This is a genomic window from Streptomyces sp. 3211.6, from assembly GCF_003634815.1.
In the GTDB taxonomy this organism is placed as follows: Bacteria; Actinomycetota; Actinomycetes; order Streptomycetales; family Streptomycetaceae; genus Streptomyces; species Streptomyces katrae_A.
Map to the genome: position 1 here is coordinate 6,010,332 of NZ_RBXC01000001.1, position 57,671 is coordinate 6,068,002.

A 57,671-nucleotide genomic window follows, 5' to 3' on the forward strand; every position below is an offset into this window, starting at 1 on the left:
CCCCCGCGACGCTCGGGGCCACCTCCTCCGCGACGGCTTAGCGGGCGTCGGGCAGCGTCAGCGGGCGTCCAGGAGGGTGCCCATCCACTCCTCGATGCCGGCGACCGTGCGCGGCAGGGCGCCGGACATCAGGCGGGCCCCGTCGGAGGTGATGACCAGGTCGTCCTCGATGCGCACGCCCATGCCGCGCAGTTCGACGGGGAGGGTCTCGTCGTCCGGCTGGAGGTAGAGGCCCGGCTCGACCGTGAGGACCTGGCCCTCCTCCAGCACGCCGTCCAGGTAGGTGCCGGCGCGCGCCTGGGCGCAGTCGTGGACGTCGAGGCCGAGCATGTGGCCGCTGCTGCACAGGGTGTAGCGCCGGTGCAGGTCGCCCTCGGCGTCCTTGAGCACGCCCCACTCGGCGAGACCCTCGGCGATGACGCGCATCCCGGCCCGGTGGAAGTCGCGGAAGCTCGCGCCGGGCCGGAGCGCGGCGATGCCGGCCTCCTGAGCGGCGAGCACCAGCTCGTAGACCTGCTTCTGCACGGGGGAGAAGCGTCCGGACAGCGGCAGGGTGCGGGTGATGTCGGCGGTGTAGAGGCTGTCGGTCTCCACGCCCCCGTCCAGCAGCAGCAGTTCGTCGCGGTTCAGGCGGCCGTCGTTGCGGATCCAGTGCAGCACGCAGGCGTGCGCGCCTGAGGCGGCGATGGTCTCGTAGCCGAGGCCGTTGCCCTCGGCGCGGGCCCGCAGGTTGAAGACGCCCTCGATCCAGCGCTCGCCACGCGGGTGGTCGAGGGCGGCGGGCAGGGCCCGTACGACGTCCTCGAACCCTGCGGTGGTGTGGTCGACGGCGAGCTGGAGCTGGTCGACCTCCCAGGCGTCCTTGACGAGCCGCAGCTCCGACAGGGCGGAGGCCAGCGCCGGGTCGGTGGCGGCGTTGCGTCCCGTGGGGGCGCCGAGCGCGTCGAGGTGGGCGCAGCGCAGGCCGGTCAGCCGCTCGGCCTCGGCGAGGTCGGGGCGGCGGCCCACCCAGAACTCGCCGTAGCGCCGGTCCCGGTAGAACTCCTCGGTGCCGTCGGAGCGGTCGGAGCGGGGGCGCAGGTAGAGGACGGGCTCGTGGCCGTGCGCCCCGGCGGGCTCCAGGACCAGGACGTGGCCCACCTGGTCCTCGCCCGTCAGCCCGGTGAGCCAGGCGTACGCGCTGTGCGGACGGAAGCGGAAGTCGCTGTCGTTGGAGCGGACCCTCAGCTCGCCGGCCGGGACGATCAGCCGCTCGCCGGGGAAGCGGGCGGAGAGCCGGGCGCGCCGGGCGGGGGTGACCTCGTACGCGGTCACCCGGGAGCCGGCCGGCAGGGGCGAGGGCGCCCAGTTCCCCGCCATGAAGCGGGACAACTCTGCGGATACCGGGAGGTCATGGCTGCCGGTGTTCAGGCGGGAGGGGGTGTCGGTCACTGAGGCTCCCTCGAGAAGGGCTGAACTGATGGGCGCACAGGGGTTGCCAGTGCAATTTCACATTACTATGTTACAGCTCACACCGCGGCACGTTAATCCCCGTCAAACGCCGTGTGAAGCAGGGCAGTTCACGCACCACTACCCCCACCTCCCTTCCCACAGGAGCCTCAAGGTGTCCCAGCACAGAGCTGTGCGTACGTCTCTCCTCTCCGCCGCCGTCACGGTCACCCTCCTCGCCACCGCGGGCCAGGCAGTGACCCAGGCCGCCGAGCGGGGCACCCCCGCCGCCGTACCCGCCGCGTCGGCGCCCGCCGCCTTCGCCGCCGGTCCGGCCGCCGCGCCGAACCCCTTCGACGAGGTCGACCGCCTCGCCGACGCCAAGCAGCTCGCCCCGGCCCCCGCCCCGGCACCCGGCGGCAAGTCCGTCGCCGACAACCGGATTCCCGGCGCCGCCGACGCGGCCCCCGGGGCCGACAAGAGCCGCAAGGCGGCCACCGCCCAGGCCGCGCCCACCGCCAAGAGCGTCGCCGCGGGCGTCCCCTGCACCCTTGACGGGATCACCAAGCTCAGCCCGGAGCAGTTCGCCGACTTCCTCGGCGACCCGGCCGTCACCGCCGACGGCTGCCTGCGCAACCTCATATGGACCTGGGACGCGCGCCTCGCGCCCGTCATGTCCGACGCCCACGTCCAGGCCGTCTCCCGCCGGATATCCAGCCTGTCCGCCGCCCACGACGGACGTGACTCCTCCCACCTGGAGGAGATGTTCACCTACCTGCACGCCGTGGTGTACCACGACTACTCGCGCACCGAGATCGACGTCACCGACGCCCCCACCGTCGACGCCATGCGCCAGGCCATCGCCGACTTCGCGGGCGCCGCCCACACCTTCGACGTCACGGCCTCCAACGCCCGCACCCTGCGCGAGGCCCTCTACGCGGGCAGCGCGCCCGGCCTGCGCCAGCACCAGCTCGGCCTGATCAAGAAGGTCCTGGCCACCCTGGACGCCTCCCACCCGGCCACCAACCAGGACGCCTCCTGGGGCGGCGCCGCCCTCGCGGCCCTCTCCGTCAACTACCTGGGCGTCTACCCGGGCAACAACGACGCCGCCTTCCAGGCCGCGGTCAAGGCCGACCCCGCCTACCGCGCCCTCTTCAAGGCCTTCGCCGGCTACGGCCACCTCAAGGGCGGCGCCAACGCCTGGGCCGCCCGCGACGCCCTCGGCGAGTACGGCCGCTTCGGCCAGGTCGACGGCCTCAAGGACCAGATCACGGCCGACCTCGGCGCCCTCCTCGAACCGGTCAAGTCCACCTGGGGCAACAGCAGCGAGCAGTGGGCCAAGCTGGTCTCCTGGCTCAACTTCTACGAGGCGTGCAAGCCGTACGGGGTGTGCAAGGAGGACATCGAGAAGCAGCTCTTCCCGTACACCTACACCTACGACAACGGCGGCATCAAGGTCCGCACGGCCCTCGACCGGGCCACCGTCGACCAGCTCTACTACGCGAGCAAGCAGGTCAAGACCCAGTTCCACCGTGTCCTGGGCACCGACCAGCCGCTCGCCGGCGACCCCAACACCACGCTGAACATCGTGCTCTACGCCTCCCGCGCGGACTACGTGAACTACCAGCCGATCCTGACCGGGTACGGCACCAACAACGGCGGCATCTACATCGAGAACGGCGCCACCTTCTACACCTACCAGCGCCGCGTCCCCCAGGACTCCTCCCTCACCCTGGAAGAGCTCTTCCGCCACGAGTACACGCACTACCTCAACGGCCGCTTCGCCGTCCCCGGCTTCTTCGGCCAGGGCGACTGGTACCAGGGCGACCGCACCACCGCCATGGACGAGGGCACCGCCGAGTTCTTCGACGGCTCCACCCGCGACAACGGCATCGCCGTCCGCAAGTCCCTGGTCAGGGGCATCATCAGCGACACCTCCGGCGGCGGCCCGCGCATGAGCATCGACCAGCTCCTGCACGCCACCTACGACGGCGACGGCTTCCGCTTCTACAACTACGCGGGCACGTTCTTCGAGTTCCTGTGGACCGAGAAGCCCTCCCTGCTGCGGGAGATGTACGGCTACCTGCGCGCCAACGACGTCGCCGGCTTCGACGCCTGGCGCAACCGCATGGGCGCGGACACCTACCTCCAGCGCGACTACAACCGCTTCCTGGACGCCCAGATCGCCAAGGTGGACCAGCTCTACGTCCCGAACACCACCTTCACGGCCAACGACCAGCTGCGGGACTCCGCGCTCGCGTCGGTGAAGTCCTCCTTCGCGTCGGCGACGTACAACACGCCGGACTGCGTGGAGAACGGCGACCCCGGCAAGCGCCGCTTCACCTGTACGGGCCGGATCACCGCGAACCTGAAGAACTGGCGCAGCGACGACCAGAACTTCAAGGACATGTCCGAGACGGTCGACTACTTCATCCTCGACCGGGCCGGCGCGGCCTCCAACAACCTGGCCGACATGAACTGTTCCTTCGGGCCGGTGGAGATCTGGAGCAGCAAGGCGGCGGGCACCTCCTCCTACAGCTGTGAGGGCCCCCTCCGCAGCTGACCGCGCGCCCGGGCCGGTTCCGATTCCATGGGGGGCGGAACCGGCCCGGGCCACCCTAGGCACCATCAAAAGAATGTGACATATTACTGACATGGACGTCGTGATCATTGGCGCCGGCGTCGTCGGAGCCGCGTGCGCGTACTACGCGAGCCGCTCCGGTCTCTCCGTGGCAGTGGTGGACCGGGGCCCCGTGGCAGGCGGCACCACCGGCGCGGGCGAGGGCAACCTGCTCGTCTCCGACAAGGAGGCGGGGCCGGAGCTCGACCTGGCCCTCCTCTCCACCCGCCTCTGGCAGGAGCTGTCCGCCGAACTGCCCCGGGCCGTCGAGTACGAGCCCAAGGGCGGCCTCGTGGTGGCCCCCGACGAGACCACCCTCAAGGCCCTGCGCCACTTCGCCGAGGGCCAGCGCGCCGCGGGGGTCGTCGCCAACGAGGTCGCGACCCTGCACGACCTGGAACCCCACCTGGCCCCGGGCCTGGCGGGCGGCTTCCACTACCCCCAGGACGCCCAGGTCCAGCCGGCCCTGGCGGCGGCCCACCTCCTGAAGGCCTCGGGCGCCACGGTGTACCTGAACGAAGAGGTCACCGGACTCCTCCTGAAGGCGGGCACCGTCCAGGGGGTGCGCACCGCACGCCGTACCCTCCACGCGCCCGCGGTCGTCAACGCGGCGGGGACCTGGGCGGGCCGGATCGCCGAACTCGCGGGAACCACCCTCCCCGTCCTCCCCCGCCGGGGCTTCGTCCTGGTGACGGAACCCCTTCCCCGGCTCATCCGCCACAAGGTCTACGCGGCGGACTACATCGCGGACGTGGCCAGCGACTCGGCGTCCCTCCAGTCCTCCGCGGTGGTCGAGGGCACCCCCTCGGGCCCGGTCCTGATCGGCGCCACCCGCGAACGGGTCGGTTTCGACCGCACCCTCTCCACCGACGCCCTGCGCCGGCTGGCCGCCCAGGCCGCCGCCCTCTTCCCGGTCCTGGCGGACGTCCGCGTGATGCGCACCTACCACGGCTTCCGCCCCTACCTGCCGGACCACCTTCCGGCCATCGGGCCGGACTCCCGGGTCCCGGGCCTCCTCCACGCCTGCGGCCACGAGGGCGCGGGCATCGGCCTGGCCCCGGCAACGGGCCGGCTGATCGCGGCGGCCCTGACACGAACGGACCCACCGCTCCCGCTGACCCCCTACCGGCCGGACCGCTTCGCCCCGTGACGCCGAGGCCGGGGGCGGGGACGGGGTGGGGTGTCGTCCGGGGCTGAAACGAGATGACTTCGGCGCCCTGTACCGACCCACAGCAGTGATCCGGCTCGGAGCGCCGAACATCGAAGCCCGCCCCGGACGACACCCCACCCCGGCACCGACCCCGGCCACCCCCCAACGCCCGGCCAGGGCAAAGGCACCGACCCCTCCCAACCCCCCCAACGCCCGGCCAGGGCAACCGCACACCCGAACACCCCACCCCCCGAGGAGCCCCCTGATGCGCAGCCCCCGCGAGCTGGTCGGCGGCAGCCCGGCGGCCACGTACCCCATCGCGTTCGACGGCCGTGAACTGCCCGCCCAGGAGGGCCAGACCGTCGCAGCCGTCCTCTGGGCGGCCGGGATCCTGGCCTGGCGCAGCACCCGCCAGGGCGGCACCCCCCGCGGCGCCTTCTGCGGCATCGGCTCCTGCTACGACTGCCTCGTCACCGTCAACGGCCGCCCCAACCAGCGCGCCTGCCTCGTCCCGGCCCGCCCCGGAGACACCGTCACCACCCAGGAGGGCACCGGCCATGCCGACCTCGCCGTCTGACCCCGCCGCCCTCACGGCGACCACCGACCTGGCGGTCATCGGCGCCGGCCCCGCCGGCCTCGCCGCAGCCGTCACCGCCGCGCGGCTCGGCCTGCGCGTCACCCTCCTCGACACCGCGGAACGCCCCGGCGGCCAGTACTACCGCCACCCGGCCGCCTCCCTCGGCGCCACCCGCCCCGAGGCCCTGCACCACGACTGGCGGGCCTTCACCACCCGCGAGGCGGCCCTGCGCGCCCACGAGGCCGCGGGCCGGATCACCTACCTCCCCCGGCACCACGTGTGGACGGTGGTCCCGGCCGACGAGCCCGGCACCTGGACCCTCCACGCGGTCGCCGGCCACGCCCCCGACGAGACCCCGACGACCCTCCGCACCCGTCGCGTCCTGCTCGCCACCGGCGCCTACGAACGCCAGCTCCCCTTCCCCGGCTGGACCCTGCCCGGCGTGGTCGGGGCCGGCGGGGCCCAGGCCATGCTGAAGAACAACCTCGTCCTGCCCGGCCGCCGTGTCGTGGTGGCCGGCAGCGGCCCGCTCCTGCTCGCCGTGGCCGGCTCCCTCGCCGCCGCCGGAGCCACCGTCCCGGCCGTCGTGGAGGCCGCCTCGTACACGGCGTACGCCCCCCAGACCCCCGCCCTGCTGCGCAACCCGGCCAAACTCGCCGAAGGCGCCACGTACGGCGGAGCCCTGCTGCGCCACGGCATCCGCCTGCTCACCCGGCACGCCGTCACCGAGGCGCACGGCACCACCCGCGTCGAGGCCGTCACCATCGCCCGCCTCGACAAGGACTGGCGCCCGCTGCCGGGCACCGCCCGCCGGATCCCGTGCGACGCCCTCGCCGTGGGCCACGGCCTGGTGCCCCAGCTGGAGCTGGCCACCGGCCTCGGCTGCGCCACCCTCCAGGCCCCCGACGGCACGGTGGCCCTGGAACTGGACGCCGCCCAGCGCACCTCCGTCCCGGGCATCTCGTCGGCCGGTGAGACCGGCGGCATCGGCGGGGCCCAACTGGCCCTGACCGAGGGAGAGATCGCCGCCCACGCGATCGCCGGCCGGCCGGTCCCCGCCGCCCTGACCCGCCGCCGCGCCCGGCTGCGCGCCTTCGCCGCAGCGATGGCCGCCGCGCACCGCCCCGGTTCCGGGTGGACCGACTGGCTGCGCGAGGAGACCGACGTGTGCCGTTGCGAGGAGGTCCCGGCCGGCCGGATCCGCGAGGCGGCCGAGGAGCTGGGGGCGCGGGACGCCCGTACGGTCAAACTCCTCACCCGGGCCGGGATGGGCTGGTGCCAGGGCCGGATGTGCGGCCCCGCGGTGGCCGCCCTGGCCGGCGAGGCTCCCGCCCCGGACCGGCGCCCGTTCTCCTGCCCGGTCCCGCTGCGCCACCTGGCCGCACTGCCCCCGACGGAGCCGGCTCCGCCGGGTCCGTGAAAGGCCCGCGCCCCGCCGGCTTCCCTCCGTCAACTTCCCTTCACCAACCCCTGACCGGCCTCTTGTGGCCGATCCACACCCACTAGTAAAATGTCACACACCACACTAGGGAGTCCTTCCATGACCGACGCGCCCACCCCCGCGCCCTCCGCCGACACCGCCGCCGACACCCGTACCCGCCCCTGGCACGGCATCATGGTCGCCACCTGCCTGCCCCTGCGCGAGGACCTGTCCGTCGACTACGACGCCTACGCCGAACACGTGGCCTGGCTGATCGCCAACGGCTGCGACGGCGTCGTGCCCAACGGCTCCCTCGGCGAGTACCAGACCCTCACCGGCGAGGAGCGCGCCCGCGTGGTCCGTACCGCCGTCGAGGCCGCCGGCGACGGCGCCCGCGTCATGCCCGGCGTGGCGGCGTACGGCAGCGCCGAGGCCCGCCGCTGGGCCGACCAGGCCGCCGAGGCCGGCGCCGGCTCCGTCCTGCTCCTGCCCCCCAACGCCTTCCGCGCCGACGAGGAGACCGTCCGCGCCCACTACGCCGAGGTGGCCCGCGCGGGCCTTCCGGTGGTCGCGTACAACAACCCGTACGACACCAAGGTGGACCTGACCCCCTCGCTCCTCGCCCGCCTGCACGCCGACGGCAGCATCGTCGCCGTCAAGGAGTTCAGCGGGGACGTCCGCCGCGCCTACGAGATCGCCGAACTCGCCCCGGGCCTGGACCTGCTCATCGGCGCCGACGACGTCCTCCTCGAACTGGCCCTGGCCGGAGCCGTCGGCTGGATCGCCGGCTACCCCAACGCCCTGCCGCGCTCCTGCGCCGCCCTCTACCGGGCCGCCGTCGCGGGCGACACCGCCACCGCCGTGCCGCTCTACAAGTCCCTGCACTCCCTGCTGCGCTGGGACTCCAAGACCGAGTTCGTCCAGGCCATCAAGCTCTCCATGGACCTGGCCGGCCGCCCCGGCGGTGCCACCCGGCCCCCGCGCTTCCCGCTCACCGGGGAGACCGAGGCCGCCGTGCGCGCCGCCACCGAGAAGGCCCTCGCCGAGGGCCTCAACTAGTCACCCGGCTACCCAGCCACCCAGCACGAACCAGCGACCGGCCGGAGGGGCGACCTGATGCGCACACGCCACGTCTACCACGCGGTGGACTCCCACACCGAGGGCATGCCGACCCGGGTGATCACCGGGGGAGTCGGGGTGATCCCCGGTGCCACCATGGCGGAGAAGCGGCTCCACTTCATCGAGCACATGGACCACGTCCGTACGCTGCTCATGTACGAGCCGCGCGGCCACGCGGCGATGAGCGGTGCCATCCTCCAGCCGCCCACCCGGCCCGACGCCGACTTCGGCGTGCTGTACATCGAGGTGTCGGGCCTGCTGCCCATGTGCGGGCACGGCACCATCGGGGTGGCCACCGTCCTGGTCGAGACCGGCATGGTCCCGGTCGTCGAGCCGGTCACCACGGTGCGGCTCGACACCCCGGCCGGGCTGGTGAGCGTGGACGTACACGTGGAGGACGGCGCCGCCACCGCCGTCACCCTCACCAACGTCCCCTCCTTCAGCGTCGGCCTCGACCTGAAGGCCGAGGTCCCCGGCTTCGGCCAGGTCACCTACGACCTGGCCTACGGCGGCAACTTCTACGCCTTCGTCGAACTGGACGCCCTCGGCCTGCCCTTCGACCGGGCCCGCAAGGACGACCTGATCGCCGCCGGACTGGCGGTCATGGACGCGGTCAACGCCTCCCCGGACCGGCCCGTCCACCCCGAGAACCCCTCCATCTCCGGCGTCAAGCACGTCTACCTCGCCGCCCCCGGCTCCGACGCCCGCCGCTCCCGGCACGCCATGGCCATCCACCCCGGCTGGTTCGACCGCTCGCCCTGCGGTACGGGGACCAGCGCGCGCATGGCCCAGCTGCACGCGCGGGGCCTGCTGCCGCTGGACACCGACTTCGTCAACGAGTCCTTCATCGGCACCGAGTTCACCGGCCGCCTGACCGCCCGGACCACCGTCGGCGGGCGCCCGGCCGTCGTGCCCACGGTCACCGGCCGGGCCTGGATCACCGGCACCGCCCAGTACTTCCTCGACCCGTCCGACCCCTTCCCGGGAGGGTTCCTCCTGTGACCGCCCCGACCACCGTCCGCACGGTGGACTACCACACCGCCGGCGAGCCCTTCCGGATCGTGGCGGAGGGCCTGCCCCCCGTCCCCGGCGACACCGTCGCCGAGCGCTGCGCCACCGCCATCGGCCCCGGCGGCTCCGGCACCGCGCCCCGGCGCGGCCCGCTGGACGAGGTACGGCGCCTGCTGGTCCAGGAGCCGCGCGGGCACGCCGGCATGTACGGGGGGTTCGTGGTGCCGCCGGACGACGACGGGGCCCACTTCGGGGTGCTGTTCTGGCACAAGGACGGCTACTCCACCGCCTGCGGCCACGGCACCATGGCCCTGGGGGCCTGGGCCGTGGACTCCGGACGGGTCGCGGCCCCCGACGAGGGGGACGTCCAGGTACGGATCGACGTGCCCTCCGGCCGGGTCTGCGCCACCGTCCACCGGGCCCAGGGCCGCACCAGCGGGGTCACCTTCCGCAACGTCCCGGCCCGGGTGGGTGCCCGGAAGGTCCCCGTGGCCACCACCCTGGGCATCGCCGAGGTGGACATCGCCCACGCCGGGGCCTGCTACGCCTCGGTCCGCGCCCGCGACCTCGGCCTGGAGGTGACCCGCGCCGCCCTGCCCGAACTGGTCCGCGCCGGACGGGAGATCCGCGCCGCCCTCGCCACCCACCCGGCGACCTGGCACCCGGACGGCCCGCTCCTCTCCGGCGTCTACGGGGTGGTGCTCTTCGAGGAGCTGCCCGACACCCCCTTCGGCCCGCACCAGCGCAACGTCACCGTCTTCGCCGACGGACAGATCGACCGCTCGCCCTGCGGCTCCGGCACCTCCGCCCGGCTCGCCCTGCTCGCGGAGGACGGCCGGCTGGGGGCGGGGGAGGACCTGCTGCACGAGTCGGTGACGGGCACGGTGTTCACCGGCCGGATCCTCCAGGGCGGGGTCACCGAGGTCACCGGCACCGCCTACCGCACGGGGGAGCACGCCTTCACCGCCGACCCGTACGACGCCCTCGGCGCGGGTTTCCTGCTGTGACGGGCCTCCTCCAGCTGGACGCCGCACGGACGGCGGGCCTGCTCACCACCGCGCAGGCGGCCGACGCCCTGGCCGGCGCCCTGCGCTCCGGGCTGGACCCGGAGGCCTGCCCGCAGCGCACCAGCGTGGCCGCGCCCGGCGGCGAACTCCTGCTCATGCCGGCCGCGTCGGGCGCCTACGCCGGGGTGAAGGTCGCCGGGGTGGCCCCGGGCAACCCGGCGCGCGGGCTGCCCCGGATCACCGGCAGCTACCTGCTCCTGGACGGCCCCACCCTGCGCCCGCTGGCCCTCCTCGACGGTGCGGCCCTGACCGCCCTGCGCACCCCGGCGGTCTCCGCCCTGGCCCTGCGGTACCTCACCGCGCCGGGCCGCCCGCTGCGGCTGGTGGTCTTCGGCGCGGGCCCGCAGGCGTACGGGCACCTCGAAGCGGTCCTGGAGCTGCGGGAGCTCGCGGAGGCGGTGGTCGTGGCCCGCGACCCCGGGCGCGCCGGGGAACTGGCCGCGCACGCGCGGGCCCGGGGCGTCCCGGCCCGTACCGGGACGCCCGATGACGTGGCGGGCGCGGACCTGGTGCTGTGCTGCACCACCGCCCGTGCGCCGCTCTTCGACGGGCGGCTGGTGGCCCCGGGGGCGGTGGTGGTCGCCGTCGGCTCGCACGAGCCGGACGCCCGGGAGACGGACACCGCCCTCGTGCGACGCGCGGCGGTGTACGTGGAGTCACGGGCGGCGGCGCTGCGCGAGGCGGGGGACCTGCTGATCCCGGAGGCCGAGGGGGCGATCGGTCCCGGTCATATCAGCGCCACCCTGGCCGACCTGGTCGCGGGACGCAATTCCCCCGGAGGACGGCAGAGTTGTCCACAGCTCTTCAAGAGCGTGGGCATGGCCTGGGAAGATCTTGCCGTCGCGGTGGCGATCTACCACGCGGCCGGAGCGAACAGCGAAACGTGACATTGTACGCTGTTCCTCCGCACGTCGGTGGTGTGCGGGGTCTCGGAGGAAGAGCAATGGGTGACCTGAAGCAGCACAGTCTCATCAAGGCCCAGGAACGGCTGCGCGACCAGGTCGGCCACGCTCTGCGTGCCGCGCTGATAGCGGGCGAGCTGCGCCCCGGCAGCGTCTACTCGGCGCCGGGCCTCGCCGCCGAGCTCGGCGTGTCGGCCACGCCCGTGCGCGAGGCCATGCTGGACCTGGCCCGTGAGGGCCTGGTCGAGCCGGTCCGCAACAAGGGCTTCCGGATCACCGAGGTCAGCGAGCGCGACCTCGACCAGTACACCGAGCTGCGCACGATGATCGAGGTGCCGACCATCGGCCGGATCGCCCGCTCGGCCACGCGCGAGCAGCTGGAGGCGCTGCGCCCGATCGCCGAGGAGATCGTCACCAGCGCCCGCGAGCACAACCTCATCGGCTACCTGGAGGCGGACCGCCGCTTCCACCTCAGCCTGCTCGCCCTCGCCGGCAACGAGCGCCTGGTCGAGACCGTCGGCGACCTGCGCAAGCGTTCCCGGCTGTACGGGCTGACGGGCCTGGACGAGGCGGGCAAGCTGGTCTCCTCCGCCGAGGAGCACCTGGAGCTGCTGGATCTGATGCTGTCCGGCGACGCGGAGGCGGCGGAGGCGTGCATGGTCCGCCACCTCGGCCACGTCCGCTCCCTGTGGGCCCAGGGCCGCGACGAACCGGTGGGCCGGCCGCAGGGCGGCCTCGGCTCCGGCCTCTAGGGGCCGCCCCTCGTGTCACGAAGCCGCCGGGCAACCGCCCGGCGGCTTCGCCGTGTTCCGGCCGTGGCCCCGGTGTGCGGCCCAACTCCCGTGTGGTGCAACGGTTTTGGACACGGCTGGATAACGGCGGCGACAAAGGGTTGTCAGTACAATTTCACATTACTATGTTACCGGTCACACCCTAAAGCGCGGCCCTTCTCTGGAGTGACCCATGACCAAGCGCACGAAACTCGCCCTCGCCACCGCCCTGGTGGCGACGCTCGCACTCGGCGCCTCGGGCTGCTCCGACCCCAAGAAGGGCTCCGAGGGGAAGGGCGGTGCCAACCCCGCCGCCGCCAACGAGGGCAAGACCCTCGGCGGCACCCCGGTGAAGGGCGGTACCCTCACGGTCCTGTCCAACCAGGACTTCTCCCACCTCGACCCCGCCCGCAACTGGGTGATGCCGGCCATGGACTTCGGCACCCGCCTGCTCTACCGCACGCTCGTCACCTTCAAGGCCGAGCCCGGCAAGGGCGGCAGCGAGCTCGTCCCCGACCTGGCCACCGACCTCGGCACCCCCTCCAACGGCGGCCGCACCTGGACCTTCACCCTCAAGGAGGGCCTGAAGTACGAGGACGGCAGCCCGGTCAAGGCCCAGGACATCAAGTACAACGTCGAGCGCTCCTTCGCCCCCGACCTCACCGGCGGCCCCGACTACGCCGCCCAGTACCTGGCCGGCACCGAGGGCTACAAGGGCCCCCTCCAGGGGCAGCACCTCGACTCGGTCAAGACCCCCGACGACCGCACGATCGTCTTCGAACTCAAGCGCCCCGTCGCCGAGTTCTCCCAGACCGCCACCCTGCCCACCTTCGCCCCGGTACCGCAGTCCCAGGAGAAGGGCACCCAGTACGACTCCCGTCCGTTCTCCTCCGGCCCGTACAAGATCGAGTCCTACGAGCGCGACAAGAAGCTGGTCCTGGTCCGCAACGAGCACTGGGACCAGAAGACCGACTCGGTCCGCAAGGCCTACCCGGACAAGTTCGTCGTCGTCATGGGCCTCAAGGGCGGGCAGATCGACGACCGGCTGATCGCCGGCGAGGGCGCCGACGCCTCCGCCATCGAGTACTTCAACATGCGCCCCGAGAGCGCCCCGAAGGTCCTGCCCAAGCCCGACGTGAAGGCCCGTCTGCTCGCCGAGTCCCAGGGCTGTACGACCATGCTCCACCTGAACAACTCCCGGCCCCCCTTCAACGACCCCAAGGTCCGCGAGGCCATGCAGTACGCGGTCGACAAGGACGCTGTCATCACCGCCGCCGGCGGCCCCGCCCTCAACGAGGTCGCCACCGCCTACCTGCCCCCCGCCCTCACCGGCGGCAAGCAGGCCGACACCCTGAAGATCCCCGCCTCCGGCGACCCCGCCAAGGCCAAGGAGCTGCTCAAGGCCGCCGGCAAGGAGCACCTCAAGGTCTCCCTCTCCGTCTCCACCGGCGACAAGGCCAAGGCGGAGGCCCTTCAGCAGGGCCTGGCCCGGGCCGGCGTCGAGGTCGTCATCGACACCGTCGACCCCGGCGCCTACTACGACGTCATCGGCGACCTCTCCACCACCCCCGACATGACCTACACCGGCTGGTGCCCCGACTACCCCTCCGGCTCCACCTGGCTCCCCTTCGTCTTCGACGGACGCACCATCAAGGACAAGGGCAACCAGGGCAACTACTCCCAGTTCCGCGACGACGCCACCATGAAGCGGATCGACGAGATCAACGCCATGGCCGACGCCAAGCAGGCCAACCAGGCCTGGATCGACCTCGACGCCGAGGTCATGAAGAAGGCCCCGTCCATCCCGGTCCTCCTGGAGCGCAAGCCGCTCCTCGTCGGCCCCAACATCGCCGGCGCCTACGGCCACCCCGTGTGGACCGGCACCGTCGACTACGGGACCGTCGGCCTCAAGGACCCCTCGAAGAGCCAGGGCTGAGGAATCCGGGACCGGAAGACACCATGACCACCACCGCACCCGGCGCCGCCCCCGAGGCGGCCCCGGCCGGGGCGCCGGCCAAGGACGTCCCCCCGGGCAGCAGCCCCTGGCAGCTCGCCCGGCGGGAACTGCGCCGCCGCCCGGCCGTCCGCGTCAGCCTCTGCGTCGTCCTCCTCTTCGTCCTGATGGCCCTGACCGCGCCCTGGCTGGGCGCGCTCGGCGGCTGGTCCCCCGAGGAGTTCGACAAGTCCGCCATCGACCCCTACCTCGGCGGCCAGCCGCTCGGCTCCTTCGGCGGGATCAGCCCCGAGCACTGGCTCGGCGTCGAACCCGTCACCGGCCGCGACCTGTTCGCCCGCGTCGTCCACGGCGCCCAGGTCTCCCTGCTCATCGCCTTCGCCGCCACCGCCATCGTCGTCCTCGCCGGCACCGCCGCCGGCATCGCGGCCGGCTACTTCGGCGGCCGCACCGACGCCGTCCTGTCCCGGCTCATGGACCTCACCATGTCCTTCCCCTCCCTCATCTTCATGATCGCGATGCTGTCGGTGGCCAAGGACGTCAACCGGATCGTGCTGATGACCTCCGTCATCGGACTCTTCGGCTGGCCCGGCGTCGCCCGCGTCGTCCGCGGCCAGACCCTCTCCCTCAAACACCGCGAGTACGTCGACGCCGCCCGCGTCGGCGGATCCGGTGCCTGGCGGATCCTGACCCGCGACATCCTCCCCGGCGTCTCGGGCCCCGTCATCGCCTACACCACCCTGCTGATCCCCGGAATGATCAGCACCGAGGCCGCCCTCAGCTACCTCGGCGTCGGCGTCCGCCCGCCCACCCCCTCCTGGGGCCAGATGATCGCCGAGTCCGTGGCCTTCTACGAGACCGACCCGATGTACTTCGTCATCCCGAGCGTCTTCCTCTTCCTCGCGGTCCTCGCCTTCACCCTCCTCGGCGACGCCCTGCGCGACATCCTCGACCCGAGGGGCGGCCGCAGTTGATCCTCTACCTCCTGCGCCGGCTGCTCGCCCTGGCCGGCGTGCTCCTCGCCATCGCCGCCGTCACCTTCCTGATCTTCTACGTCCTGCCCACCGACCCGGCCGCCGCGGCCTGCGGCAAGACCTGCAGCCCCGAACGGCTCGCCGACGTACGGGAATACCTCGGCCTCGACAAGCCCGTCTGGGAACAGTTCACCCACTTCCTCACCGGCATCTTCACCGGCCGCACCCTCGGCACCGGCCAGTACGCCGTCCAGTGCGACTTCCCCTGCCTGGGCTACTCCTACGAGAACTCGCTGCCCGTCTGGGACCTGCTCATGGACCGGCTGCCGGTCTCCGCCTCCCTCGCCTTCGGCGCCGCCGTCCTGTGGCTGCTGCTCGGGCTGGGCGCCGGCGTCACCGCCGCCCTGCGCAAGGACACCGCCACCGACAAGGCCCTGATGGTCGGCGCCGTCGCCGCCGCCTCCCTGCCCGTCTACTTCACCTCCGTCATGCTCATCTACGGGGTGATCCGCATCGCCGGGCTGCTGCCCTACCCCAGCTACCACGAGCTCACCTCCGACCCCCTCGGCTGGGCCGGCAACCTGCTGCTGCCCTGGACGGCGCTGGCCCTGCTCTACGCCGCCATGTACGCACGGCAGAGCCGCGGCTCGATGATCGAGGCGATGGCCGAGCCGTACATCCGCACCGCCCGTGCCAAGGGCATGCCCGAGCGGACCGTCGTCGTCAAGCACGGGCTGCGCTCCGGGATGACCCCGATCCTGACCATCTTCGGCATGGACCTCGGCGGCCTGCTCGCCGGAGCCGTCATCACCGAGTCCATCTTCGGACTCCCCGGCATCGGCAGGCTGTTCTACGGGGCGCTCGTCAGCTCCGACCAGCCCGTGGTCCTCGGGGTCACCTTGCTCGCCGCCTTCTTCATCGTCGTCGCGAACCTCGTCGTCGACCTCCTGTACGCCGTCATCGACCCGAGGGTGAGGTACTGATGACCAGCGCCCCCGCAGCACCCCTCCTCGAAGTGCGCGACCTCAGCGTCACGTTCTCCACCCCGCGCGGCACCGTACGGGCCGTGGACTCCCTCGGCTTCACCGTCGAGGCCGGACGCACCCTCGGCATCGTCGGCGAGTCCGGCTCCGGCAAGTCCGTCACCTCCCTCGCCGTCATGGGCCTGCACCGGACCGGCGCCGAGGTGAAGGGCTCCGTCAGGCTCGCCGGACAGGAGCTCACCGGGCTGCCCGATAAGGAGCTCGCCAAGGTCCGCGGCCGCAAGGTGGCCATGATCTTCCAGGACCCGCTGTCCAGCCTCCACCCCTACTACACCGTCGGCGAGCAGATCGCCGAGCACTTCCGGGTCCACTTCCGGGCCGGCCGGGCCGCCGCGCGCAAACGGGCCGTCGACATGCTCGGCGAGGTCGGCATCCCCGAACCCGCCCGCCGGGCGGGGGAGTACCCGCACCAGTTCTCCGGCGGCATGCGCCAGCGGGCCATGATCGCCATGGCCCTGGCCTGCGAACCCGACCTGCTCATCGCCGACGAGCCCACCACCGCCCTCGACGTCACCGTCCAGGCGCAGATCCTGGAGCTGATCGCCCGCCTCCAGCAGGACCGCGGCCTCGGCGTCGTGATGATCACCCACGACCTGGGGGTGGTGGCCCGGGTCGCCCACGAGGTGCTGGTCATGTACGGCGGCCGGGCCGCCGAACAGGCCTCGGCCGACGCCCTGTTCGCCGATCCCGCCCACCCCTACACCCGGGGCCTGCTCGACTCGCTGCCCCGCCTCGACAGTGCCGACGACCTCCCCCTGCCGTCCATCCCCGGCTCTCCGCCGTCCCTGCTCCACCCGGCCCCGGGCTGCGCCTTCGCCCCCCGCTGCGCGGTCGCCGCCGCGGCCCCGGCCGACGACGCGGGCCGCTGCACGGGCGAGCGTCCCGAGCTGCGCCCGTACGGCTCCCCCGACCGGCTGGCGGCCTGCCACTTCGCCGGCGCGGTGCCCGCTGCCGCCGCCCCTGCCCCGGAGGTGTCCCGATGACGGCCCCGGCCACCCGCCCTAACCCCGCCGCCGAACGGGAGGGCCCGCCGTCCGCGCCGCTGCTGCGGGTCCGCGACCTGACGATGACCTTCCCCGGCAAACGCAGCCTGACCGGGCGCCGCTCGGCGCCGGTGCGGGCCGTCGACGGGGTCTCGTTCGACCTGGAGCCCGGTCAGACCCTCGGCCTCGTCGGCGAGTCCGGCTGCGGCAAGTCCACCACCGGCCGGATGCTGGTACGGCTGCTGGAACCCACCTCCGGCAGCGTCGAGTTCGAGGGCCGCGACATCAGCCGGCTCTCCCAGGGCGCCCTGCGGCCCCTGCGCAAGAACATCCAGATGGTCTTCCAGGACCCGCACTCCTCCCTCAACCCCCGCCAGACCGTGGCCCGGATCATCTCCGACCCGCTGCTGGTCCAGGGCTGGAGCGCGGCCGACGCCCGGCGGCGGGCCGCCGAGCTGATGGAGCTGACCGGGCTGATCCCCGAACACATCGACCGCTACCCGCACGAGTTCTCCGGCGGCCAGGCCCAGCGCATCGGCATCGCCCGCTCGCTGGCCACCAGCCCCCGGCTGGTGATCGCCGACGAGCCGGTCTCCGCACTGGACGTCTCGGTCCAGGCGCAGATCGTCAACCTGATGGAACGGCTGCGCGCCGAACTCGGCCTGGCCTACGTGTTCATCGCGCACGACCTCTCCGTGGTCAAGCGCGTCAGTGACCGGGTCGCGGTCATGTACCTCGGCCGGATCGTGGAGATCGGGGACAAGAAGTCCCTGTACGAGAACCCGCAGCACCCGTACACCCGGGCGCTGCTGTCCGCCGTCCCGCTGCCCGACCCGGCGGCAGAGCGGCGGCGCGAGCGGATCGTGCTGCTCGGCGACCCGCCGAGCCCGGCCGCCCCGCCCCCGGGCTGCACCTTCCATCCGCGCTGCCCCAAGGCGCAGGACATCTGCCGCACCGAGCGGCCGTTGCTGCAGCTCGCCGCCTCGCGAGAGGTGGCCTGTCACTTCCCGGGTGACTGACGGGGATCACGGGAAGAAGGGAGGGCCCCGGGGACGATGGCGTCCACGGGGCCCTTCTCCGCTGTCCGGACCGCCTACGAGGCCAGTTCGCGGCGGAAGAACTCCAGCTCCAGCGCCATGATCTTCTCCCGCGCCCCGCGGGGGGTCATGTGCGTGACGCCGGGCAGCGCGAGCAGCTGGTGCGGGCGGCCCGCGTCGGTGAGGGCCTGGGACAGCCGCAGGGTGTGGGAGGGGTGGACGTTGTCGTCGGCCAGGCCCGTGACCAGCAGCAGCGGCCGGGTCAGCCGGGGCGCGTCGGGGATCAGGGAGTCCCGCTCGTACACCTCGGGGTGCTCCTGGGGCAGGCCCAGGTAGCGCTCGGTGTACGCCGTGTCGTAGTGCCGGAAGTCGGTCGGCGCGGCCCCGGCGGCCGCCGCGTGGAACACGTCCGGGCGGCGCAGCACGGCCATGGCGGAGAGGTAGCCGCCGTAGGACCAGCCGCGGATGCCGACCCGGCCGAGGTCGAGGTCGCCGTGGCGGGCGCCGAGTGCCCGCAGGGCCGCGACCTGGTCGTCCAGGGTGACCTCGGAGAAGCCCCGGTACATGGCGTGGGTGTGGGCGGGGGAGACGTTCGCGGTGCCCCGGTTGTCGACGGTGACGACGGCGAAGCCCTGGTCGGCCCACCACTGGCGGTGCTGCCAGCGGCGGGGGTCGGCGCTGACGTCCTGGGCGCCGGGGCCGCCGTAGCTGTCCATCAGGACGGGCAGGCGCAGGCCGGGGACGTGGTGGCGGGGCAGGACGAGGGCGGTGGGGATGCCCCGTTCGGTGACCCGCTCCAGGGCCGGTACGACCCGGTAGGGCAGCGGCGCGGACAGGTCGCGGGGGCTGAGCTCGCGGCCGTCGGCGGTGCGCAGGGTGCGGCGGACGCCGTCGGCGTCGGCGGAGGTCAGCAGCAGCGAGCCGGCCGCGGCGGCGGTGACCACGTGCACGCCGGGGCCGTCGGCGAGCGGGGTGAGCTCGCCGGTGGCGGGGTCCAGGAGGAGCACCTGCTGCTCGGAGGGGTCGCGCAGGGCGCCTTCGACCAGCAGCCGGTCCTGGTGGGTGCCGGCCACGCAGCGGACCTGGAGTCCCTCGCCGGTGAGCGGCTTGCCGTCGACGGCGAGGCCGCGCGCCCCGCCGTCGGCGACATCGGCGCAGGTGAGGACGCGTCCGTCGGGGAGGCGGGCCGGGGTGCCGGGGAGGGGGTCCACCCACTGGGGGTGCGTGGTGCGCGAGAGCTCGCGGGTGCGGCCGGTGGAGGGGTCGGCGGTGAGCAGGAGGACGTTCTGCTGGAGCCGGTCCTGGACGGTGAGCAGGATCTCGCTCGCGGACTCCCAGCCCGCGTCGGAGACGTAGGGGAACGCGTCGGCGTCCCAGTCGAGCCGTACCCGGCCGCCGTCGGGGCCCAGGACCCACAGCTGTACGTCGGCGTTGGGGCCGCCCGCTTCGGGGTAGGCGAAGTCCTCGCCCGGCAGCTCGGGGTGGGCGGGGTCGGTGAAGTGGCGCCGCTGGAGGGCGCTCTCGTCCACGCGGGCGGCGAGCAGCGTGACCCCGTCGGGGGACCACCAGTGGCCGCGGGTGCGGTCGAGCTCCTCGGCGGCGGCGAACTCGGCGACGCCCCAGCGGGCCCCGTCGTCGGGGCTGACCCGGCCGCCGGGGGCGGTGTACAGGACGTCGTCCGCCACGTACGCGGTGCGCGAGCCGTCGGTGTTGGGGCGCGGGTCGAAGGCGGGGCCGGCGGTGGGGACCGGTACGGGCGCGGAGCCGCCGTCGCAGGCGACCTCGTAGAGGCGGCCGTAGAGCGGGAAGACGGCGCGCAGGCCGTCGCCGGAGAGGGCGTACGAGCCGATCCCGGCGGCCACGAGCCGGGTGCGCTCGCGCAGCCGGCGCTCGGCGACGGGGAGTTCGCCGGGTTCGGGGGAGAGGGTGCGGGGGTCGGCGAGCAGGGTTTCCGCGCCGGTGGAGGTGTCCAGGACCCAGAGGCTGTCGAAGGCGTCGGCGGGGCCCGTCGAGCGCAGGAACCACAGGAGGCGGCCGGAGTCGCCGAAGGAGAAGGCGCGGGGAGAGCCGTGGGTGAACCGGGCCGTCGCGGCGGATTGCCTGAGGAAATCGTCCATGATCGTAGTCTGCCATGTGAAATGTCACATAGCCTACCCCATTCGAGTGGTGACCCTTGGGGCGCGGGCGTAGCGTCGACGGGTGGACCCGAACGCATCGCCGCACAGCACCGGGACCGGCGGCACGGTCCGAGGCAACGGCAACGACGGCGGGAACGGCAAGGGGAACGGGCTGGCCCTGTTCGTCATCGCCTCCTGCCAGCTCATGGTCGTCCTCGACATCACGATCGTGAACATAGCCCTGCCGCACATCCAGACGGCACTCAATTTCTCCACCGAGAGCCTCTCCTGGGTGGTCAACGCCTACACGCTCACCTTCGGCGGCCTGCTCCTGCTCGGCGGCCGCACCGGGGACATCCTGGGCCGCAAGCGCGTGTTCGTCTCCGGGGTCCTGCTCTTCGGCCTGGCCTCCCTGCTCGGCGGGCTCGCCCAGAACGCCGGCCAGCTGATGGCGGCCCGGGCCCTCCAGGGCGTCGGCGGCGCCATCGCCTCCCCCACCGCCCTCGCCCTGATCACCACCACCTTCCGCGAAGGGCCCGCGCGCAACCGGGCCTTCGGGGTGTTCGCCGCCGTCTCCGCGGGCGGCGGCGCCATCGGACTGCTCGCGGGCGGGCTGCTGGTCGAATGGCTCAACTGGCGCTGGGTGCTCTTCGTCAACGTCCCCATCGCCGTGCTCATCGCCGTGATGGCCCGCCGGGTCCTGCACGAGTCCGAACGCCACCCCGGGCACTTCGACCTCGTGGGCGCGCTGCTGGGCACCTGCGGCATGGTCGCGCTGGTCTACGGGTTCATCCGCGCCTCCCAGGACGGCTGGGCCGACGCGTTCACCCTCGGCTCCTTCGGCGCGGCCGTGGTGCTGCTGGCCCTGTTCATCGGCAACGAGCGCCGCTCCCAGCAGCCGATCACCCCGCTGCACATGTTCGCCGACCGCAACCGGGCGGGCACCTACGGGATCATGCTCTTCCTCGCCTGCGCGATCTTCGGCATGTTCTTCTTCCTGACCCTCTTCGTGCAGAACGTCCTCGGCTTCAGCCCGCTGCGGGCCGGCCTCGCCTTCCTGCCCGTCAGCGTCATGGTGGCCCTGTCGGCCACCTTCACCTCCCGGCTGCTGCCCCGGTTCGGGCCCAAGCCCTTCATGGTCGGGGGCGCGCTGTGCTGCGCCGCCGGACTGGCCTGGCTGACGCGGATCGACGTCCACTCGACCTATCCGGGCAGCATCCTCGGCCCGATCATCGTCTTCGCCACCGGCATGGGCATGCAGTTCCTCTCACTGACCCTGATGGCCCTGTCGAACGTCCCCGACCGGGAGTCGGGCGCGGCCTCGGGTCTCCTGAACTCCATGCAGCAGGTCGGCGGTTCGCTCGGCCTGTCGATCCTCGTCACCGTCTTCGGCACGGCCAGCCGCAACGAGGCCAAGGACCAGGCGCCGGCGTTCGTACGCGGCTCCACCCCCGAGCAGAAGGCCTTCTTCGCCCGCACCCACCAGTTCCCCAGGCCCTGGTCGGACCTCGTGCTCACCTCGGGCGTGGGCGCGGCCTTCGTGGCGGCGGCGGCCTTCACCCTCATCGGGGCGCTGATCGCGATGGTCGCCATCCAGGTCCGGCCCTCCGACCTGGAGCGCCTGCAGGGCAATCACACCCCGGCGGGAGTCCAGGGGGAATCCGGCGGGTAGGGTCGCCTGGTCATCGAACACCGGGGGGAAACCGATGCTCCGACCCATCCTGCGCGGCGCCGCCGTGACGGCCGTGACCGTCACCCTGGCGGCCCTCACCGCCTCCTGCGGCAGCGGCGGCAGCCACACCGGCAGCGGCGGCGGCCCGAGGCCGAAGACATCCGCCGCCGGCCCGGCCGCCGACTCCGTTCCCCCGGCGCCCGCCCTTCCCGCCTCCGACGCCGGTCCGCAGCCGGAGCAGGTGCGGGACGCCTTCGCGGGCCTCCAGGCCACTCTCGGCGACTCCTGCACCCCGGGCAACTGCGCGTACTTCCTCGGCCGGGTCCACGACGAACTCCACCGCCTGGACCGGGCCATGAAGGCCGACCCCAAGGGCCCCGGCCACTTCCCCGAGCCGATCGCCCTGATCGCCCGGCTCGACCAGGAGCTGGGCGCCGACCACGGCTTCGAGAACCTCAAGAGGCACCAGCCGGCACTGCTCGCCGCCCGCGACGAGATCGACACCTGGATGCAGGACCACCCCGACGACTACCGCTGACCGCGGCGGCGCCGACCGCGGCGGGGGCTACGGCTCCACGCGGCGGATCCGGCACCGCATGGGGCCCTTGGCCTCCAGGGTGATCCCGGCGCTCAGGGGCACCTGGGTGTCCACGGTCTCGACCTCGTACGCCCGCAGGAGCATCGCCAGCGCGATCACCGACTCCAGCATCGAGAAGTGCTGGCCGATGCAGGCGCGCGGCCCGCCCCCGAACGGGAACCAGGCGTAGCGGGGCCGGCCCGCCTCCGCCTCGGGCGTGAAGCGGTCGGGGTCGAAACGGTCCGGGTCGCTCCAGTAGCGGGGGTGGCGGTGCGTCACCCAGGGGGCCAGGATCACCGTGGCGCCCGCCGGGACGGTGTGCCCGTCGATCTCGCTGGCGGCCACCGCGTTGCGGCCCATCACCGGCGCGGCCGGATACAGCCGCATCGTCTCCTTGAGCACCCGTGTGAGGTACGGCAGCCGGTCGAGGTCCGAGGCCTGCGGCGTACGGTCGCCCAGGACCCGGACGATCTCCTCACGGGCCCGGGCCTGCTCCTCGGGGTGGCGGCCCAGCAGGTGCAGGGCGAAGGCCAGCGAGGTGGCGGTCGTCTCGTGCCCGGCCAGCAGGAAGATCAGCACCTGGTCGCGCAGCTCGGCGGCGTCGAAGGCCGCCCCGTCCGAGCCCTGCGCCCCGGCGAGCAGGGTCAGCAGATCCTCGGCGCCCCCGTCCGCCCCATACGCTCCGTCCGTTCCGCCCGCCCGCCGCCGCTCGGCGATGATCCGGTCGCAGACCCCGTACAGCTCCTCCATCGCGGCGGCAGCCCGCCGGTTGCCCGGGGTCGGCCAGCCGCGCGGGACGTTGAGGGGGGAGTAGCCGCGGCGCAGGACGTACTCCGTGATGACCGGAAAGCACCGGTGGACGACGTCCACGGTGGCGTCCGTATCGGCCCCGAACAGGATCCGGGACACCGCGCGCAGCGCCAGGTGCATCATCTCGTCCGAGACGTCGACGACCCCGTCCCGCGCCCGCGCCCAGGACGCCAGGGTGCCGGCCGCCTCCTCGGCGACCGCACCGGCGTAGCCGTCCACCCGCTTGCGGGTGAACAGCGGCTGCACCAGCCGGCGCTGGCGCAGGTAGTCCGCGTCCTGGGCGGTCAGCAGGCCGTTGCCGAAGGACTCCCGGATCTCCTCGTAGAAGGGGTTGTCCTTGCGGAAGTTGGCCGACTCCGAGGCCAGCACCTGCTGGGCCCCCTCGGCGGAGAACACGCAGTACAGCTCCATGCGCAGCCCGGGCGGGCCGGCGTCGATCCGTACCACGTCACCGTGGCGCCGCTGGGCGCGCAGGTAGGTGCCGAGGGAATCCGCCTTCAGGTCGAGCAACGACCCGAGCCCCGGCATCCCCGCCAGGGCAGGGAACGCCGCCCCCCTGCCCGCCCCTGTACCCACACTCGCCCGCACTGCCATGGCCGCCCCCTCGACTCCGTACCGACGAGTGGATTCTGCCGCCCGCCACCCTCCCGGGCGAGCACCTATCCGCCAACCGGCCGAATACCGCCCCCGGCCCGCCGGGCTACTTGTCGCAGGCGATGCCGTCCTTGTCCCGGTCGAGGGCATCGCGGTACCCGGGCTGCCCGCGCCGGATGGGCGCCGCCCCGGCGGCCTTCGCGGCGTCACAGTTCTTGTAGTAGACGGCCGAGGACTCCTTGGTCTCCTCCGGAGCCGGATACGCGGGGGCGTTCGAGGGCCGGGCCGCCGGCTTGGACACGCCTGCGCCGGGCACGGCCGGCGTCGCGGCGGCAGTGGACGAGCCCGACGGCGACGGCGAGACGGACACCGAAACCGAAGGCGAAACCGACGGAGAGGCAGACACGGAAGCCGACGCAGTGGGCTTCCCGTCCGAGGCCCCCTTTCCGGACCCGCCCCCCTCACACCCGGCGAGCAACAACACGACGCCCCCGACGACACCCGCCAGGACAACATTCCGACGACCCTGCGGCACGACCCGACCCCCCGAGGCAGACAACCGAAAACCGCCGCAGCCTACGCCCCCGCCCCGCACCCCGGCAGACCGTTTCGAGTCATATTCCACCGGCATAGACCGAGGCCCCGCCGCTCCCGGTGGGGCGCGGCGGGGCCTCTTGGCGCTGCGGCGGTGGCCTAGATGTCGCGGAAGATCTCGATCTGGGCGCCCACCGAGTTGAGGCGTTCCGCCAGTTCCTCGTAGCCGCGGTTGATGACGTAGACGTTGCGCAGTACCGAGGTGCCCTCCGCCGCCATCATCGCCAGGAGGACCACCACCGCCGGGCGCAGGGCCGGCGGGCACATCATCTCCGCCGCGCGCCAGCGGGTGGGGCCCTCGACCAGGACGCGGTGGGGGTCCAGGAGCTGGAGGCGGCCGCCCAGGCGGTTGAGGTCCGTCAGGTAGATGGCGCGGTTGTCGTACACCCAGTCGTGGATCAGGGTCTGGCCCTGGGCCACCGCCGCGATGGCGGCGAAGAACGGGACGTTGTCGATGTTCAGCCCGGGGAAGGGCATCGGGTGGATCTTGTCGATCGGGGCTTCGAGCTTGGACGGGCGGACCGTGAGGTCGACCAGGCGGGTACGGCCGTTGTCGGCGACGTACTCCGCGGAGCGGTCGTGGTCCAGGCCCATCTCCTCCAGGACGGCCAGCTCGATCTCCATGAACTCGATCGGGACCCGGCGGATGGTGAGTTCGGACTCGGTGACGACCGCCGCGGCCAGGAGGCTCATGGCCTCGACCGGGTCCTCGGAGGGGGAGTAGTCCACGTCCGCGTCGATGACCGGCACGCCGTGCACCGTGAGGGTGGTGGTGCCGATGCCCTCGACCTTGACGCCCAGGGCCTCCAGGAAGAAGCAGAGGTCCTGGACCATGTAGTTGGACGAGGCGTTGCGGATGACGGTGACGCCGTCGTGGCGGGCCGCGGCCAGCAGGGCGTTCTCGGTGACCGTGTCCCCGCGCTCGGTCAGGACGATCGGGCGGCCGGGGGCGACGCCCGGCTCGACCTTGGCGTGGTAGATGCCCTCGGTCGCGGTGATGTCCAGGCCGAAGCGGCGCAGGGCGATCATGTGCGGCTCGATGGTGCGGGTGCCGAGGTCGCAGCCGCCGGCGTAGGGCAGGCGGAAGTGGTCCATGCGGTGCAGCAGGGGGCCCAGGAACATGATGATGCTGCGGGTGCGGACGGCCGCCTCCGCGTCGATGGCGTCCATGTCGAGGACGGCCGGGGGGATCAGCTCCAGGTCCACGCCGTCGTTGATCCAGCGGGTGCGGACGCCGATGGAGTTGAGGACCTCCAGGAGCCGGTAGACCTCCTCGATGCGGGCCACCCGGCGCAGCACCGTGCGGCCCTTGTTGAGCAGCGAGGCGCACAGCAGGGCGACGCACGCGTTCTTGCTCGTCTTGACGTCGATCGCGCCGGACAGGCGGCGGCCGCCGACGACGCGCAGGTGCATCGGGCCGGCATAGCCCAGGGAGACGATTTCGCTGTCGAGCGCTTCACCGATACGGGCGATCATCTCAAGGCTGATGTTCTGGTTGCCGCGCTCGATGCGGTTCACTGCGCTCTGGCTGGTGCCGAGTGCTTCGGCGAGCTGGGTCTGGGTCCAGCCCCGGTGCTGCCGGGCGTCACGGATGAGCTTGCCGATGCGTACGAGGTAGTCGTCTGCCATGGGTGCACGGTATCTCAGATATGAGATGGTGATCGCATCGGGCGGCGCGTATGGGTGATATACGGGTGTTGGGTGCTATATCGGGCTTACCGGTCGTCAGGTCGCGGCCCTGGGCGAGGGCCTGGTGCCCCCGCCTCAGGAACCCCTGCGGCCCGTCGCCGGATCAGTGCCCCGTGCAGCCGCAGGCGCGGTGGCGCCCGCCGTGGACCGCCGCGTACGCGGCGGGGCGCGGGGCCGCCGCCCCGCGGGCCAGGCCGGCCGTGGCCGCGCGGCCCGCCGCCGAGCCGGCGTCGTGCACCACGCGTCCGCCGACCAGGGTCATCCGCACCTGCGTCCCGCTGATGTCGGCCACCGGGCAGCGCGTCACATCCCGGTCCAGCAGCACCAGGTCCGCCGCCTTGCCCCGCTCCACGGTGCCGGTCAGCCCGTCCTGGCGCAGCTGCCAGGCCGTGCCCAGGGTGTGCATCCGCAGCGTGGAGGTCCGGCTCAGCGCCTCCAGCTCCGGGTGCAGGGCGCCCGCCCCGTACGCACCCTGCCGGTCGATGGCGGTACGCAGCTGGTTCCACACCTGGAGGGCGTCCACCGGCCAGTCCGAACCACCCGTCAGCCGGGCGCCGGCCCGCTCCAGGCTGCGCGCCGGGTACATCCACCGGTGCCGCTCGGGCCCGATGTACGGCAGCAGGGCCTCCATCGTCCAGGTGTCGGCGGAGGCCCACTGGAGCTGCATGCAGGCGGCCACCCCGAGCCGGGCGAACCGCGGCAGGTCGGCCGGGTCCACCAGCTGGAGGTGCGCGACCGTGTTGCGCAGGTCGCGCCTGCCCGTCACCCGGAGGGCGGCCTCGTACCCGTCCAGGGCGGTGCGCACGGCCCGGTCACCCAGGCCGTGGGCGTGCATCTGCCAGCCGATCCCGTTGAACGCGGCGGTCAGCCGGCCGTAGTCGGCGGCCGAGGTGTACAGCTCGCCCCGGTTGGAGGTGGGCCGGCCCTGGCCGTCGAGGTACGGCTCCAGCAGCGCGGCCGTCTGCGCCGGATACTCGATGACCCCGTCCAGGAACACCTTCACCGTGCCGAAGCGCAGCCCGGCCACGCCCCGGAACTCCCGCTCCAGCCCCAGTGCGTAGGCCTTCGACGCCGCCGGGTCCTTGGTCTGCTCCACGTCCAGCCGGATGGCCGGCACGATCCGCTGCGGCAGCCGCCCGGCCGTGGAGAGCGCCTGGTAGAGCTCCAGTTCGTGCCGCCCGACCAGGGCGTCCATCATCGTCGTCACCCCGGAGGCCGCCGCCTGGGCCAGGACCTTGGCGCAGGCCTCGACCAGCTCGGCCCGGGTGGGCTGCGGGACGTGCCGCTTCACCAGGTCCTGCGCGTCGTCCTTCAGCACGCCCGTCGGCTGCCCGTCCGCGCCCTTGACGATCCGGCCGCCCGCCGGGTCGGGGGTGGCGGCCGTGATGCCGGCGATGTCCAGCGCCCGCTGACTCGCCCACAGGTTGTGCCCGTCGCCGCCGACCAGCACCACCGGCCGCCGGGTCGGCAGCGCGTCCAGCAGCGCGTGGTGCGGCAGGGTGCCGGCGGGCAGCAGCCCGACCGGGTTCCAGTCCTCCACCACCAGCCAGGTGTCGGGCTCGGCCCCGGCGCCGCCGGTGTCGGCGAGGAAGCCCGTGAGGATCTCCGTCAGCTCGGCGGCCGTGGTCTCCGCTCCCTCCAGCGAGGGCCGCAGCGACCGGTCCCCCGCGCCGAGGGGGTGCACGTGCCCGTCGTGGATGCCGCTCATCAGGGTGGCGCCGCGTCCGTCGACCACCTCGGTGTCCCGCCCGGCCGTCCGGCGCACCTCGGAGTCGCCTCCGACCGCCAGGATCCGCCCGTCGCGGCCGACCGCCACGGCCGTGGCCGGCGCGCCGCCCGGGGTACCCGTGAACACCCGCGCACCGTGCACCACCAGCGCCGCGGACCCACGCGCCGGGGCCGCCGAGGCACTGCCCGCGCCGGCGCCCAGCAGACCCGCCGCTCCGGCGGCGCCGGCCGCCGCGAGGAGCCCCCGCCGGGAAACAGAAGACGTCATGACCACTCCAAACCGTTGGCTGTGGCCAGGACACTGGGTGATTAACCCCTTAACCAGAACCCGCCCGCCGCGACGGATTCCGCACGGCGGCCCGTACCCCGCCGGCGCCCGGATCCGTACGATGACCCGCGTGCCGCCCGGACCGACCCTCGCCGACATCGCCCGCGCCGCGGAGGTGTCCACCGCCACGGTCTCGCACGCCCTCAACGGCACCGGCCGGCTCGGCGAGGGCACCCGCCGCCGGGTCCGCGAGATCGCGGCCGGCCTGGGCTACGGCGCCCCCCGCGCGCCGCGCACCCGCACCCTGGGCCTGGCCGTGACCACCTTCGCCGGCGCCCCCTGGAACTTCGTGGCCGTCGCCTACTTCTCCCGCTGGCTGACCGCCGCCACCTCCGCCGCCCACGCCCACGGCTACGCCCTGACCACCCTGCCCGCCGACCGCGGCGCCGGGACGGACTGGCACCTCCTCGCGGTGGACGGGATGCTGCTGCTCGACAGCCCGTACGACGACCCGGTGCTGCGCGTCCTGCGGGCCCGGGGCATCCCCCTGGTGTTCGACGGGCGCCCCGCCGGCCCCCGCCCGGGCGACGTCTGGGTGGACAACGACCACACCGCCACCACCCACGAGGTCCTCGACCACCTCGCCGCCGCCGGGGCGGGCCGCATCGCCCTGCACACCGGCTTCGGGGACGAGCACTACACCCGCGCCGTCACCGAGGCGTACGGGCACTGGTGCAAGCGGCGCGGCCGGACCCCGCTGCCGGTCCGCTTCGACCCCCACGACGGCCCCGGCCACGCCTTCGACCGGCTCTTCGCCGGGGGCGGGGCCGACGCCGTGTACTCCCTGTACGACCCGGGCGGCCGCCAGGCCCTGGCGGCCGCGGCCCGGCACGGGCTGTCGGTGCCCGGGGACCTCCTGCTGGTCTGCGCGAGCGAGGACCCGGGATACGCGGACTGTCACCCTCCGGTCAGCACGGTCACCCTCCACCCGGAGGCGCTGGCCGAGACGGCCGTGGCGGCCCTGGTCGCCCTGCTGGAGACGGGCACCCCGGCGGCCCCCGGCGGGCTCACCGTCCCGGCGACCCTGCTCCACCGGGCCTCGTCCCTGCGTTGAGGGCGGCGTGACGAGATGTGCGGCAGCAGTGGACGGGGCGTGCGGGGCGGCGCGACGTGCCGAGACGGACGCGGAGGCGTGCTGACCCGAGGTGCGGCCATGTACTAGAGTTATCTCGACATCGAGATATCTGCCGAAGGCGTACCGCAGCCGCCCCCATGGGTAAGGGCTACCTAACTTAGCCTTACCTTAGCGGATTGGCCACAGGGCGTGGCGGCAGGATGCGGTAATACGCGCGAAATCATGCATGAAGGAGACTGTCGTGTCGGCGAACAGCTTCGACGCCCGCAGCACGCTGCAGGTGGGCGACGAGTCGTACGAGATCTTCCGGCTGGACAAGGTTGAGGGCGCCGCCCGCCTTCCCTACAGCCTGAAGGTCCTGCTGGAGAACCTGCTCCGCACCGAGGACGGCGCGAACATCACCGCCGACCACATCCGGGCGCTCGGCGGCTGGGACTCCCAGGCGCAGCCCAGCCAGGAGATCCAGTTCACGCCGGCCCGCGTGATCATGCAGGACTTCACCGGCGTCCCCTGTGTCGTGGACCTCGCCACCATGCGCGAGGCCGTGAAGGACCTCGGCGGCGACCCGTCCAAGATCAACCCGCTGGCCCCGGCCGAGCTGGTCATCGACCACTCGGTCATCGCCGACAAGTTCGGCACCCACGAGGCGTTCGCCCAGAACGTGGAGCTGGAGTACGGCCGCAACAAGGAGCGCTACCAGTTCCTGCGCTGGGGCCAGACCGCCTTCGACGAGTTCAAGGTCGTCCCCCCGGGCACCGGCATCGTCCACCAGGTCAACATCGAGCACCTGGCCCGCACGATCATGGTCCGGGGCGGCCAGGCCTACCCGGACACCCTCGTCGGCACCGACTCGCACACCACCATGGTCAACGGCCTCGGCGTGCTCGGCTGGGGCGTCGGCGGCATCGAGGCCGAGGCCGCCATGCTCGGCCAGCCGGTCTCCATGCTGATCCCGCGCGTCGTCGGCTTCAAGCTGACCGGCGAGCTGCCGACCGGCACCACCGCCACCGACCTGGTGCTGACCATCACCGAGATGCTGCGCAAGCACGGCGTCGTCGGCAAGTTCGTCGAGTTCTACGGTGAGGGCGTCGCCGCCACCTCCCTCGCGAACCGCGCCACCATCGGCAACATGTCGCCGGAGTTCGGCTCGACCGCCGCGATCTTCCCGATCGACGACGAGACCCTGAAGTACCTGCGCCTGACGGGCCGCGACGCCCAGCAGGTCGCCCTGGTCGAGGCGTACGCCAAGGAGCAGGGCCTCTGGCTGGACCCGAAGGCCGAGCCGGACTTCTCCGAGAAGCTCGAGCTGGACCTCTCCACGGTCGTCCCGTCCATCGCCGGCCCGAAGCGCCCCCAGGACCGCATCGTCCTGGCCAACGCCTCGCAGCAGTTCGCCGTGGACGTCCTGAACTACGTGGACGACGCCGACGAGGCGGGCAAGGAGTCCTTCCCGGCCTCCGACTCCCCGGCCTCCTCCAACGGCGTGCCGAGCCGCCCGACCCAGGTCACCCTGGCCGACGGCACCTCCTTCGAGATCGACCACGGCGCCGTCACCGTCGCCGCGATCACCTCCTGCACCAACACCTCGAACCCCTACGTCATGGTCGCCGCGGCGCTCGTGGCCAAGAAGGCGGTCGAGAAGGGCCTGACCCGCAAGCCGTGGGTCAAGACCACCCTGGCCCCGGGCTCGAAGGTCGTCACCGACTACTTCGACAAGGCCGGGCTGACCCCGTACCTCGACAAGATGGGCTTCAACCTCGTCGGGTACGGCTGCACCACCTGCATCGGCAACTCCGGTCCGCTGGACGAGGAGATCTCGAAGGCGATCAACGAGCACGACCTCGCGGTCACCTCGGTCCTCTCGGGCAACCGCAACTTCGAGGGCCGCATCAACCCCGACGTCAAGATGAACTACCTGGCGTCCCCGCCGCTGGTCGTCGCGTACGCCATCGCGGGCTCCATGAAGGTGGACATCACCACCGAGGCCATCGGCACCGACACCGAGGGCAACCCGGTCTTCCTCAAGGACATCTGGCCCTCCGAGGCCGAGGTCAACGACGTCGTGGCCAACGCCATCGGCGAGGACATGTTCTCGAAGTCCTACGAGGACGTCTTCGCGGGTGACGCCCAGTGGCAGGCGCTGTCGATCCCGACCGGCAACACGTTCGAGTGGGACGCCGAGTCCACCTACGTCCGCAAGCCCCCCTACTTCGAGGGCATGACGATGGAGACCACCCCGGTCTCCGACATCGCCGGCGCCCGCGTGCTGGCGAAGCTGGGCGACTCGGTCACCACCGACCACATCTCCCCGGCGGGTGCGATCAAGGCCGACACCCCGGCCGGCAAGTACCTCACGGAGCACGGCGTCGAGCGCCGCGACTTCAACAGCTACGGTTCCCGCCGCGGCAACCACGAGGTCATGATCCGCGGTACCTTCGCCAACATCCGCCTGCGCAACCAGATCGCGCCGGGCACCGAGGGCGGCTTCACCCGCGACTTCACCGTCGAGGGCGCGCCGGTCGCGTTCATCTACGACGCCTCGCAGAACTACCAGGCCGCCGGCATCCCGCTGGTCATCCTGGCGGGCAAGGAGTACGGCTCGGGCTCGTCCCGCGACTGGGCCGCCAAGGGCACCGCGCTCCTCGGCGTCAAGGCCGTCATCGCCGAGTCCTACGAGCGCATCCACCGCTCGAACCTGATCGGCATGGGCGTCCTCCCGCTCCAGTTCCCCGAGGGCGCCACCGCGGCCTCCCTGGGCCTGACCGGCGAGGAGACCTTCTCCTTCACCGGTGTGGAGGAGCTGAACAACGGCACCACCCCGCGCACGGTCAAGGTCACCACCGACACCGGTGTCTCCTTCGACGCGGTCGTCCGCATCGACACGCCGGGTGAGGCGGACTACTACCGCAACGGCGGCATCATGCAGTACGTCCTCCGCAACCTCATCCGCGGCTAAGGGCGCGCCAGGCGGAGCGATCCGCCGGATATCGGCACCATAGGGCCGTACCCCCGACAAGGGGGTGCGGCCCTTCCGCTTTTCGGAGCGGAGGAATCAGATGACGGACAGGTCTCAACTCGGAAAAGCCGGGAACGATCCTTGTGCACGATCTTGCTGAGCGAAGCGGAAGTGGACTATACCTGTGCCCCAATCCTGACGAAGGCGAGGACTTGAGCATGGGATCCACCGGTGAGGGCCTCGGCCGCCGTGATCTGATCAAGCGCTCCGCAGCGCTCGGACTGATCGCCGTGCCGACGATGAGCTTCCTGTCCGCCTGCGCCTCCGGCGGCGGGGACACCTCCACGAAGGGCCCGGACAAGGGGCTCGTGTCCAAGGAGAACCCCTTCGGCCTCGCCAAGGGCGGCAAGCTGGACGTGGTCATCTTCAAGGGCGGCTTCGGCGACGACTACGCGAAGGCCTGGGAGGCGGCGTTCGACAAGAAGTGGGGCACCACCAGCTCCCACCTGGGCACCCAGGAGATCGCGGCCAAGCTCCAGCCCCGGTTCAACGGAGGCAACCCGCCGGACGTCCTCAACGACTCCGGCGCCCAGATGATCAAGATCGACGTGCTCGCCAAGGGTGGCCAGCTCGCCGATCTGACCGCCGTCCTCGACGCCCCCTCGATCGACGACCCGAACAAGAAGGTCCGCGACACCCTGATCGCCGGCACCGTCGAACAGGGCACGCAGGCCGGCAAGTTCGTCGCCCTCAACTACGTCTACACCGTCTTCGGGTTCTGGTACTCCGGCAAGCTCTTCAAGGAGAAGGGCTGGACCGAGCCCAAGACCTGGGACGAGTTCCTGGGCGTCTGCGCCAAGGCCAAGGAGGCCGGCATCGGCGGCCTGGCCCACCAGGGGAAGTACCCCTACTACATCAACGTCGTGATCATGGACCTGATCGCCAAGAAGGGCGGTCTGGAGGCCATGAAGGCCATCGACAACCTCTCCCCGAACGCCTTCGAGGGCAACCCGGCCGCCCTGGCCGCCATCGAGGCCGTCTACGAGGTGGTCGAGAAGGGCTACCTGATGCCCGGCACCAACGGCCTCACCCACACGGAGGCACAGACCGCCTGGAACCAGTACAAGGCGGCCTTCATCCCCTCCGGCTCCTGGCTGGAGAACGAGCAGCTCAAGCAGACCCCGGACGACTTCGACATGAAGTTCCTGCCGGTACCGGTGCTCGCCGACAGCAAGCTGCCCTTCACCGCCATCCGGGCGGGCGCCAACGAGGCCTTCGTCGTCCCGGAGAAGGCCGCCAACAAGGCAGGCGGCCTGGAGTTCCTGCGCACCATGCTCTCCCGCGAATGGTCGACGACCTTCGCCCAGCAGGCCAACTCGCTCACCGTCGTCAAGGACGGCGTCGACCCGTCCGTCAAGCTCCGGCCGGGCACCCAGTCCGCCGTCGCCGCGGTCAAGGCCGCCGGGACCGACACCTTCAACTACCTCTACCCCGACTGGTACAGCGAGATGGACACCGACATCCAGAACGCGTCCAACGAGCTGATGGCCCAGCGCATCCAGCCGAAGGAGTGGATCAAGCGGGCCCAGGCCGCGGTGGACAAGGCCGCCAAGGACCCCAACGCCAAGAACAACCACCGCAGCTGACCCCACGTCCACCGGCGGCGTCACCAGGGACGGACACCATGAGCCACGTAGCCCGGAGCAAGGGACGGGCCGGCTTCATCGCCGGCTTCCTCATCCTGCCGCTCGCGCTGTACCTGACCTTCGTCATCTGGCCGTACGTGCAGACGTTCGGCTACTCCTTCACCAACTGGTCCGGCCAGTCCCCGACGTTCGGCTTCGTCGGCCTGGAGAACTACGCGGCCCTGATGGAGGACGAGGTCTTCCGCAGCGCCCTGTGGCACAACCTGCTGCTCCTGGTGTTCGTCCCCGTCATCACCATCCTGCTCGCCCTCTTCTTCGCCTTCATGGTGAACGCGGGAGGGCGCAGCGGGGCCGGCGGGGTGCGGGGCGTCCGGGGATCGGCGTTCTACAAGATCGTCTACTTCTTCCCGCAGGTCCTGTCCCTCGCCATCCTCGCCGTCCTCTTCGGAGCGGTGTACCGCAGTGACACGGGCGGCCTGCTGAACGCGTTCCTCGCCAAGCTGGGCCTGGTCGACCCGGCCCACCCCGTCGAATGGCTCAACCAGCCGGACCTGGTCCTGTGGTGCCTGCTGCTCGTGGTGGTCTGGCACGGGGTCGGCTTCTACCTCGTCCTCTTCTCGGCCGCCATGCAGTCGGTCCCCAAGGACATCTACGAGGCCGCGCTGCTCGACGGCGCGGGCCGCGGCCAGACCTTCCTCAGGGTCACGCTGCCCCTGCTGTGGGACTCCGTGCAGACCTCGGCGGTCTACCTGGGCATCGCCGCCATGGACATGTTCGTCCTGGTGTCCACCATGACCTCCGGCCAGTTCGGCGGCGGCCCGGACCACCACAGCGAGGTCATGGCGACCGTGCTGATGCGCAACTTCCTCTATTTCGGCAAGAGCGGCTACGCGTGCGCCATGGGCGTCGTGATGCTGCTCCTGACCATGATCCTCTCCGTCGTCACGCTGCGCGCCACCCGCCGCGAGCGCATCGAGTTCTGAGCGGGAGACCCGATGACCACAGTGATCAAGGCACCAGGCGAGCCGGCCGCCGAGCGGTCCCGGGGGAGCGGCCGCCCCGGGGGCGGCGGCAGGGCCCGCTCCGACGGCATGGTGCTGAACGTCTTCTCCCACGGCTTCCTCGCCGTCTGGGCCATACTGATCGTCCTGCCCCTGGTGTGGCTGGCGCTCGGTTCCTTCAAGACCGACTCCGAGATCGGCGCCTCGGCGCTGAGCCGGCCGACGAACTGGCACTTCGACGCCTTCGCCCGGGCCTGGGACAAGGGCATCGGCGGCTACTTCGGCCACACCCTGATCGTGCTGGCCTTCTCCGTCCCGCTGACCATGCTGCTCGGCTCGATGGCCGCGTACGTCCTGGCCCGCTACCCCTTTCCGGGGAACCGGATCATCTACTACTTCTTCGTCAGCGGGGCGATGTTCCCCGTCTTCCTGGCGCTCGTGCCGCTGTTCTTCATGGTCAAGCGGCTCGACCTGCTGAACACGTACCAGGGGCTGATCCTGGTCTACATCGCCTACTCGATGCCCTTCACCGTCTTCTTCATGCACTCCTTCTTCCGCACCCTGCCCACGGCGGTGCACGAGGCGGCGGTCATCGACGGGGCCTCCGACACCCGGATCTTCTTCCAGGTGATGCTGCCGATGGCCAGGCCGGGCCTGATCAGCGTGGGGATATTCAACGTCCTGGGCCAGTGGAACCAGTACATCCTGCCCTCCGTGCTGATGCAGCCCCAGAGCGGATCGGACCCCGAGCGCTACATGCTCACCCAGGGCCTGATCCAGCTCCAGTACCAGATGGGCTACCAGACGGACCTGCCGGTGCTCTTCGCCGGCGTGACCATCGCCATGATCCCGATGCTGGTGGTCTACCTGTCCTTCCAGCGCCAGATCCAGGCGGGTCTGACCTCGGCCACCCTCAAGTAGGGCCCGCCTACAGCCAGGTGCCGAAGCGGCGGACGTACCAGGTCTTCACCAGCTGGGTCAGCGTGCAGTACGCGAGGAGCACGCCGATCAGCCAGGGGAAGTAGCCGGCCGGCAGGGCGGTGAAGCCCAGCGCGGGGGCCAGCGGCGAGAAGGGCAGCCAGAGCCCGGTCAGCACCGCCAGGACGGTCGTCACCATCACCGGCCAGGAGGCGCGGGACTGGAGGAAGGGGATCTTGCGGGTCCGGATCATGTGGACGACGAGGGTCTGCGAGAGCAGGCCCTCGACGAACCAGCCGGTCTGGAAGAGCGAGGCCTCGGCCACGGTGTTGGCGGCGAACACGTTCCACATGACCACGAACATGGCGATGTCGAAGACCGAGCTGATGGGGCCGATCGTCACCATGAAGCGGAAGATGCCCTTGGCGTCCCAGTTCCGCGGCTTGCGCAGGTACTCCTCGTCCATCCGGTCCCAGGGCGTGGCCAGCTGGGCGATGTCGTAGACCAGGTTCTGCACCAGCAGCATGATCGCGAGCATCGGCTGGAAGGGGATGAAGGCGCTCGCCACCAGGACCGAGAAGACGTTGCCGAAGTTCGACGAGGCCGTCATCTTGATGTACTTGACGGTGTTGCCGAAGGTGGTGCGGCCCTGGACCACGCCCTGCTCCAGGACGGTCAGGTCCTTCTCCAACAGGATGATGTCCGCCGACTCCTTGGCGATGTCCACGGCCGTGTCGACGGAGATGCCGACGTCGGCGTCCCGCAGCGCGGCCGCGTCGTTGATGCCGTCCCCGAGGAAGCCGACCGTGTGGCCGTCCGCCTGCAGGGACCGCACGATCCGGGCCTTCTGGACCGGGTTGACCTTGGCGAAGACCGTCGTACGGGCGGCCAGCGCGCGCAGCTCGGTGTCGTCGAGGGCGTCCACCTCGGAGCCGGGCACCACCCGGCCCACCTCGATGCCGACGTCGGCGCAGACCCGGGCCGCGACCAGCTCGTTGTCGCCGGTGACCACCTTGACCGCGATGCCCTTGTCGGCCAGGCCCTGCAGGGCCCGGGCGGCGGAGGCCTTCGGCGGGTCGAGGAAGGCGAGGAAGCCGACCAGGGTCAGCTGGTCCTCGTCCGCGACGGTGTAGGTGTCGCGCGGGGATGCGATCCGGCGGGTGGCCACGGCCAGGACGCGCAGGCCGGCCCGGTTGTTGTCCGCGGCGATGGCGGTGACGCGGTGGCGCAGCTCCTCGGTGAGGGCGACCCGCTCGCCCCCGTCCGTCATGTGGGTGCAGAGCTCCAGGACCTCCTCGACCGCACCCTTGGTGATCATCACGTGTTCGGAGCGGCCGGGGCCGTCCGACATCGAGTTGCGGTTGAGGACCACGGACATCCGCCGGCGGGCGAAGTCGAAGGGGATCTCGTCGACCATCGTGAACCGTGCGTCGACGACAACCTCCTCGGCCTCGTTCACCCGGTCGATGACCGCCTGGTCCAGCAGGTTGCGCAGGCCGGTCTGGAAGTGCGCGTTGAGGTAGCCGTACTCCAGGACCTCGGCGTCCTCGGCGCCGTGCACGTCCAGGTAGCGGTCCAGGACGATCCGGTCCTCGGTGAGGGTGCCGGTCTTGTCCGTGCAGAGGACGTCCATGGCGCCCAGGTTCTGGATGGCGTTGAGCCGCTTGACGACGACCTTGCGCTTGGCCATGGCCACCGCGCCGCGCGCCAGGTTGGCGGAGACGACCATCGGCAGCATCTCCGGGGTCAGGCCCACCGCGACGGCGACACCGAAGAGGAAGGCCTCTTCCCAGTCGCCCTTGGTCAGCCCGTTGATCATGAAGACGACCGGGACCATCACCAGCATGAAGCGGATCAGCAGGAAGCTGACCTTGCGTACGCCGGTGTCGAAGTTGGTCTGCGGGCGTTCGCCGACGAGGCTGCCGGCCATCGAGCCGAAGTAGGTGCCGGAGCCGGTGGCGACGACCACGCCCGTGGCGGTGCCGGAGGTGACGGAGGTGCCCATCAGGCAGAGGTTGTCGGCCTCCACCGGGTCGGTCGTCGTGTGCTGGCCGAGGTCCTCCGTCCTGGGGGTCCCCCCAGCGGAGCGAGGGGGAGTGTCGGCCTTCGCCACCGGCAACGACTCGCCCGACAGGGCCGCCTGGCTGACCATCAGGTCCTTGGAGGTGATCAGCCGCAGGTCGGCCGGGATCAGGTCGCCGGCGGCCAGCCGCACCAGGTCGCCCGGGACCACCTGCTCCATCGGGATCTCGAGCGTGGTCGGGACCGAGCCGCTGCCGGCCCGGCGCTGCACCGCACAGGTGGTGGTGACGAGCTTCTTCAGGGCGTCGGCGGCCCGCCCCGAGCGGTACTCCTGCCAGAACCGCAGCAGGCCGCTGACCGCCACCATCACGGAGAGGATCAGGACGCCGGGGTCCTTCGGGTCCTGCCAGAACATGACGGCGGCCAGGAAGACCAGCACGCCGGTGAAGGGGTTCCAGAAGGCCTTCGCGAGCTGCGCCGTCCAGTGCGGGGCGCGCTCCCGGGCGACCACGTTGGGTCCGTGGAGTCCCAGGCGGCGCACGGCCTCGCCGTGCGTGAGGCCGCCCCGGGAGGTGTCGGTGTCCTGGAGGACCCGGACGGCGGGGCGGGCGCTGATGTCCGCGAGGCGCTCGCCCGCGAGGCGGGTGGCGGACTCCAGCTCGGCGGCCTCGCGCTCGCGGCGGTTCCGGCCCGGCGGTGCGAGCTTCGTCGGGGTACGGGGGGTGAGCATGGTCATGACGAATACCTCCCTCCACCGCGTCCGGGCAGCGCGTAGCCGCGCGGTCACGTGGAGTGGTCATGGTGCGGCGCGGGGTGGCGGGAGCCGCCACGGGGTGCGCCGTGGACATGGATGACGTATGCCTGACAGGAGAGTCAGGGCATACGGAAAGAAGGAAGGGAAAAGGAGCGTTCCTCAGGCGGAACGGTCAGCCGACGAGAGCGCGGCGAAGACTTCGATCGGGACTCATCCCGAACACCTCCTCGCATCGCGCCGTCAGTACGCGGCGCCAGGTCCGGCCTGGAGGCCGCAGAGGGCCGGCGCCTCAGCGACCGTAACACGATCCCGGAGGGCGGTGTTCATCCTTTTGGTCGGCCGTGTCCGTTTCGGCATGTGTCCGGCCCTTGACGCCAGAGGGGCCAAACGCTCGACTTAAGGTTCACAAGTTGGAGAGACGCCGGGGTCTCGGAGCAGGCAGCCTTGACGACCGGCCGGGGGGCGACGGATGGCCGTCGCTTATGGGCAGGAGTGGATGAGTCGTGCAGACTCCCGGATCGCAGTCCTCACTGCATCGCGCGAATCTCGAACGGGTCGTGCGGGCGGTGCGCCTCGCGGGTTCGCTGACCCAGGCGGAGATCGCCCGTACCACCGGACTGTCGGCGGCCACGGTCTCCAACATCGTCCGTGAGCTCAAGGAGGGCGGGACGGTCGAGGTCACCGACACCTCGGCGGGCGGCCGGCGGGCCCGCAGCGTCTCGCTCAGCGGGGACGCTGGCATCGTGATCGGCGTGGATTTCGGCCACACCCACCTGCGGGTGGCCGTCGGCAACCTCGCCCACCAGGTGCTGGCCGAGGAGTCCGAGCCGCTGGACGTGGACGCCTCCTGGGCGGAGGGCTTCGACCGGGCGGAAGCGCTGGTGGGACGGCTGGTCCAGCAGGTCGGCGTGGCCCGTGACAAGGTCATCGGCGTCGGGCTCGGCGTGCCGGGTCCCATCGACGTCGAGTCCGGGACCCTGGGCTCCACCGCGATCCTGCCGGGCTGGGCGGGGATCAATCCGCGCCAGGAGCTCTCCCGGCGCCTGGGCGTCCCCGTCTACGTGGACAACGACGCGAACCTCGGCGCGCTGGGCGAGCTGGTGTGGGGGAGCGGGCGGGGGGTCAGGGACCTGGCGTACATCAAGGTCGCCAGCGGTGTGGGGGCCGGCCTGGTGATCAACGGCCAGATCTACCGCGGCCCGGGCGGTACCGCCGGGGAGATCGGGCACATCACCCTGGACGAGTCGGGCCCGGTCTGCCGCTGCGGCAACCGCGGCTGCCTGGAGACCTTCGCCGCCGCCCGCTACGTGCTGCCCCTGCTCCAGGGCAGCCACGGGCCGGAGCTGACGATGGAGAAGGTGGTCGAGCTGGCCCGGGAGGGCGACCCGGGCTGCCGACGGGTCATCACCGACGTGGGCCGGCACGTCGGCAGCGGCGTGGCCAGCCTGTGCAACCTGCTGAACCCGAGCCGGATCGTGCTCGGCGGCTCGCTGGCGGACGCGGGTGAGCTGGTCCTGGCGCCCATCAGGGAATCCGTGGGGCGGTACGCGATCCCCAGCGCGGCCCGGCAGCTGTCCGTGCTGACCGGCTCCCTGGGCAGCCGGGCGGAGGTACTCGGCGCACTCGCCCTCGTACTCAGTGAGATGGGCGATTCGACGCTTTTGGCAGAAAATGGAATGGGAGTGCGCGCCCCCGCCGCTCTGTCTTCACTTAGATAACGGATGACTCCGTTGTCATCTCGTTAAGGATTCACTCCTTGACGGCAAACTCGCGGCCGGGGTTGACTCACATCCACCTCGGCCGCAGCGTTGCGGCCTCGTCAGGGAGGTTCACTTCATGAACACGCGTATGCGTAGAGCCGCCGTTGCCGTAGCCGCCGGCGCCATGGCCGTCTCGCTGGCCGCCTGTGGCAGCGCCAAGGAGGCGGGGGGCGAGAAGAAGCCCTCGGGCACCGCCGCCGCCGGTGACGCGATCAAGGTCGGTCTGCTCCTGCCGGAGAACCAGACCGCGCGCTACGAGAAGTTCGACAAGCCGCTGATCGAGAAGAAGATCTCCGATCTCACGGGCGGCAAGGCCCAGGTGGTCTACGCGAACGCCAAGCAGGACGCGACCACGCAGAACTCCCAGGTCGACACGATGATCACCAACAAGGTGAACGTCCTCATCATCGACGCCGTGGACGCCAAGGCCATCGCGGGCTCGGTCAAGAAGGCCAAGGACGCCGGCATCCCGGTCGTCGCCTACGACCGTCTGGCGGAGGGCCCGATCGACGGCTACACCTCCTTCGACAACGAAGAGGTCGGCAAGGTGCAGGGCAAGGCCCTGCTGGAGGCCCTGGGCGACAAGGCCAAGGACGGCCAGATCGTCATGATGAACGGCTCCGTCACCGACCCCAACGCCGCACTGTTCAAGAAGGGCGCGCACTCCGTCCTCGACGGCAAGGTGAACATCGGCAAGGAGTACGACACCAAGGAGTGGAAGCCGGAGAACGCCAACACCAACATGGCGGGCGCCCTCTCCGCGCTCGGCAAGGACAAGGTGATCGGCGTCTACTCCGCCAACGACGGCATGGCGGGCGGCGTCATCACCGCCCTCAAGGCCGCCGGTCTCAACCCCCTGCCCCCGGTCACCGGCCAGGACGCCGAGCTCGCCGGTGTCCAGCGCATCGTCGCGGGCGAGCAGTTCATGAGCGTCTACAAGCCGTACGCCCCCGAGGCCGCGGCCGCCGCCGAGATGGCCGTCGCCCTCGCCCAGGGCAAGAAGGCCGACGACATCATCAACAACAAGGTCGACAGCCCGACCACCAAGGGCGTCCCCGCCGTGCTGATCCCGGTCGTCTCGCTGACCAAGAACAACATCAAGGACACCGTCGTCAAGGACGGCGTCTACACGGTCGACGAGATCTGCACCGACAAGTACGCGGCCGCCTGCGCCACCCTCGGCCTCAAGTAAGGCCCGCGGCCCCCTCGCCCCCTTGCGCGGCGACACGGCCCCCCTGCCCTGCCCGGCGCCCCGCCCCTCATGCCCCCGCCACCCGCGGGGCGCCGGGCAGAAACGTTTCATCCTTCGCTCGACATTTCGGGCGACGTATCCCCCGTCCACCCCGCTCCTGCTCTTTTGCACGACATCCCCGCCGGTCAGGCGGCGAAGGAGATGGTTCATGTGTCCGCTGCGCCCGTGCTGGCGTTGCGAGGGGTCTCGAAGCGGTTCGGTGCCGTCCAGGCCCTGACCGACGTAGAACTCGAGATCCACTCCGGTGAGGTGGTCGCCCTCGTCGGCGACAACGGCGCCGGCAAGTCCACGCTGGTCAAGACGATCGCCGGCGTGCACCCCATCGATGACGGAGTCATCGAGTGGGACGGCCGCCCGGTCTCCATCGGCAAGCCCCACGACGCCCAGAACCTCGGCATCGCGACCGTCTACCAGGACCTCGCGCTGTGCGACAACATCGACGTCGTGGGCAACCTCTTCCTGGGCCGCGAGCTCAAGCGCTACGGCGTGCTCGACGAGGTGGAGATGGAGCGCCGCGCCCGCGAGCTCCTCACCACCCTGTCCATCCGGATCCCCAGCGTCCGGATCCCCATCGCCTCCCTCTCGGGCGGCCAGCGCCAGACCGTGGCGATCGCCCGCTCGATGCTCGGCGAGCCCCGCCTCGTGATCCTCGACGAGCCCACCGCCGCCCTCGGCGTCGAGCAGACCGCGCAGGTCCTCGACCTGGTCGAGCGGCTGCGCGAGCGCGGCCACGCCGTCATCCTCATCAGCCACAACATGGCCGACGTGAAGGCCGTGGCCGACAAGGTGGCGGTGCTGCGGCTGGGCCGCAACAACGGCGTCTTCAACGTCGCCGACACCTCGCAGGAAGAGATCATCTCCGCCATCACCGGGGCCACGGACAACGCCGTGACCCGCCGGGCGGCCCGCACCGGGGAGGCCCGCAAGTGAGCACCGAACACCACACCGCGGCGGAGGACGTGGCCAAGCTGGCCAACCCGGCCGCCCCGGCGGACGCGATACCCGTGGTGGACCCCCGCCTGCTCGTGCGCGAGCGGGGCCTGTCCGGCTACCTGAGCGAGTTCGGCCGCAAGATGAAGGCCGGCGACCTGGGCTCGATCCCGGTCGTCCTCGGCCTGATCATCATCTGGGGCATCTTCCAGGGCCTGAACTCGAACTTCCTCTCCCCGGAGAACCTCTCCAACATCGCCATCACGATGGTCGCCACCGGCATGATGGCCGTCGGCATCATCTTCGTGCTGCTGCTCGGCGAGATCGACCTGTCGGTCGGCTCGGTCAGCGGTGTCTCGGGCGCGATCGTCGCCGTCCTCGCCGTCACCCACGGCGTCAACGAATGGGTCGCCATCCTCGCCGCCGTCGCCGGCGGCGCCCTGATCGGCGCACTCCACGGCTTCTTCTTCGCCAAGATCGGCGCCCCCGCCTTCGCGGTCACCCTCTCCGGCCTGCTGTTCTGGTCCGGTGCCATGCTCCAGATCCTCGGCAGCAACGGCACCATCAACCTCGACCCCGACGGCGTGGTCGGCAAGCTCACCACGTACTACTTCTCCGACGTGGCCGCCGGATACGGTCTCGCGGCGGTCGCCGTGGTGGCCTACTTCCTCGCCTCCTACACCGACAACCGCCGCCGGGAGGCCGCCGGGGTCCCCTCGCGGCCGCTGAGCGAGGTCCTGCTGCGCACGGGCCTGCTGGCCGTGTTCACCTTCGGCCCCGCCGTCGTGTTCAACCAGTACAAGGGCCTGCCGCTCGCGGTCGTCCTCTTCGTCCTGGCGCTGGTCGGCACGGACTTCGTCCTGCGCCGCACCACCTTCGGCCGCAACGTCTTCGCCCTCGGCGGCAGCGTCGAGGCCTCCCGCCGCGCCGGCATCAACGTCAACGGCATCCGCATCGCCGTCTTCGCCATCGCCGGCACCTTCGCCGCCATCGGAGGCCTCTTCTGGGCCTCCAAGATCGCGGCGGCCAACCAGAGCGCCGGCGCCGGCGACCTGCTGATGAACGTGATCGCGGCGGCCGTCATCGGCGGCACCAGCCTCTTCGGCGGCCGCGGCCGCACCTGGAACGCCCTCCTCGGCGTCATGGTCATCACCTCCATCCAGTACGGTCTGGCCCTGGAGGGGATCGCGACTCCGATCCAGTACATGATCACCGGTGCGGTACTGCTCGCCACCGTGGTCATCGACTCGGTCACCCGCAAGACCCAGAAGACCGCCGGACGCGCCTGACCGCGCGTCCGGGGCGTCACCCGGACGGTAAGACCCGTCACAGTGCCCGGTGCCACTCCGTGTGGCACCGGGCACCTGTGCGTACACATGTGCGCAGGGATGTGCGGTCATACGTCCGTTTGGGAGGTGTGATCGCCCGGCCGGGTGTACAGGTATGACAAAGGGCGTGCCCCTCCCGGTACCGCCCGATGATTCCGCGCGCGAGCGGAACATTAGACTCGACAGACCAGCCAGCAACTGCAAGGAGGCACGGGTGCTGCTGACCCGCATCACGGGACCGCGCGATCTGGACCGGCTCAGCCAGGAGGAGCTGACCCAGCTCGCCGCCGAGATCAGGTCCTTCCTGGTCGATGCCGTCTCCAAGACCGGCGGGCACCTCGGCCCCAACCTCGGCGTGGTCGAACTGACGATCGCCCTGCACCGGGTCTTCGAATCGCCGAAGGACAAGGTCCTCTTCGACACCGGGCACCAGGCCTACGTCCACAAGCTGCTCACCGGCCGCCAGGACTTCGCCGGCCTGCGCTCCAAGGGCGGCCTCTCCGGCTACCCCTCGCGCGCCGAGTCCGACCACGACGTGATCGAGAACTCGCACGCCTCGACCGTCCTCGGCTGGGCCGACGGCCTCGCCAAGGCCAACGAGGTGCTCGGCCGCGAGGACCACCACGTCGCCGCCGTCATCGGCGACGGCGCCCTCACCGGCGGTATGGCCTGGGAGGCGCTGAACAACATCGCCGCCGCCAAGGACCGCCCGCTGGTCATCGTCGTCAACGACAACGAGCGCTCCTACGGCCCCACCATCGGCGGCCTCGCGAACCACCTCGCCACCCTGCGCACCACGGACGGCTACGAGCGCTTCCTGGCCCGCGGCAAGGAGATCCTGGAGCGCACCCCCGTCGTCGGCAAGCCGCTCTTCGAGACCCTGCACGGCGCCAAGAAGGGCCTCAAGGACTTCATCGCCCCGCAGGGCATGTTCGAGGACCTCGGCCTGAAGTACATCGGCCCCATCGACGGCCACGACATCGAGGCCCTGGAGTCCGCCCTCCAGCGCGCCAAGCGCTTCAGCGGCCCGGTCATCGTGCACTGCCTCACCCAGAAGGGCCGCGGCTACACCCCTGCCCTGGAGCATGAGGCGGACCGCTTCCACGCGGTCGGCGTGATCCACCCGGACACCGGCCTGCCGGTCAAGACCGCCGCCGCCAGCTGGACCTCCGTCTTCGCCGACGAGATGGTCAAGCTGGGTCACGAGCGCCCGGACATCGTCGGCATCACCGCCGCGATGCTCCACCCGGTCGGTCTCAACAAGTTCGCCGAAGTCTTCCCGGACCGGGTCTACGACGTCGGCATCGCCGAGCAGCACGCGGCCACCTCGGCCGCCGGCCTGGCCACCGGCGGCGTCCACCCGGTGTTCGCGGTCTACGCGACCTTCCTCAACCGCGCCTTCGACCAGGTCCTCATGGACGTCGCCCTGCACAAGTGCGGGGTCACCTTCGTCCTGGACCGCGCGGGCGTCACCGGCGACGACGGCGCCTCCCACAACGGCATGTGGGACATGTCCATCCTCCAGGTCGTCCCCGGCCTGCGCCTGTCCGCCCCCCGCGACGCCGAGCAGCTGCGCGCGCAGCTCCGCGAGGCCGTCGCCGTCAAGGACGCCCCGACCGTCGTGCGCTACTCCAAGGGCGTCGTCGGCCCGGCCGTCCCGGCCGTCGGGAAGGTCGGCGGCATGGACGTGCTGCGCCTGCCCGCCCCCGAGGTCACCCACCCGGACGTACTGATCGTCTCGGTCGGCGCGCTCGCCCCGATGTGCCTGGAGATCGCCGACCTGCTCGACAAGCAGGGCATCTCCTCGACCGTCGTCGACCCCCGCTGGGTCAAGCCGGTGGACGAGGCCATGGCCCCGCTCGCCGACCGCCACCGGGTCGTCGTCACCGTCGAGGACAACGGCCGCACCGGCGGTGTCGGCGCAGCCGTCTCGCAGGCCCTGCGGGACGCGGGCGTGGACGTACCGCTGCGCGACTTCGGCATCCCGCAGCGCTTCCTCGACCACGCGCTGCGCAAGGAGATCATGGCCGAGATCGGCCTGACCGCCCCCGACATCGCCCGCCAGGTCACCGGCCTGGTCGCCAAGCTGGACGGCCGTTTCGAGAGCGAGCCGGCCGCCACCGTCGACTAGCCGAAACGGCGGCCGGATCGCGCGGTTGCACCACACGGGCCGGGAGATCACCCTTGAAGGGTGGGCCTCCCGGCCCGTTCGCGTACTTCTTGGGAGGTGCGTCGGTGAGCTCGGACCTCAACAGCCCGTTCCGCACGAAGACGGTGGAACAGTCCATACGTGACACGGAGGAGCCGGAGCACGCGCTCCGCAAATCGCTCTCCGCCTGGGACCTGACCGTCTTCGGTGTCGGTGTCATCATCGGTACCGGCATCTTCGTCCTCACGGGCATCGCAGCCCGCAACAACGCCGGCCCCGCCACAGCCCTCTCCTTCGTGGTATCGGGCGTCGTCTGTGCCCTCGCGGCCCTGTGCTACGCCGAGTTCGCGTCCACCGTGCCGGTGGCGGGCTCGGCGTACACCTTCGCGTACGCCTCCATCGGGGAACTGCCCGCCTGGATCATCGGCTGGGACCTGGTCCTCGAATTCGCCCTCGGCACCGCCGTCGTGGCCGTCGGCTGGTCCGGGTACGTGCGCCACCTCATGCACACGAACCTCGGCTGGGACATGCCCGTCGCGCTGACCTCGCGCGACGACGGCGGCAGCTTCGACCTCCTGGCGTTCCTGCTGGTCCTGGTGCTGACCGCGATCCTGGTCGTCGGCACGAAGCTGTCGGCCCGGATCACCGCGATCGTCGTCGCGATCAAGGTGACCGTCGTGCTCCTGGTCATCGTCGCCGGCGCCTTCTTCATCAAGGCCGACAACTACTCCCCGTTCATCCCGCCGGCCGAAGCGCAGAAAGCCGGCAGCGGCTGGGCGACCGCACCCCTGGTGCAGCTGATGTTCGGCTACCAGCCCACCAACTTCGGCGTCATGGGCATCTTCACCGCCGCCTCCCTCGTCTTCTTCGCCTTCATCGGCTTCGACGTGGTGGCCACGGCGGCGGAGGAGACCAAGAACCCGCAACGGGACATGCCCCGCGGCATCCTGGGCTCGCTGCTCATCTGCACCCTGCTCTACGTCGCCGTCACCGTGGTCGTCACCGGCATGCAGTACTACAAGGACATGTCGCCGGAGGCCCCGCTCGCCGAGGCCTTCAGAGCCGTGGACCAGCCCTTCTTCTCCGGCGCCATCAGCCTCGGGGCAGCCGTCGGCCTGGTCACGGTGTGCATGATCCTGCTGCTGGGCCAGACCCGGGTGTTCTTCGCGATGAGCCGTGACGGACTGCTGCCGCGGGTCTTCTCCGTGACCCACCCGAAGTTCCGCACCCCCTACCGGGCCACCGTGCTGCTCGGCGTGGTCATCGCCGTCGTCGCGGGGTTCACCCCGCTGGAGAAGCTGGCGGAACTGGTCAACATCGGCACGCTGTTCGCCTTCGTCATCGTGGCCCTCGGCGTGATCATCCTCCGCAAGACCCGCCCCGACCTGCACCGTTCGTTCCGCACCCCGTGGGTGCCGCTGATCCCGATCGTCTCGATGGCGGCCTCGCTGTGGCTGATGCTCAACCTGCCGGCCGAGACCTGGGTCCGCTTCGGGATCTGGATGGTGGTCGGTCTCGTCGTCTACTTCCTGTACGGGATCCGCAAGAGCCGTCTGGCGCAGCTGGGCCAGGAGGCGAAGTTCTAGGGACCTGAACGGATCACACGGCTCAGGCCGACGGGGACGGCTCGGGCGCCGGGGACTTGGACCTGGCGCTCTTGCCGCCGCCCTTGGCGGGGGAGTCCTTCGCCGAGGCGGGCACCTTCTGGTCGGTGCGCAGGGCCTCCCACAGCTGGGAGGCCTGTTCCTGTGCGATGACCACCCGGTTCGGGTCCACCTTGTCGTAGGCCACCGGCAGCATGATGGTCTCCATCGTGGACGGGTCCACGCCCTTCATGCTCTGCGCGAAGTCGGCCAGCGCGCTGAGCGACGCCAGGTCGGAGTCGGTGGTCAGGGACTTGGTGCCGGCGTCGGCGAGCTTGTAGAGCCGGGCCGGGTTGCCGAGGGCGTCCTGCTTCTTGATCTCGGAGAGCATGGCGAGCATGAACTGCTGCTGGAGGCCTATGCGTCCGAGGTCGCTGCCGTCGCCGTAGCCGTAGCGGGTGCGGACGAACTTCAGGGAGTCCGTGCCGTTCAGCCGGTGCGTGCCCGCGTCGAGCTTCAGGCCGCCCTTCGCGCCCGTCATCGGCTGGTCGAGGGTGACGGTGACCCCGCCGAGGGCGTCCACCAGCCCCTTGAACCCGGCGAAGTCCACCTCCACGAAGTGGTCCACGCGGATCCCCGACAGCTGCTCGACCGTCTTGACCACACAGGCCGGACCGGCCACCGAGTAGACGGAGTTGAACATGACCCGGTTCGCCCCGGGGACGGTCTTGCCGTCCTGGTCCTTGCATTCGGGCCGGGTGATCAGGGTGTCGCGGGGGATGCTGACCGCGGTGGCCCGGGACCGGCCCTCGGGTATGTGGACCAGCATCGCCGTGTCGGAGCGGGCCCCGCTGACGTTGCCGTGGTCGAGCTCGCCGTTGGCCCCGGCGCGGGAGTCGGAGCCCAGCACCAGGATGTTCTGGGCCTTCTCCACCACCTTCGGCGGGCGGTTGTCCGTACCGATCGCCCGGTCCAGGTCCACGCTGTCGATGTTTCCCTCGAGGTGGCTGTAGACCCACCAGCCGGCCCCGGCCGAGCCGAGGACGAGGACGGCCGCCGTCCAGGCCAGGCCCCGGCGGATCCGGCTCGCGCGCGACCGGCCCGGCTTCGGCTCCGACCCCGCCCCGGGCTCCGGCTCGGGCGTGGTCGTGGCGGTGGCGGTGGCGTCTGAAGTCATGCCCGGGGACCGGTCCTTCCGAACGGGTGGCGGGGGAACGCGGCGGGGCGCGCGCGGGCTCCAACATAGACGCAGGACCCCGCCGGAGGACCCCCGGGGTATCCTGATTCTGTTCGAATCGTGAAGGGGAAGGGTTGCTTGCGGTCCCATGGCGACGCGATCCAGACGCAGTCCGAACAAATCCCCCCAGCGCCCCGCGGCACCGGCTCCGGCTCGTAACGGGAACCCCGCGGCCCTGGGCCCGCTGACCGGACGCTGGGTCCTCGCCGGCAAGGACGGCCGGCTCACCGCGTACGCCCGCACCGGCGGCGGCCTCCTGCGCTGGACCGAAGAGACCCCGGGCGGCCCCGGCTGGAGCGGCCCCGACTTCTTCCCCGCCGACGGCCTGACCGACCTGTCGGTGGGCCAGGGCCCCGACGGGTACGCCCACTTCACGGCCCGGCGCCGCGCCCGGGACGGCGACACCGAGACCCTCACGTACCACCACGCCGTCCAGTACCAGAGCGGCCGCCCGATCGGCCCCTGGGAATCCCTCGGCACCCTCTACCAGAACGTCGAGATGTCCCTGCGCGGCGGCCCGCCGGCCATCACGGTGGACACCCAGGGCGCGGCCCACGTCTTCGTCCGCAACAACGGGCGGGGCATCCACATGAAACGCCAGGACAAGAAGGGCACCTGGGGCCGCTGGGAGGACCTGAAGGGCAGCATGACCTTCGAGGGGGGCTGCGCCTCCTCCACCGCCGACGGCCGCACCGCCTTCGCCGCCCCCGGCGAGAAGGGGCTCACCTTCTGGGCGCAGTCCGCACCCGGCGGCCCCCTGAAGATGGGCGAGGTGGTCCCCTACCTCGCCCGGGACGGTTCGCTCGCCACCCTGGAGACGGCCCCGGGCCGGCTCACCCGCTTCTGGCACGCGGCCGACGGCAGCGGGGTGTTCGCCCACCGCGAGGGCGCCGGGGTGATGGCCCTGGGCGGCGGTCCGGGGCTCGGGGCGGTGGCCGCCGTCCGCGCGCTGGTCGACGGGTACGACTGCACGGTGCTGGCCCACCGCGCCCTGGACGGCCGTACCGCACTCGCCGCGTACCCGACGGAGAACGAGGCGGCCGGGCTCTGGTGGACCGGGATCGGCGAGGAGTGCCCGGACTCCCCGGCCCTCGCCGTCGACGCCCGCGGCCTGGTCGTCATCGCCTCGATCAGCGCCGGCGGCGAACTGCTCGTCAACCGGCAGAAGGACAGTTCCGGCCTCTCACTGGGCCGCTGGCAGCGCTTCTGACCGCTCGCCCGTGCGCCGTCGGCCCTGCGGCGGGATGCTGGCCAGGCCGTGGCGGGCGATGGCCAGGCTGGAGATGCGCCGCAGGAAGTCCACCGAGCGGGCCGCCGTGTCCGGGGTGATCCAGGCGTCGTCGATCTCGCACAGCTCCACCCGCACCGGTGCACCGCGCAGCACGATCGGCAGGGTGTAGGCGATGGTGGACGCGAAGGTCAGCAGGGACAGCCCGATGGGCTCGGTCAGCGCGGTCAGCTCCAGCGGCAGCTCGGGGTGGACGATCTCCATGCCGGTCAGTCCGGCGATCCGCTGGAGCTTGTCCGCGCTCTCCCGGCGGTGCGCCAGGTAGCGGCCGGCCGCCCGGGTGCGGGCGATCCAGCCGACCGCCTCGATGTAGCGGTCCTCGTCGATGACCCCGGTCTCCACCAGCGAGCTGCCCGCCAGGTCCGCGCCGGGCCGGGGGCGGGCCGGGCCGAAGGTGGCCCGGCTCCAGGCGTACTCGTTGGGCCGCAGCTCGGCGCCCGGCGGCGCCGTCACCGGCATGCAGGTGAAGAACACGGCCCGCTCCAGCTCCGGACGGGCCAGCCACCGGTTCACCGGGCCGCCCTTGGCGGACTTGGCGTCCCCCTGGTGCCAGCGGGTCAGCTGCTGCCCGCTCGTCAGCAGCGCCACCAGCTCGGTGGTGGCGGTGCCGTCGTCGACGACGACCACCTCGCGGGCCCGGGAGCGCGGCAGCAGCAGCTGGATGGTGCGGGAGAACAGGTCCCCGATCACCAGGCGCCGGGCCGCCGCCACCGCCCGGCCGAGCCGGACCAGCTCGCCGGCCCGCCCCAGGTATCCCGCGCGGACCTCGTAGCGCCGCCAGACCACCTTGGCCTGGGAGGCGTACCGGCACAGCCGGCGGACCTGCGCGCGCGAGCGCGGGTCCACCGGCTGGAGCACGGCGATGGTGAGGGAGGCTGCCTCGCCCGGGTGGGCATGGGCCCACTCCAGGACATTCAGTAGTTGAGCCGGGCTCTCCACCAGGGCGAGGGTTTCGCTCATGCCGAGGCCGTCAGGCCCTCGGCGGGGAGGGTGCCCTGGACGCGGCGGAGCTTCTTCATGGGGGCGAGCTCGGAGTCGTAGACCTTCTTGACGCCGTCGCCGAGGGCGGTCTCGATGGTCCGGATGTCGCGCACGAGGCGGGCGAGGCCGCCGGGCTCGACGGAGGCGGCCTGGTCGGAGCCCCACATCGCGCGGTCGAGGGTGATGTGCCGCTCGACGGCGCAGGCGCCCATGGCGACGGCCGCCACGGTGGTCTGCAGGCCCGTCTCGTGCCCCGAGTAGCCGATCGGCACGTTCGGGTAGGCCGCCTCCAGGCTGTTGATCACCCGCAGGTTCAGCTCCTCGGCCCTGGCCGGGTAGGTGGAGGTGGCGTGCAGCAGGATGATGTTCTCGCTGCCGAGCACCTCCACGGCGTGCCGGATCTGCTGCGGGGTCGACATGCCGGTGGAGAGGATGACCGTCTTGCCCGTGGCGCGCAGGGCCAGCAGCAGCTCGTCGTCGGTCAGCGAGGCGGAGGCCACCTTGTGCGCGGGCACGTCGAACTTCTCCAGGAAGGTGACGGCCTCGGTGTCCCAGGGGGAGGCGAACCAGTCGATGCCGCGCTCGGCGCAGTGCTCGTCGATGGCCCGGTACTCGTCCTCGCCGAACTCGACGCGGTGGCGGTAGTCGATGTACGTCATCCGGCCCCAGGGCGTGTCCCGCTCGATGTCCCACTGGTCGCGCGGGGTGCATATCTCGGGGGTGCGCTTCTGGAACTTCACCGCGTCACAGCCCGCGTCGGCGGCGGCGTCGACGAGCGCGAGGGCGTTGGCCAGCTCACCGTTGTGGTTGATCCCGATCTCGCCGATCACATAGGTGGGCCGGCCGGCGCCGACCTCCCGCTTTCCGATCCGGCGGATCCGGTTGCTGTGCACCACTGTTCAGAGTTCCTTTCCGGGGTACTGCTGGGGTTGCGGCGACGGCGTCGCCGAAGTCTGCGGGGGGTCCAGGAGCGGGGCCAGGGCCCGGGCCCGGTCGAGGTCGCCGGGTTCGTCGAGCTCGATGGCCCGCTCGGGGGCCGTGGGGACCAGCTGGGTGCGGCCGAAGAAGCGGTGGCCGCTGCGGCGGAAGCCCTCGGCGCGCATCGCGTAGACGGCGCCCGACTCCAGGTATTCGGGCGTACGGTCCTGGCGGCGCAGCCGGACCGCGCTGTCGTGGTTGACGCCCCGCGCCTGGTGGCCGGGCCCGTGGCCGGGGTCGGCGGTCCACAGGAAGCCGTGGAAGGGCACGGCGGTGAAGGCGGAGTCGGCGCCGTCGCGGACGATCGCCAGGACGGCCTCGTCCACCTCCTCGGAGGTGATGAAGGGGCTGGTGCACTGGACGAAGACCAGCACGTCCACGGCTTCGGAGTGACGTTCCTCCAGCCGGTCCAGCGCGTGCAGCAGCGCCGATTCGCTGGACGCCCGGTCCGAGCCCAGCTCGGCCGGCCGCTCCACCACCTCGGCGCCGGCGGCGCGGGCGGCGAGGGCGATCGCCGCGTCGTCGGTGGACACGGCGACCCGGGTCACGTGGGCGGCGCCCAGGCAGGCCCGCACCGCGCGGGCCACCAGCGGCACCCCGCCGACCTCGGCCACGTTCTTGCCGGGGATGCCCTTGGAGCCGCCCCGGGCGGGTATGACGGCGGTGACGTTCACAGGGCTCTTCTCCTGGGAGGGAACGGGGACGGGGAGGGGGACGGGGAAGGGGAAGGGGCGTTCACACGCCGCCCCACTGCTGGATCTTGGGGGCCACGCGCTGGACCCCGAACTGGTAGGCGACCTTGAGCACGCGCCGCGAGGTGCGCTTCATCGGGCCCCGGGAGCGGGCCGCGGCGGCGCCCGGGCCGGGGGAGCCGTCGGGATTCAGGCCCCGGCGGCGCAGCAGGGTACCGACGTATTGGGGTGCGCTCTCGGCCGTGTAGTACGGGGTGATCGGGGGGAGCCGGCTGCCCCGCAATTCGAGGATCCGGTCGCGGAGTTCCCCGAAAGGATCGGTGGCACGGATTCCCTGGTCGATCATCCACGATTCGTGCGCGATCGGGGCCGCGCCCTCGTCTATCGCGGTCCAGTCGGTGACGCAGCCGGAGCCGGTGAAGTAGTGGTTCCCGTGGATCTCCCGGACTCCGAGATCGCTCAGGATGGCGGTCGGCATTCCCCGGTGCATCGATTCGAGGGCGGCCGTGGAACTGACGGTCACCAGGAGATCGGTGCGGTCGAGGGTCTGCGACATGTTGCCGTACACGAAATGCAGATTGGGCGGCAGCGGCTCGTCCAGCTGTTCCGCGAGGACCTGGTAGTGGAACGCCTCCACGTGCGTGGTCGCCTCACCCGGTTTGCTGCGGAGTTTCACCAGCACGTCGCGCCCCGGACGCAGCCGGGCGTGGGAAATCGCACGGCGCAGCATGTACAGGCGGCCGTTCCGGTCGGCGGGTACCGAGGGCTGGACGGCGAAGCACACCGTATAAGGGTGTTCGGCGAAAGTCCGGGCCGGGTCGTAAGGGCGCTCGTCGAGAAAGGGGAGCGCCGTCTGGACGATGCTGGACGCGGGAATTCCGAGGGGTGCGTACACCTCGGTGAAGCGGCGCCGGTCGAAAGGACTGTTGGCGAGGACGATATCGGCGCCGGCCCGCAGCAGGAGGCCGTCGGCCATCTTCTCGTAGACGACGCCGACGTAGCCAGTCATCAGGACCGGCCGCCGCGGGGCCCCGGCGAAGCGGCGGGCCAGCGCGTGCAGGGCCGCGTGGGTGGCGCCGCCGACGGTGCCCAGGATGATCACGTCCGCCGTGTCGAGCGCGGGGGCCGCCGCGAACTCGGCGAGCGTGGCTTCGGTGATGGAGGAGGGGGTGATGCCGACCTCCGCCAGCTGACGCGCCGTCGGCGTGCTCCGGCCGCGCAGCATGTGGGCGTGGACCTCGCTGCCCGGCGCCAGGCCCACCGCCAGCCCCGCACCCCATTTCCAGCGGGTGTCGGAGTCTGCGAGCACGTGGATGCGCACTGGTGGATTCCCGGTCGGTCGGCGAAGCCCAACTGCTGTCGGCAGGCCCGCAGCTGGACGCGGGCTCGGGCGGGATGGCCGCGCGGCCCGTTAGACCTTACATCCTCACCTGAGTCTTATGTGTCACGAATGGGCCTCGACCGCCGGGGGAGTTGTACGTCACACACCGGGCACCGTTCGGGCTCTCCCGCGGGCTCTGACATGATGGATCGGTGTCGGTGAATGGGGAGAAGGTGAGTGCCGACGATGGTGACGCTTTCGGTAATCGTCGCGATGTGTGACGTCCGCGACTTCTGCCGGACCACGCTGAAGTCCTTGGCGCTGAATGCCCGGGAGGACTTCGAGTTCATCGTCGTGGACGACGCGTCCGTTGACGGGACATCAGAGATCCTGCGTGAGATGGTACCCGGTATTCCCGGAGCCGTACTCATCCGCAACGAGCGGAACATGGGAATATCGGCGACCCGGAACATCGGCCTCGCCGCGGCCCGCGGACGCTTTTTCACCTTCCTCGACGGGGACGACTGGTACGCCCCCGGATATCTCGCGCAACTGGTCGGCTGGATGAGCCAGTCGGGCGTGGATTTCCTGCGCACCGGCCATGTCCGCGTCTACGGGAAAAAGCGCAAGATCGTCATGCCTCCGCTGGCCCCGCGGGCCCTTCCCCTGAACCCGCTGGACTACATGGGGCCGGTGGACGCCTCCACCTTCATCGACTACCCCTCGGTCTGGGCCGGCATCTACGACCGCGAACGCCTGCGCGAGGCCGGTGCGCTGTTCTTCGAGGAGAGCCTGCGGACCGCCGAGGACCGCCACTGGTTCTACCAGCTGCACCTGCGGATGCGCTCCTTCGGAGTGGTCGACCTCCACGGCGTCTTCTACCGCCGCGACGTGTCCACTTCGCTCACCAGGATCCCGGACGAACGCCAGCTCGACTTCCTTCCCGCCTTCCGGCTCGTTTTCGACGAGCTCGCCCGCCATCCGCGCGGATATGAACTCTCGTTCAAGGCCATGCGAACTCTGTGCGCGCTCGTCGTCATTCACATGGACCGCGCCCAGGACTACGAGGAAGTCACCCGCGGCCTGCTGTGGGAACGCAGCGCGCGCACCCTCTTCGACCTTCCCCAGGACATCCTGGAGGGGACCCTGGCAGGAATGGACTCCGCACGCGTGAACAAGCTCAGAGCACTGATGTCCCAGTACCAGGGTGCCGCCGCCCGATGACCCGGATATTCGCCGCCTCCACCCTCTACGGCGCCATGACGGTGGCCGCCGCCATCGACGCCGGCCAGCTCGGCCAGGACGACCGCGAGCGCATCCTGCTCGTCTGCAACAACGTCGACATCCCCGAGGTCGCCACCCCGCTCCACCGGATGCCCGGCGCCGCCGCCGTCCTCGCGCGCTTCCACCGCGTCGTCTACTGGAACGACCTCATCTACCCCTTCCACCCGTCGCTGTGGGGCCCCCGCGACGAGGACGCCCCCCTCTGGCGCACCGTGATGGGGGAGAAGATGGGCATCCGGCCCGGCCCCCTGGAACTCGTCGTCGAGTCCATCCAGGTCAAACCGGCCCAGACCCTCTGCAAGATCTTCTCCGACGCCACCCTCGCCGTGTACGCCGACGGCGTCATGAGCTACGGGCCCACCCGCAACGACCTGCCCCGCCCCATCCACGGCCGGATCGAACAGGTCCTCTACCTCGACCTGGTCCCCACCCTGCTGCCCATGCTCCTCACCGAGTACGGGATCCCCTCACAGCCCGTACGGACCGGTGCCGTCCTCGACCTGATGGCGGAGCTCACCGAGGAGTGCCGCCCCCTCCTCGACCGGGTGATCCCGCCCGGGCTGGCCGGGCTCGGCCCGCAGACCGCCCTCCTGCTGGGCCAGTACCTCTCCCCCCTCGGCATCCTCACCGAGGAGGAAGAGGAGGACCTGCACCGGCGCATGTTCGAGCACGCCGTACGCCTGGGCCACACCGCGGTCGTCTTCAAACCGCACCCCAGCGCCCCCTCCAGCCTCTCCGACACCCTCGCCGCGGCCGCCCGCGAGGCCGGCGTCCCCTTCCTCGTCCTGGACGTCCCCGTCCTCGCCGAGACGGTCTTCGCCTACCTGCGCCCCCGCCAGGTGATCGGCTGCTTCTCCACCGGCCTGTTCACCGCCCGCGCGCTGTACGGGATCCCCGTCGCCCAGATCGGCGCCCTGGAGGTCATCCGGCGCATGCGGCCCTACGCCAACAGCAACCGCATCCCGGCCACCCTCACCCACGCCCTGGTCCCCGACCTGGAAGCCGGCCCCGAGGCACCGGCCGCCGCCCCCGCCGACCGGATCCTGGACGCCGAGCACATCCGCACCGAGGTCACCCCCTACGTCCAGGCCGTCGGCTACTGCATGCAGCCCAAGCGGTACGCCTTCCTGCGCCCGGTGGCCGAGGAGTACGTCGCGGCGGCCGTAGACCAGTGGGAGACGCGCCCCGAGCTGTCCATGCACTTCAACGAGCGCACCCGTACCCGCCTCGAACTGCCCGGTCCGCGCACCTGGAAGTGGCGGCGCGGCCTGGGCTGGACCCTGCGCGGCGCCGGGGAGCGCACCGAGCCGGACGAGCTGCCCGTCACCGACATCACGCTCAGCGGGTTCGCCTCGCTGGTCGAGGCCAAGGACGACCAGGGCATCCTGGAGGTCGGTGCCCGGCTGCTCGCCGAGCACGAGAACCTGGACCTGCTCATCGGGATGGCCCAGGCCCACATCCGCCGCAAGGAGACCGACCAGGCCAGGCGTCGCATCGAGCGGGCCGCCCAGATCTCCGCGGACAGCGGCCGCGCCCTGGTCTGGCTGCGGATCGCCGAGACAGCGGCGAAGCTCGGCAAGCACGGCGACGACCTGCGCCGCGACGCCGCCCGGCGGGCCCTGACCATCAACCCGGCCTCGCCGGCCGCCCAGCGCCTGGTCAAGAGCGGCCGGCTCGGCCGCAGGTGAACCCGGGACCAAAGGGGAGGGCCCCGTCCGCACCAGGTGCGGACGGGGCCCTCCTCTGTGCCCTGCGCCTTACGCCGGAACGCTGGCGACGCCCGGGGCGAGGAACTTCTTGCCGTTCACCCGCTCCGAGACGCCCTCACGGTCCAGGTACGGGGTGATGCCGCCCAGGTGGAAGGGCCAGCCCGCACCGGTGATGAGGCAGAGGTCGATGTCCTGGGCCTCGGCCACGACACCTTCCTCCAGCATCAGGCCGATCTCCTGCGCCACCGCGTCCAGGACGCGGTCGCGGACCTGCTCCTCCGTCAGGACGGAGTCGCCCTGCACCAGGAGGGCGGCGACCTCGGGGTCCAGCTCCGGCTTGAAGCCGTTCTCCGCGGAGTAGACGTAGAAGCCGCGCTTGCCCGCCTCGACGACCCGCTTGAGGTTCGGGGAGACGGTGAAGCGCTCCGGGAAGGAACGGTTCAGCGTCTCGGAGACGTGCAGGCCGATCGCCGGACCGACGAGCTCCAGCAGCACCAGCGGCGACATCGGCAGGCCGAGCGGCTCGATGGCCTTCTCGGCGGTGGCCACCGGGGTGCCCTCGTCGATGACGTTCTGGATCTCGCCCATGAAGCGGGTCAGGATGCGGTTCACGACGAACGCCGGGGCGTCCTTCGTGAGCACG

General features: G+C 71.6%; 44 protein-coding genes (2 of these 44 cut by a window edge). 31 read left to right on the top strand and 13 right to left on the bottom strand.

The genetic code is table 11. The annotated features are described in order from the left end of the window. Nucleotides 1-41, top strand: partial view of a LysR family transcriptional regulator gene (locus tag BX286_RS27740; protein WP_079430242.1) — the 3' portion only. 892 nt of this gene lie to the left of the window's left edge; 41 of the gene's 933 nt are visible here — the last part of the coding sequence; its start codon lies off the left edge, out of view; its stop codon occupies nucleotides 39-41. A gap of 16 nt (nucleotides 42-57) precedes the next feature. Here the strand turns inward: BX286_RS27740 and BX286_RS27745 are convergent, their stop codons facing one another. Beyond that, on the bottom strand, nucleotides 58-1,431 hold the full coding sequence (locus tag BX286_RS27745) for an aminopeptidase P family protein (protein WP_079430243.1): 1,374 nt from the start codon (nucleotides 1,429-1,431) through the stop codon (nucleotides 58-60). A gap of 172 nt (nucleotides 1,432-1,603) precedes the next feature. On the opposite strand from BX286_RS27745, the gene BX286_RS27750 reads away from it, so the two are divergent. The 14 genes from BX286_RS27750 to BX286_RS27815 all read left to right on the top strand — a co-directional run bounded on the left by BX286_RS27750 (nucleotide 1,604) and on the right by BX286_RS27815 (nucleotide 18,037). Next, entirely contained in the window at nucleotides 1,604-3,991 is a 2,388-nt protein-coding gene (locus BX286_RS27750; protein ID WP_079430244.1) for a collagenase, read from the top strand. Between the two features lie 91 nt (nucleotides 3,992-4,082). Then, a complete protein-coding gene (locus BX286_RS27755; protein WP_100862666.1) occupies nucleotides 4,083-5,198 on the top strand; it encodes an FAD-binding oxidoreductase in 1,116 nt (371 codons plus the stop codon). Nucleotides 5,199-5,463: 265 nt separating this feature from the next. Beyond that, nucleotides 5,464-5,775, top strand: coding sequence for a (2Fe-2S)-binding protein (locus tag BX286_RS27760; RefSeq protein WP_079430246.1), 312 nt, complete (start codon nucleotides 5,464-5,466; stop codon nucleotides 5,773-5,775). Further along, the gene (locus BX286_RS27765) at nucleotides 5,756-7,195 is read left to right on the top strand and encodes an NAD(P)/FAD-dependent oxidoreductase (RefSeq protein ID WP_079430247.1); all 1,440 of its coding nucleotides are present in this window, start codon (nucleotides 5,756-5,758) and stop codon (nucleotides 7,193-7,195) included. Before BX286_RS27760 ends, BX286_RS27765 begins: the two co-directional genes overlap by 20 nt. Nucleotides 7,196-7,315: 120 nt before the next feature. Next, complete coding sequence (locus BX286_RS27770) at nucleotides 7,316-8,254, top strand: dihydrodipicolinate synthase family protein (RefSeq protein ID WP_079430248.1); 939 nt, start codon at nucleotides 7,316-7,318, stop codon at nucleotides 8,252-8,254. Between the two features lie 57 nt (nucleotides 8,255-8,311). Beyond that, nucleotides 8,312-9,316, top strand: coding sequence for a proline racemase family protein (locus BX286_RS27775; protein ID WP_079430249.1), 1,005 nt, complete (start codon nucleotides 8,312-8,314; stop codon nucleotides 9,314-9,316). Next, entirely contained in the window at nucleotides 9,313-10,332 is a 1,020-nt protein-coding gene (locus BX286_RS27780; protein ID WP_187344204.1) for a proline racemase family protein, read from the top strand. The genes BX286_RS27775 and BX286_RS27780 overlap by 4 nt, the downstream gene beginning before the upstream one ends. Beyond that, on the top strand, nucleotides 10,329-11,279 hold the full coding sequence (locus tag BX286_RS27785; RefSeq protein ID WP_261993522.1) for an ornithine cyclodeaminase family protein: 951 nt from the start codon (nucleotides 10,329-10,331) through the stop codon (nucleotides 11,277-11,279). The genes BX286_RS27780 and BX286_RS27785 overlap by 4 nt, the downstream gene beginning before the upstream one ends. 56 nt (nucleotides 11,280-11,335) lie before the next feature. Beyond that, nucleotides 11,336-12,046: a GntR family transcriptional regulator gene (locus BX286_RS27790; RefSeq protein ID WP_079430250.1), complete on the top strand. Its 711-nt coding sequence runs from the start codon at nucleotides 11,336-11,338 to the stop codon at nucleotides 12,044-12,046. 211 nt (nucleotides 12,047-12,257) lie between these two features. Then, complete coding sequence (locus BX286_RS27795; RefSeq protein WP_121016606.1) at nucleotides 12,258-14,000, top strand: ABC transporter substrate-binding protein; 1,743 nt, start codon at nucleotides 12,258-12,260, stop codon at nucleotides 13,998-14,000. Nucleotides 14,001-14,023: 23 nt separating this feature from the next. Next, complete coding sequence (locus tag BX286_RS27800; RefSeq protein ID WP_079430252.1) at nucleotides 14,024-14,992, top strand: ABC transporter permease; 969 nt, start codon at nucleotides 14,024-14,026, stop codon at nucleotides 14,990-14,992. Continuing rightward, entirely contained in the window at nucleotides 14,989-15,975 is a 987-nt protein-coding gene (locus BX286_RS27805; protein WP_079430253.1) for an ABC transporter permease, read from the top strand. Before BX286_RS27800 ends, BX286_RS27805 begins: the two co-directional genes overlap by 4 nt. Next, a complete protein-coding gene (locus tag BX286_RS27810) occupies nucleotides 15,975-17,018 on the top strand; it encodes an ABC transporter ATP-binding protein (protein WP_121016608.1) in 1,044 nt (347 codons plus the stop codon). Before BX286_RS27805 ends, BX286_RS27810 begins: the two co-directional genes overlap by 1 nt. Further along, complete coding sequence (locus tag BX286_RS27815; protein ID WP_079430255.1) at nucleotides 17,015-18,037, top strand: ABC transporter ATP-binding protein; 1,023 nt, start codon at nucleotides 17,015-17,017, stop codon at nucleotides 18,035-18,037. The genes BX286_RS27810 and BX286_RS27815 overlap by 4 nt, the downstream gene beginning before the upstream one ends. Nucleotides 18,038-18,111: 74 nt before the next feature. Here the strand turns inward: BX286_RS27815 and BX286_RS27820 are convergent, their stop codons facing one another. After that, nucleotides 18,112-20,172: a prolyl oligopeptidase family serine peptidase gene (locus tag BX286_RS27820; protein WP_121016610.1), complete on the bottom strand. Its 2,061-nt coding sequence runs from the start codon at nucleotides 20,170-20,172 to the stop codon at nucleotides 18,112-18,114. A 205-nt stretch (nucleotides 20,173-20,377) separates the two neighbouring features. Here BX286_RS27820 and BX286_RS27825 point away from each other — a divergent pair, with 205 nt between their 5' ends. Together BX286_RS27825 and BX286_RS27830 are read left to right on the top strand one after the other, a co-directional pair. Next, a complete protein-coding gene (locus BX286_RS27825) occupies nucleotides 20,378-21,844 on the top strand; it encodes an MFS transporter (RefSeq protein ID WP_079432002.1) in 1,467 nt (488 codons plus the stop codon). Nucleotides 21,845-21,878: 34 nt separating this feature from the next. Further along, nucleotides 21,879-22,382: a hypothetical protein gene (locus BX286_RS27830; protein WP_079430257.1), complete on the top strand. Its 504-nt coding sequence runs from the start codon at nucleotides 21,879-21,881 to the stop codon at nucleotides 22,380-22,382. 27 nt (nucleotides 22,383-22,409) lie between these two features. Here the strand turns inward: BX286_RS27830 and BX286_RS27835 are convergent, their stop codons facing one another. The 4 genes from BX286_RS27835 to BX286_RS27850 all read right to left on the bottom strand — a co-directional run bounded on the left by BX286_RS27835 (nucleotide 22,410) and on the right by BX286_RS27850 (nucleotide 28,104). Beyond that, nucleotides 22,410-23,759 carry a cytochrome P450 gene (locus BX286_RS27835; RefSeq protein WP_261993523.1) on the bottom strand — a complete coding sequence of 450 codons (1,350 nt, stop codon included), beginning with the start codon at nucleotides 23,757-23,759 and terminating at the stop codon, nucleotides 22,410-22,412. A 172-nt stretch (nucleotides 23,760-23,931) separates the two neighbouring features. Then, complete coding sequence (locus BX286_RS37565) at nucleotides 23,932-24,126, bottom strand: excalibur calcium-binding domain-containing protein (protein WP_261993524.1); 195 nt, start codon at nucleotides 24,124-24,126, stop codon at nucleotides 23,932-23,934. A gap of 392 nt (nucleotides 24,127-24,518) precedes the next feature. Beyond that, nucleotides 24,519-26,048 carry a UDP-N-acetylglucosamine 1-carboxyvinyltransferase gene (locus BX286_RS27845; protein WP_079430260.1) on the bottom strand — a complete coding sequence of 510 codons (1,530 nt, stop codon included), beginning with the start codon at nucleotides 26,046-26,048 and terminating at the stop codon, nucleotides 24,519-24,521. Nucleotides 26,049-26,211: 163 nt separating this feature from the next. Then, nucleotides 26,212-28,104: an amidohydrolase gene (locus tag BX286_RS27850; protein WP_100862659.1), complete on the bottom strand. Its 1,893-nt coding sequence runs from the start codon at nucleotides 28,102-28,104 to the stop codon at nucleotides 26,212-26,214. 121 nt (nucleotides 28,105-28,225) lie between these two features. On the opposite strand from BX286_RS27850, the gene BX286_RS27855 reads away from it, so the two are divergent. The 5 genes from BX286_RS27855 (at nucleotide 28,226) to BX286_RS27875 (ending at nucleotide 35,763) form a co-directional block, all read left to right on the top strand. After that, on the top strand, nucleotides 28,226-29,218 hold the full coding sequence (locus tag BX286_RS27855) for a LacI family DNA-binding transcriptional regulator (protein WP_079430262.1): 993 nt from the start codon (nucleotides 28,226-28,228) through the stop codon (nucleotides 29,216-29,218). 247 nt (nucleotides 29,219-29,465) lie between these two features. Next, nucleotides 29,466-32,195 (top strand): aconitate hydratase AcnA, encoded by a 2,730-nt coding sequence (acnA, locus tag BX286_RS27860; RefSeq protein ID WP_079430263.1) that lies wholly within the window; start codon nucleotides 29,466-29,468, stop codon nucleotides 32,193-32,195. 218 nt (nucleotides 32,196-32,413) lie between these two features. Continuing rightward, the gene (gene ngcE, locus BX286_RS27865) at nucleotides 32,414-33,841 is read left to right on the top strand and encodes an N-acetylglucosamine/diacetylchitobiose ABC transporter substrate-binding protein (RefSeq protein WP_079430264.1); all 1,428 of its coding nucleotides are present in this window, start codon (nucleotides 32,414-32,416) and stop codon (nucleotides 33,839-33,841) included. Between the two features lie 38 nt (nucleotides 33,842-33,879). Next, nucleotides 33,880-34,824 carry a carbohydrate ABC transporter permease gene (locus BX286_RS27870; protein WP_079430265.1) on the top strand — a complete coding sequence of 315 codons (945 nt, stop codon included), beginning with the start codon at nucleotides 33,880-33,882 and terminating at the stop codon, nucleotides 34,822-34,824. Nucleotides 34,825-34,836: 12 nt separating this feature from the next. Next, the gene (locus tag BX286_RS27875) at nucleotides 34,837-35,763 is read left to right on the top strand and encodes a carbohydrate ABC transporter permease (protein ID WP_079430266.1); all 927 of its coding nucleotides are present in this window, start codon (nucleotides 34,837-34,839) and stop codon (nucleotides 35,761-35,763) included. A 7-nt stretch (nucleotides 35,764-35,770) separates the two neighbouring features. On the opposite strand, the gene mgtA is transcribed toward BX286_RS27875, so the two are convergent. Continuing rightward, nucleotides 35,771-38,518 carry a magnesium-translocating P-type ATPase gene (mgtA, locus tag BX286_RS27880; protein ID WP_187344205.1) on the bottom strand — a complete coding sequence of 916 codons (2,748 nt, stop codon included), beginning with the start codon at nucleotides 38,516-38,518 and terminating at the stop codon, nucleotides 35,771-35,773. Nucleotides 38,519-39,039: 521 nt separating this feature from the next. Between mgtA and BX286_RS27885 the strand changes: the two genes are divergently transcribed. The 6 genes from BX286_RS27885 (at nucleotide 39,040) to BX286_RS27910 (ending at nucleotide 47,541) form a co-directional block, all read left to right on the top strand. Next, nucleotides 39,040-40,254, top strand: a complete 1,215-nt coding sequence (locus BX286_RS27885; protein ID WP_079430267.1) for an ROK family transcriptional regulator — start codon at nucleotides 39,040-39,042, stop codon at nucleotides 40,252-40,254. Nucleotides 40,255-40,372: 118 nt separating this feature from the next. Beyond that, nucleotides 40,373-41,488 carry a sugar ABC transporter substrate-binding protein gene (locus BX286_RS27890; RefSeq protein WP_187344206.1) on the top strand — a complete coding sequence of 372 codons (1,116 nt, stop codon included), beginning with the start codon at nucleotides 40,373-40,375 and terminating at the stop codon, nucleotides 41,486-41,488. Nucleotides 41,489-41,689: 201 nt separating this feature from the next. Continuing rightward, nucleotides 41,690-42,478, top strand: a complete 789-nt coding sequence (locus BX286_RS27895; protein WP_079430269.1) for an ATP-binding cassette domain-containing protein — start codon at nucleotides 41,690-41,692, stop codon at nucleotides 42,476-42,478. Nucleotides 42,479-42,507: 29 nt separating this feature from the next. Beyond that, nucleotides 42,508-43,767, top strand: coding sequence for a sugar ABC transporter permease (locus BX286_RS27900; protein ID WP_100864077.1), 1,260 nt, complete (start codon nucleotides 42,508-42,510; stop codon nucleotides 43,765-43,767). Nucleotides 43,768-44,020: 253 nt separating this feature from the next. Then, the gene (gene dxs / locus BX286_RS27905; RefSeq protein WP_079430270.1) at nucleotides 44,021-45,937 is read left to right on the top strand and encodes a 1-deoxy-D-xylulose-5-phosphate synthase; all 1,917 of its coding nucleotides are present in this window, start codon (nucleotides 44,021-44,023) and stop codon (nucleotides 45,935-45,937) included. A gap of 104 nt (nucleotides 45,938-46,041) precedes the next feature. Beyond that, nucleotides 46,042-47,541, top strand: coding sequence for an amino acid permease (locus BX286_RS27910; RefSeq protein WP_079430271.1), 1,500 nt, complete (start codon nucleotides 46,042-46,044; stop codon nucleotides 47,539-47,541). A 22-nt stretch (nucleotides 47,542-47,563) separates the two neighbouring features. Here the strand turns inward: BX286_RS27910 and BX286_RS27915 are convergent, their stop codons facing one another. Then, the gene (locus BX286_RS27915; protein WP_121016614.1) at nucleotides 47,564-48,715 is read right to left on the bottom strand and encodes an LCP family protein; all 1,152 of its coding nucleotides are present in this window, start codon (nucleotides 48,713-48,715) and stop codon (nucleotides 47,564-47,566) included. A gap of 148 nt (nucleotides 48,716-48,863) precedes the next feature. Between BX286_RS27915 and BX286_RS27920 the strand changes: the two genes are divergently transcribed. Further along, on the top strand, nucleotides 48,864-49,985 hold the full coding sequence (locus BX286_RS27920; RefSeq protein ID WP_121016616.1) for a hypothetical protein: 1,122 nt from the start codon (nucleotides 48,864-48,866) through the stop codon (nucleotides 49,983-49,985). Here the strand turns inward: BX286_RS27920 and BX286_RS27925 are convergent. The 4 genes from BX286_RS27925 to BX286_RS27940 form a co-directional block, all read right to left on the bottom strand. Then, the gene (locus tag BX286_RS27925; RefSeq protein WP_107438322.1) at nucleotides 49,959-51,023 is read right to left on the bottom strand and encodes a hypothetical protein; all 1,065 of its coding nucleotides are present in this window, start codon (nucleotides 51,021-51,023) and stop codon (nucleotides 49,959-49,961) included. The genes BX286_RS27920 and BX286_RS27925 overlap by 27 nt on opposite strands. Beyond that, nucleotides 51,020-51,940 carry an N-acetylneuraminate synthase family protein gene (locus BX286_RS27930; protein WP_398898818.1) on the bottom strand — a complete coding sequence of 307 codons (921 nt, stop codon included), beginning with the start codon at nucleotides 51,938-51,940 and terminating at the stop codon, nucleotides 51,020-51,022. Before BX286_RS27930 ends, BX286_RS27925 begins: the two co-directional genes overlap by 4 nt. A gap of 3 nt (nucleotides 51,941-51,943) precedes the next feature. Then, the gene (locus tag BX286_RS27935; RefSeq protein ID WP_121016617.1) at nucleotides 51,944-52,696 is read right to left on the bottom strand and encodes a cytidylyltransferase domain-containing protein; all 753 of its coding nucleotides are present in this window, start codon (nucleotides 52,694-52,696) and stop codon (nucleotides 51,944-51,946) included. Nucleotides 52,697-52,757: 61 nt separating this feature from the next. Beyond that, complete coding sequence (locus tag BX286_RS27940) at nucleotides 52,758-54,035, bottom strand: DUF6716 putative glycosyltransferase (RefSeq protein ID WP_261993525.1); 1,278 nt, start codon at nucleotides 54,033-54,035, stop codon at nucleotides 52,758-52,760. A gap of 246 nt (nucleotides 54,036-54,281) precedes the next feature. On the opposite strand from BX286_RS27940, the gene BX286_RS27945 reads away from it, so the two are divergent. Beyond that, nucleotides 54,282-55,259, top strand: coding sequence for a glycosyltransferase family 2 protein (locus BX286_RS27945; RefSeq protein ID WP_079430276.1), 978 nt, complete (start codon nucleotides 54,282-54,284; stop codon nucleotides 55,257-55,259). Beyond that, the gene (locus BX286_RS27950; RefSeq protein ID WP_185117159.1) at nucleotides 55,256-57,007 is read left to right on the top strand and encodes a polysialyltransferase family glycosyltransferase; all 1,752 of its coding nucleotides are present in this window, start codon (nucleotides 55,256-55,258) and stop codon (nucleotides 57,005-57,007) included. Before BX286_RS27945 ends, BX286_RS27950 begins: the two co-directional genes overlap by 4 nt. Before the next feature lie 69 nt (nucleotides 57,008-57,076). Here the strand turns inward: BX286_RS27950 and BX286_RS27955 are convergent, their stop codons facing one another. Next, nucleotides 57,077-57,671, bottom strand: the end of a protein-coding gene (locus BX286_RS27955; RefSeq protein WP_079430277.1) for a 3-hydroxyacyl-CoA dehydrogenase NAD-binding domain-containing protein. The gene runs 1,544 nt beyond the window's last position; the window shows 595 of its 2,139 coding nt (coding positions 1,545-2,139); the start codon falls outside the window, past its right edge — the gene reads right to left on this strand; the stop codon is at nucleotides 57,077-57,079.

Coding starts and splice junctions, on each gene's coding strand:
- BX286_RS27755 (WP_100862666.1), top strand. CDS start 4,083: ATGGACGTCGTGATCATTGGCGCCGGCGTCGTCGGAGCCGCGTGCGCG.
- BX286_RS27760 (WP_079430246.1), top strand. CDS start 5,464: ATGCGCAGCCCCCGCGAGCTGGTCGGCGGCAGCCCGGCGGCCACGTAC.
- BX286_RS27765 (WP_079430247.1), top strand. CDS start 5,756: ATGCCGACCTCGCCGTCTGACCCCGCCGCCCTCACGGCGACCACCGAC.
- BX286_RS27770 (WP_079430248.1), top strand. CDS start 7,316: ATGACCGACGCGCCCACCCCCGCGCCCTCCGCCGACACCGCCGCCGAC.
- BX286_RS27775 (WP_079430249.1), top strand. CDS start 8,312: ATGCGCACACGCCACGTCTACCACGCGGTGGACTCCCACACCGAGGGC.
- BX286_RS27790 (WP_079430250.1), top strand. CDS start 11,336: ATGGGTGACCTGAAGCAGCACAGTCTCATCAAGGCCCAGGAACGGCTG.
- BX286_RS27795 (WP_121016606.1), top strand. CDS start 12,258: ATGACCAAGCGCACGAAACTCGCCCTCGCCACCGCCCTGGTGGCGACG.
- BX286_RS27800 (WP_079430252.1), top strand. CDS start 14,024: ATGACCACCACCGCACCCGGCGCCGCCCCCGAGGCGGCCCCGGCCGGG.
- BX286_RS27810 (WP_121016608.1), top strand. CDS start 15,975: ATGACCAGCGCCCCCGCAGCACCCCTCCTCGAAGTGCGCGACCTCAGC.
- BX286_RS27815 (WP_079430255.1), top strand. CDS start 17,015: ATGACGGCCCCGGCCACCCGCCCTAACCCCGCCGCCGAACGGGAGGGC.
- BX286_RS27820 (WP_121016610.1), bottom strand. CDS start 20,172: ATGGACGATTTCCTCAGGCAATCCGCCGCGACGGCCCGGTTCACCCAC.
- BX286_RS27825 (WP_079432002.1), top strand. CDS start 20,378: ATGGTCGTCCTCGACATCACGATCGTGAACATAGCCCTGCCGCACATC.
- BX286_RS27830 (WP_079430257.1), top strand. CDS start 21,879: ATGCTCCGACCCATCCTGCGCGGCGCCGCCGTGACGGCCGTGACCGTC.
- BX286_RS27835 (WP_261993523.1), bottom strand. CDS start 23,759: ATGCCGGGGCTCGGGTCGTTGCTCGACCTGAAGGCGGATTCCCTCGGC.
- BX286_RS27845 (WP_079430260.1), bottom strand. CDS start 26,048: ATGGCAGACGACTACCTCGTACGCATCGGCAAGCTCATCCGTGACGCC.
- BX286_RS27850 (WP_100862659.1), bottom strand. CDS start 28,104: ATGACGTCTTCTGTTTCCCGGCGGGGGCTCCTCGCGGCGGCCGGCGCC.
- BX286_RS27855 (WP_079430262.1), top strand. CDS start 28,226: ATGACCCGCGTGCCGCCCGGACCGACCCTCGCCGACATCGCCCGCGCC.
- acnA (WP_079430263.1), top strand. CDS start 29,466: ATGAAGGAGACTGTCGTGTCGGCGAACAGCTTCGACGCCCGCAGCACG.
- ngcE (WP_079430264.1), top strand. CDS start 32,414: ATGGGATCCACCGGTGAGGGCCTCGGCCGCCGTGATCTGATCAAGCGC.
- BX286_RS27870 (WP_079430265.1), top strand. CDS start 33,880: ATGAGCCACGTAGCCCGGAGCAAGGGACGGGCCGGCTTCATCGCCGGC.
- BX286_RS27875 (WP_079430266.1), top strand. CDS start 34,837: ATGACCACAGTGATCAAGGCACCAGGCGAGCCGGCCGCCGAGCGGTCC.
- mgtA (WP_187344205.1), bottom strand. CDS start 38,518: ATGACCATGCTCACCCCCCGTACCCCGACGAAGCTCGCACCGCCGGGC.
- BX286_RS27890 (WP_187344206.1), top strand. CDS start 40,373: ATGAACACGCGTATGCGTAGAGCCGCCGTTGCCGTAGCCGCCGGCGCC.
- BX286_RS27895 (WP_079430269.1), top strand. CDS start 41,690: ATGGTTCATGTGTCCGCTGCGCCCGTGCTGGCGTTGCGAGGGGTCTCG.
- BX286_RS27915 (WP_121016614.1), bottom strand. CDS start 48,715: ATGACTTCAGACGCCACCGCCACCGCCACGACCACGCCCGAGCCGGAG.
- BX286_RS27920 (WP_121016616.1), top strand. CDS start 48,864: ATGGCGACGCGATCCAGACGCAGTCCGAACAAATCCCCCCAGCGCCCC.
- BX286_RS27925 (WP_107438322.1), bottom strand. CDS start 51,023: ATGAGCGAAACCCTCGCCCTGGTGGAGAGCCCGGCTCAACTACTGAAT.
- BX286_RS27945 (WP_079430276.1), top strand. CDS start 54,282: ATGGTGACGCTTTCGGTAATCGTCGCGATGTGTGACGTCCGCGACTTC.
- BX286_RS27950 (WP_185117159.1), top strand. CDS start 55,256: ATGACCCGGATATTCGCCGCCTCCACCCTCTACGGCGCCATGACGGTG.